This window comes from Nocardia sp. NPDC019219 (assembly GCF_040632645.1).
Taxonomy (GTDB): domain Bacteria; phylum Actinomycetota; class Actinomycetes; order Mycobacteriales; family Mycobacteriaceae; genus Nocardia; species Nocardia sputorum.
Map to the genome: position 1 here is coordinate 568036 of NZ_JBEYCG010000002.1, position 55403 is coordinate 623438.

61 protein-coding genes and 1 pseudogene (1 of these 62 running past the window's edge) are annotated in these 55403 nt (G+C 67.0%); 32 read left to right on the top strand and 30 right to left on the bottom strand.

Annotation, left to right across the window (positions count from 1 at the left end):
* Positions 1-733, top strand: the end of a protein-coding gene (locus tag ABZ552_RS07155) for a primosomal protein N' (protein WP_357436036.1). The gene continues 1676 nt to the left of window position 1, outside the view; the window shows 733 of its 2409 coding nt (coding positions 1677-2409); its start codon lies beyond the left edge, outside the window; it ends in the stop codon at positions 731-733.
* A gap of 144 nt (positions 734-877) precedes the next feature.
* Here the strand turns inward: ABZ552_RS07155 and ABZ552_RS07160 are convergent, their stop codons facing one another.
* Entirely contained in the window at positions 878-1720 is an 843-nt protein-coding gene (locus ABZ552_RS07160; protein ID WP_281879029.1) for an NAD(P)H-binding protein, read from the bottom strand.
* A 73-nt stretch (positions 1721-1793) separates the two neighbouring features.
* Between ABZ552_RS07160 and ABZ552_RS07165 the strand changes: the two genes are divergently transcribed.
* From ABZ552_RS07165 to ABZ552_RS07195, 7 genes are all read left to right on the top strand, one after another.
* Positions 1794-2372, top strand: a complete 579-nt coding sequence (locus ABZ552_RS07165; protein WP_357435963.1) for a TetR/AcrR family transcriptional regulator — start codon at positions 1794-1796, stop codon at positions 2370-2372.
* Between the two features lie 103 nt (positions 2373-2475).
* Entirely contained in the window at positions 2476-3129 is a 654-nt protein-coding gene (locus ABZ552_RS07170; protein ID WP_195083564.1) for a PadR family transcriptional regulator, read from the top strand.
* 117 nt (positions 3130-3246) lie between these two features.
* Complete coding sequence (locus ABZ552_RS07175) at positions 3247-4197, top strand: alpha/beta fold hydrolase (protein ID WP_357436038.1); 951 nt, start codon at positions 3247-3249, stop codon at positions 4195-4197.
* A 423-nt stretch (positions 4198-4620) separates the two neighbouring features.
* A complete protein-coding gene (locus ABZ552_RS07180; RefSeq protein ID WP_281880883.1) occupies positions 4621-5199 on the top strand; it encodes a TetR/AcrR family transcriptional regulator in 579 nt (192 codons plus the stop codon).
* Complete coding sequence (locus ABZ552_RS07185) at positions 5196-6419, top strand: NADH:flavin oxidoreductase (protein WP_281879032.1); 1224 nt, start codon at positions 5196-5198, stop codon at positions 6417-6419. Before ABZ552_RS07180 ends, ABZ552_RS07185 begins: the two co-directional genes overlap by 4 nt.
* 18 nt (positions 6420-6437) lie before the next feature.
* Entirely contained in the window at positions 6438-6998 is a 561-nt protein-coding gene (locus ABZ552_RS07190; protein ID WP_357435965.1) for a hypothetical protein, read from the top strand.
* Entirely contained in the window at positions 6970-7215 is a 246-nt protein-coding gene (locus tag ABZ552_RS07195; protein WP_063017676.1) for a CsbD family protein, read from the top strand. Before ABZ552_RS07190 ends, ABZ552_RS07195 begins: the two co-directional genes overlap by 29 nt.
* An 86-nt stretch (positions 7216-7301) precedes the next feature.
* Here ABZ552_RS07195 and ABZ552_RS07200 read toward each other — a convergent pair whose 3' ends face one another.
* A complete protein-coding gene (locus ABZ552_RS07200; protein WP_357435967.1) occupies positions 7302-7529 on the bottom strand; it encodes a hypothetical protein in 228 nt (75 codons plus the stop codon).
* A 214-nt stretch (positions 7530-7743) separates the two neighbouring features.
* Complete coding sequence (locus tag ABZ552_RS07205; RefSeq protein WP_357435969.1) at positions 7744-8961, bottom strand: acyl-CoA dehydrogenase family protein; 1218 nt, start codon at positions 8959-8961, stop codon at positions 7744-7746.
* 144 nt (positions 8962-9105) lie between these two features.
* Here ABZ552_RS07205 and ABZ552_RS07210 point away from each other — a divergent pair, with 144 nt between their 5' ends.
* The gene (locus tag ABZ552_RS07210) at positions 9106-9966 is read left to right on the top strand and encodes a TetR family transcriptional regulator (protein ID WP_281917899.1); all 861 of its coding nucleotides are present in this window, start codon (positions 9106-9108) and stop codon (positions 9964-9966) included.
* A 177-nt stretch (positions 9967-10143) separates the two neighbouring features.
* Complete coding sequence (locus ABZ552_RS07215) at positions 10144-11085, top strand: alpha/beta hydrolase (protein WP_357435971.1); 942 nt, start codon at positions 10144-10146, stop codon at positions 11083-11085.
* Between the two features lie 12 nt (positions 11086-11097).
* On the opposite strand, the gene ABZ552_RS07220 is transcribed toward ABZ552_RS07215, so the two are convergent.
* Complete coding sequence (locus ABZ552_RS07220) at positions 11098-12630, bottom strand: acyl-CoA synthetase (protein ID WP_357435973.1); 1533 nt, start codon at positions 12628-12630, stop codon at positions 11098-11100.
* Positions 12631-13333: 703 nt separating this feature from the next.
* Between ABZ552_RS07220 and ABZ552_RS07225 the strand changes: the two genes are divergently transcribed.
* The gene (locus tag ABZ552_RS07225; protein WP_357435975.1) at positions 13334-14074 is read left to right on the top strand and encodes a hypothetical protein; all 741 of its coding nucleotides are present in this window, start codon (positions 13334-13336) and stop codon (positions 14072-14074) included.
* A gap of 345 nt (positions 14075-14419) precedes the next feature.
* Positions 14420-15196 (top strand): DUF1206 domain-containing protein, encoded by a 777-nt coding sequence (locus ABZ552_RS07230; RefSeq protein ID WP_357435976.1) that lies wholly within the window; start codon positions 14420-14422, stop codon positions 15194-15196.
* A 125-nt stretch (positions 15197-15321) separates the two neighbouring features.
* Here the strand turns inward: ABZ552_RS07230 and ABZ552_RS07235 are convergent, their stop codons facing one another.
* The gene (locus ABZ552_RS07235; protein WP_281879050.1) at positions 15322-15789 is read right to left on the bottom strand and encodes a MarR family transcriptional regulator; all 468 of its coding nucleotides are present in this window, start codon (positions 15787-15789) and stop codon (positions 15322-15324) included.
* Positions 15790-15807: 18 nt separating this feature from the next.
* On the opposite strand from ABZ552_RS07235, the gene ABZ552_RS07240 reads away from it, so the two are divergent.
* Positions 15808-16470, top strand: a complete 663-nt coding sequence (locus ABZ552_RS07240) for a maleylpyruvate isomerase family mycothiol-dependent enzyme (protein ID WP_281917902.1) — start codon at positions 15808-15810, stop codon at positions 16468-16470.
* A 57-nt stretch (positions 16471-16527) separates the two neighbouring features.
* A complete protein-coding gene (locus tag ABZ552_RS07245; protein ID WP_281879053.1) occupies positions 16528-16761 on the top strand; it encodes a hypothetical protein in 234 nt (77 codons plus the stop codon).
* Positions 16762-16777: 16 nt separating this feature from the next.
* Here ABZ552_RS07245 and ABZ552_RS07250 read toward each other — a convergent pair whose 3' ends face one another.
* The 3 genes from ABZ552_RS07250 to ABZ552_RS07260 form a co-directional block, all read right to left on the bottom strand.
* On the bottom strand, positions 16778-18520 hold the full coding sequence (locus tag ABZ552_RS07250; protein ID WP_281879054.1) for a GMC family oxidoreductase: 1743 nt from the start codon (positions 18518-18520) through the stop codon (positions 16778-16780).
* A gap of 50 nt (positions 18521-18570) precedes the next feature.
* Positions 18571-20028, bottom strand: coding sequence for an NAD(P)/FAD-dependent oxidoreductase (locus tag ABZ552_RS07255; RefSeq protein WP_357435979.1), 1458 nt, complete (start codon positions 20026-20028; stop codon positions 18571-18573).
* A 138-nt stretch (positions 20029-20166) separates the two neighbouring features.
* Positions 20167-20526, bottom strand: a complete 360-nt coding sequence (locus ABZ552_RS07260; protein WP_281879057.1) for a hypothetical protein — start codon at positions 20524-20526, stop codon at positions 20167-20169.
* A gap of 382 nt (positions 20527-20908) precedes the next feature.
* Between ABZ552_RS07260 and ABZ552_RS07265 the strand changes: the two genes are divergently transcribed.
* Positions 20909-21337, top strand: a complete 429-nt coding sequence (locus ABZ552_RS07265) for an RICIN domain-containing protein (RefSeq protein ID WP_357435981.1) — start codon at positions 20909-20911, stop codon at positions 21335-21337.
* Here ABZ552_RS07265 and ABZ552_RS07270 read toward each other — a convergent pair.
* The 5 genes and pseudogenes from ABZ552_RS07270 to ABZ552_RS07290 all read right to left on the bottom strand — a co-directional run bounded on the left by ABZ552_RS07270 (position 21334) and on the right by ABZ552_RS07290 (position 25576).
* Entirely contained in the window at positions 21334-22200 is an 867-nt protein-coding gene (locus tag ABZ552_RS07270; protein ID WP_281879059.1) for a TIGR03619 family F420-dependent LLM class oxidoreductase, read from the bottom strand. The two genes, ABZ552_RS07265 and ABZ552_RS07270, sit on opposite strands and share 4 nt — an antisense overlap.
* A gap of 167 nt (positions 22201-22367) precedes the next feature.
* Positions 22368-22796 (bottom strand): annotated as a pseudogene (locus tag ABZ552_RS07275) (LLM class flavin-dependent oxidoreductase); the annotation flags it as partial.
* 211 nt (positions 22797-23007) lie between these two features.
* The gene (locus tag ABZ552_RS07280) at positions 23008-23175 is read right to left on the bottom strand and encodes a DUF4236 domain-containing protein (RefSeq protein WP_159837753.1); all 168 of its coding nucleotides are present in this window, start codon (positions 23173-23175) and stop codon (positions 23008-23010) included.
* Positions 23176-23389: 214 nt separating this feature from the next.
* Positions 23390-24466, bottom strand: coding sequence for an LLM class flavin-dependent oxidoreductase (locus ABZ552_RS07285; RefSeq protein ID WP_357435984.1), 1077 nt, complete (start codon positions 24464-24466; stop codon positions 23390-23392).
* Between the two features lie 507 nt (positions 24467-24973).
* Positions 24974-25576 carry a TetR/AcrR family transcriptional regulator gene (locus tag ABZ552_RS07290; protein WP_281917907.1) on the bottom strand — a complete coding sequence of 201 codons (603 nt, stop codon included), beginning with the start codon at positions 25574-25576 and terminating at the stop codon, positions 24974-24976.
* Positions 25577-25709: 133 nt separating this feature from the next.
* Between ABZ552_RS07290 and ABZ552_RS07295 the strand changes: the two genes are divergently transcribed.
* Together ABZ552_RS07295 and ABZ552_RS07300 are read left to right on the top strand one after the other, a co-directional pair.
* On the top strand, positions 25710-26474 hold the full coding sequence (locus ABZ552_RS07295; RefSeq protein WP_281879064.1) for a class I SAM-dependent methyltransferase: 765 nt from the start codon (positions 25710-25712) through the stop codon (positions 26472-26474).
* A 257-nt stretch (positions 26475-26731) separates the two neighbouring features.
* On the top strand, positions 26732-27229 hold the full coding sequence (locus ABZ552_RS07300; protein WP_281879065.1) for a DUF1360 domain-containing protein: 498 nt from the start codon (positions 26732-26734) through the stop codon (positions 27227-27229).
* Positions 27230-27312: 83 nt separating this feature from the next.
* Here the strand turns inward: ABZ552_RS07300 and ctaD are convergent, their stop codons facing one another.
* From ctaD to ABZ552_RS07320, 4 genes are all read right to left on the bottom strand, one after another.
* A complete protein-coding gene (gene ctaD, locus ABZ552_RS07305) occupies positions 27313-29079 on the bottom strand; it encodes a cytochrome c oxidase subunit I (RefSeq protein ID WP_281879067.1) in 1767 nt (588 codons plus the stop codon).
* A 114-nt stretch (positions 29080-29193) separates the two neighbouring features.
* On the bottom strand, positions 29194-29622 hold the full coding sequence (locus ABZ552_RS07310) for a hypothetical protein (RefSeq protein ID WP_281917909.1): 429 nt from the start codon (positions 29620-29622) through the stop codon (positions 29194-29196).
* Positions 29623-29757: 135 nt separating this feature from the next.
* The gene (locus tag ABZ552_RS07315; protein WP_357435986.1) at positions 29758-30285 is read right to left on the bottom strand and encodes a DUF4142 domain-containing protein; all 528 of its coding nucleotides are present in this window, start codon (positions 30283-30285) and stop codon (positions 29758-29760) included.
* Between the two features lie 178 nt (positions 30286-30463).
* Positions 30464-30808, bottom strand: a complete 345-nt coding sequence (locus ABZ552_RS07320; protein WP_357435987.1) for a hypothetical protein — start codon at positions 30806-30808, stop codon at positions 30464-30466.
* Between the two features lie 584 nt (positions 30809-31392).
* Between ABZ552_RS07320 and ABZ552_RS07325 the strand changes: the two genes are divergently transcribed.
* Complete coding sequence (locus tag ABZ552_RS07325; protein WP_357435988.1) at positions 31393-31761, top strand: MerR family transcriptional regulator; 369 nt, start codon at positions 31393-31395, stop codon at positions 31759-31761.
* A gap of 3 nt (positions 31762-31764) precedes the next feature.
* On the opposite strand, the gene ABZ552_RS07330 is transcribed toward ABZ552_RS07325, so the two are convergent.
* A complete protein-coding gene (locus ABZ552_RS07330; RefSeq protein ID WP_281917912.1) occupies positions 31765-32184 on the bottom strand; it encodes an ATP-binding protein in 420 nt (139 codons plus the stop codon).
* 1212 nt (positions 32185-33396) lie between these two features.
* Here ABZ552_RS07330 and ABZ552_RS07335 point away from each other — a divergent pair.
* Positions 33397-35106 carry a hypothetical protein gene (locus ABZ552_RS07335; RefSeq protein WP_281879076.1) on the top strand — a complete coding sequence of 570 codons (1710 nt, stop codon included), beginning with the start codon at positions 33397-33399 and terminating at the stop codon, positions 35104-35106.
* Positions 35107-35139: 33 nt separating this feature from the next.
* The gene (locus ABZ552_RS07340; RefSeq protein WP_357435989.1) at positions 35140-38658 is read left to right on the top strand and encodes a hypothetical protein; all 3519 of its coding nucleotides are present in this window, start codon (positions 35140-35142) and stop codon (positions 38656-38658) included.
* On the opposite strand, the gene ABZ552_RS07345 is transcribed toward ABZ552_RS07340, so the two are convergent.
* A complete protein-coding gene (locus ABZ552_RS07345; protein ID WP_281879080.1) occupies positions 38591-39076 on the bottom strand; it encodes an SDR family NAD(P)-dependent oxidoreductase in 486 nt (161 codons plus the stop codon). The two genes, ABZ552_RS07340 and ABZ552_RS07345, sit on opposite strands and share 68 nt — an antisense overlap.
* Positions 39077-39172: 96 nt before the next feature.
* Positions 39173-39436, bottom strand: a complete 264-nt coding sequence (locus ABZ552_RS07350) for a hypothetical protein (RefSeq protein WP_281917915.1) — start codon at positions 39434-39436, stop codon at positions 39173-39175.
* A 35-nt stretch (positions 39437-39471) separates the two neighbouring features.
* Here ABZ552_RS07350 and ABZ552_RS07355 point away from each other — a divergent pair, with 35 nt between their 5' ends.
* A complete protein-coding gene (locus tag ABZ552_RS07355) occupies positions 39472-39900 on the top strand; it encodes a hypothetical protein (protein ID WP_281917916.1) in 429 nt (142 codons plus the stop codon).
* A gap of 64 nt (positions 39901-39964) precedes the next feature.
* On the opposite strand, the gene ABZ552_RS07360 is transcribed toward ABZ552_RS07355, so the two are convergent.
* The 3 genes from ABZ552_RS07360 to ABZ552_RS07370 all read right to left on the bottom strand — a co-directional run bounded on the left by ABZ552_RS07360 (position 39965) and on the right by ABZ552_RS07370 (position 41343).
* The gene (locus tag ABZ552_RS07360) at positions 39965-40126 is read right to left on the bottom strand and encodes a hypothetical protein (protein ID WP_281879083.1); all 162 of its coding nucleotides are present in this window, start codon (positions 40124-40126) and stop codon (positions 39965-39967) included.
* A gap of 282 nt (positions 40127-40408) precedes the next feature.
* Positions 40409-40822, bottom strand: coding sequence for a DUF5994 family protein (locus ABZ552_RS07365; protein WP_281880884.1), 414 nt, complete (start codon positions 40820-40822; stop codon positions 40409-40411).
* 59 nt (positions 40823-40881) lie between these two features.
* Positions 40882-41343, bottom strand: a complete 462-nt coding sequence (locus ABZ552_RS07370; protein WP_281879084.1) for a DUF5994 family protein — start codon at positions 41341-41343, stop codon at positions 40882-40884.
* Between the two features lie 286 nt (positions 41344-41629).
* Here ABZ552_RS07370 and ABZ552_RS07375 point away from each other — a divergent pair, with 286 nt between their 5' ends.
* Positions 41630-42343, top strand: a complete 714-nt coding sequence (locus ABZ552_RS07375) for a TetR/AcrR family transcriptional regulator C-terminal domain-containing protein (RefSeq protein WP_281917917.1) — start codon at positions 41630-41632, stop codon at positions 42341-42343.
* 1 nt (position 42344) lies between these two features.
* Here ABZ552_RS07375 and ABZ552_RS07380 read toward each other — a convergent pair whose 3' ends face one another.
* Positions 42345-42770, bottom strand: coding sequence for a DUF5994 family protein (locus ABZ552_RS07380; protein WP_281879086.1), 426 nt, complete (start codon positions 42768-42770; stop codon positions 42345-42347).
* Entirely contained in the window at positions 42767-43423 is a 657-nt protein-coding gene (locus ABZ552_RS07385) for a TetR/AcrR family transcriptional regulator C-terminal domain-containing protein (protein ID WP_281880885.1), read from the bottom strand. Before ABZ552_RS07385 ends, ABZ552_RS07380 begins: the two co-directional genes overlap by 4 nt.
* A gap of 274 nt (positions 43424-43697) precedes the next feature.
* On the opposite strand from ABZ552_RS07385, the gene ABZ552_RS07390 reads away from it, so the two are divergent.
* The 4 genes from ABZ552_RS07390 (at position 43698) to ABZ552_RS07405 (ending at position 45973) form a co-directional block, all read left to right on the top strand.
* Positions 43698-43871, top strand: a complete 174-nt coding sequence (locus ABZ552_RS07390; RefSeq protein WP_281879087.1) for a hypothetical protein — start codon at positions 43698-43700, stop codon at positions 43869-43871.
* 70 nt (positions 43872-43941) lie between these two features.
* A complete protein-coding gene (locus ABZ552_RS07395) occupies positions 43942-45165 on the top strand; it encodes an acyl-CoA desaturase (RefSeq protein WP_281917918.1) in 1224 nt (407 codons plus the stop codon).
* 311 nt (positions 45166-45476) lie between these two features.
* Complete coding sequence (locus ABZ552_RS07400; RefSeq protein WP_281917919.1) at positions 45477-45758, top strand: hypothetical protein; 282 nt, start codon at positions 45477-45479, stop codon at positions 45756-45758.
* On the top strand, positions 45725-45973 hold the full coding sequence (locus ABZ552_RS07405; RefSeq protein WP_281919546.1) for a hypothetical protein: 249 nt from the start codon (positions 45725-45727) through the stop codon (positions 45971-45973). The genes ABZ552_RS07400 and ABZ552_RS07405 overlap by 34 nt, the downstream gene beginning before the upstream one ends.
* Before the next feature lie 20 nt (positions 45974-45993).
* Here the strand turns inward: ABZ552_RS07405 and ABZ552_RS07410 are convergent, their stop codons facing one another.
* Together ABZ552_RS07410 and ABZ552_RS07415 are read right to left on the bottom strand one after the other, a co-directional pair.
* A complete protein-coding gene (locus ABZ552_RS07410) occupies positions 45994-46602 on the bottom strand; it encodes a hypothetical protein (protein WP_281917920.1) in 609 nt (202 codons plus the stop codon).
* A gap of 352 nt (positions 46603-46954) precedes the next feature.
* Complete coding sequence (locus ABZ552_RS07415; protein WP_357435992.1) at positions 46955-47104, bottom strand: hypothetical protein; 150 nt, start codon at positions 47102-47104, stop codon at positions 46955-46957.
* An 840-nt stretch (positions 47105-47944) separates the two neighbouring features.
* Between ABZ552_RS07415 and def the strand changes: the two genes are divergently transcribed.
* From def to ABZ552_RS07435, 4 genes are all read left to right on the top strand, one after another.
* A complete protein-coding gene (gene def / locus ABZ552_RS07420) occupies positions 47945-48511 on the top strand; it encodes a peptide deformylase (protein ID WP_281879093.1) in 567 nt (188 codons plus the stop codon).
* Positions 48511-49434, top strand: a complete 924-nt coding sequence (gene fmt / locus ABZ552_RS07425) for a methionyl-tRNA formyltransferase (protein WP_281879094.1) — start codon at positions 48511-48513, stop codon at positions 49432-49434. Before def ends, fmt begins: the two co-directional genes overlap by 1 nt.
* A gap of 236 nt (positions 49435-49670) precedes the next feature.
* Positions 49671-51101, top strand: a complete 1431-nt coding sequence (locus ABZ552_RS07430; RefSeq protein ID WP_357436041.1) for a transcription antitermination factor NusB — start codon at positions 49671-49673, stop codon at positions 51099-51101.
* A gap of 92 nt (positions 51102-51193) precedes the next feature.
* The gene (locus ABZ552_RS07435; RefSeq protein WP_281917921.1) at positions 51194-51502 is read left to right on the top strand and encodes a hypothetical protein; all 309 of its coding nucleotides are present in this window, start codon (positions 51194-51196) and stop codon (positions 51500-51502) included.
* A 6-nt stretch (positions 51503-51508) separates the two neighbouring features.
* Here the strand turns inward: ABZ552_RS07435 and ABZ552_RS07440 are convergent, their stop codons facing one another.
* Both ABZ552_RS07440 and ABZ552_RS07445 read right to left on the bottom strand, forming a co-directional pair.
* Positions 51509-52282 (bottom strand): RNA polymerase sigma factor SigF, encoded by a 774-nt coding sequence (locus ABZ552_RS07440; RefSeq protein WP_281919548.1) that lies wholly within the window; start codon positions 52280-52282, stop codon positions 51509-51511.
* Between the two features lie 89 nt (positions 52283-52371).
* Positions 52372-52794 (bottom strand): anti-sigma factor, encoded by a 423-nt coding sequence (locus ABZ552_RS07445; protein WP_159837698.1) that lies wholly within the window; start codon positions 52792-52794, stop codon positions 52372-52374.
* A 96-nt stretch (positions 52795-52890) separates the two neighbouring features.
* Between ABZ552_RS07445 and rpe the strand changes: the two genes are divergently transcribed.
* The gene (gene rpe, locus ABZ552_RS07450) at positions 52891-53547 is read left to right on the top strand and encodes a ribulose-phosphate 3-epimerase (protein WP_281919549.1); all 657 of its coding nucleotides are present in this window, start codon (positions 52891-52893) and stop codon (positions 53545-53547) included.
* A gap of 6 nt (positions 53548-53553) precedes the next feature.
* Here the strand turns inward: rpe and ABZ552_RS07455 are convergent, their stop codons facing one another.
* Positions 53554-54024, bottom strand: coding sequence for a hypothetical protein (locus ABZ552_RS07455; protein WP_357435995.1), 471 nt, complete (start codon positions 54022-54024; stop codon positions 53554-53556).
* 530 nt (positions 54025-54554) lie between these two features.
* Between ABZ552_RS07455 and ABZ552_RS07460 the strand changes: the two genes are divergently transcribed.
* Complete coding sequence (locus tag ABZ552_RS07460) at positions 54555-55178, top strand: riboflavin synthase (protein WP_281879097.1); 624 nt, start codon at positions 54555-54557, stop codon at positions 55176-55178.
* Positions 55179-55403: the final 225 nt, after the last annotated feature.

A 55403-nucleotide genomic window follows, 5' to 3' on the forward strand; every position in this document is an offset into this window, starting at 1 on the left:
GGCCGCCTTCCGATGCTCCACCTGCGGTTCGCGCGCGCTGCGCGCCGTGGTGATCGGGGCCGCGCGCACGGCGGAGGAACTCGGTCGCGCCTTTCCCGGCGTGCCGATCCGTGGTTCCGGCGGCGGCACCGTGCTCGACACCGTGGAGCGGCGTCCGCAGGTGGTCGTGGCCACGGTCGGCGCCGAACCCGTGGTCCCCGGCGGGTACGGCGTCGCGCTGCTGCTCGACGGATGGGCCTTGCTCGGCCGCGCCGACCTGCGAGCCGCCGAGGACGCGCTGCGCCGCTGGATGGCCGCCGCGGCGCTGGTGCGCGCGCACGGCCAGGTCGTCATCGTGGCCGAGCCGTCCATCCCCACCGTGCAGGCACTGGTCCGATGGGATCCGGTCGGCGCGGCGCGCGCGGAGGTCGCGGCGCGGGCCGAGGTGGGCTTCCCGCCCGCGGTCCGGCTCGCCGCGATCGACGGCACCGCCGACACCATCGCCGAACTGCTCGCGGCGGCGGACCTGCCCGATACGGTCGACCGACTCGGACCGGTGCCGCTGCCGGACGGCGCCCGCAAACCGTTCTCCTCCGGCGATGCGCCCGCCGAAGTCGAACGCTTGCTCCTGCGGGTGGAGCGCCGCCGGGGATCGGCGCTCGCGCGTGCCCTGCGCGCCGCCCAGGCGGTCCGCAGCACGCATCGTTCCGACGCCCCGCTCCGTGTGCAGATCGACCCGGTCGACATAGGCTGACGCGAGCGGAGCGAAAAGTCCCCGGTCGACCTTCGCCGACCGCACTGCAGCACACCGACCGCTCCCGTCAGCGGCGGTACGACAGCGCTGGTCAGTCCAACGCCGCACCCGGGCGAGGACCGCTTCGCAGCCCGCTACCGAGCGTCAGGCGAAAGCCGCTCGATTGCGAACGGCCCAGTCGGCGTATTTCGTGGCCGGCCGTCCGAGTACGCGCGGCACGTCGGGGCTGATCCGCTGCTCGGCGGCGGTCGGCTCGCCGAGGATCGTCAGCGTGTGCTCCACCACCGGTTCGGGCATGAACTCGAGCATTGCCGAATGCGCCTGCGCCCGAGTCAGTTCCACGAATCGCAGCGGCTCGCCCAGCGCTTCGCCGAGCGCTTCTGCCTGGGCCCGCGGTGTGGCGAGTTCGGGTCCGGTCAGGGTGTAGACCTGCCCGGCGTGCCGGTCGTCGCGCAACACCGCCGCTGCGACGGCGGCGATATCGGCCGGATCGATCGAGGGAAGACCGACATCGCCGAACGGCGCGGCGACCAGACGCTGCGCACGCACCGCATCCGCCCACGCGTAGGTGTTGGAGAAGAACCCGCCCGGGCGCAGGAAGGTCCATGCCAGCCCGGAGTCCCTGATCGCCTGTTCATAGGCGACGAGCCGGGCGTACCCCGCCGCGTCCGGACGAGTGGCTACGCCTTGTGAGGACACGAAGACCACGCGCCGCACACCGCCCGCCGCGGCGACCTTCAGCACCTGCTCGGGTTCCGGGCCGGCTACCAACTGCTCACCGGCGACCAAGAGGAACAGGGTGTCGGCTCCCGTGACGGCGGGGGAGAGGCTGTCCGGCTCGCCCAGATCCGCCCGAACCGAGCGGACCGCGCCGGGGAGGGAGAGATCCGCGTGCCGCGCGACGGCCGTGACCTCCTCGCCGGCGTCCGCCAGCAGACGCACGAGCGGCGCGCCGATATTGCCGGTCGCTCCGGTGACCACGATCATATGTACTCCTTAGTTAGTTGCCTGACTAAATCGAACCTAGCCGATCGCGGCCACGCTGTCTACAGTTAGTTGTGTGACTGACTCAGTGGCGGAGACCAAGCTCGGCAAGCGGGAGCGGCTGATCGAGGCCGCCGTGCGGGTGTTCTATCAACAAGGCGTGGAGAAGACGACGATCGCCGACATCGCCCGGGCCGCGGAGGTCCCGGTCGGTAACGTCTATTACTACTTCAAGACGAAAGACCAGCTCATCGAGGCTGCGATCGGCTCACACGCGCGCATCCTCGACGCCGTCATCGCCGCGAGCGACCGGTATGAGACGCCAGCGGAGCGGCTGAAAGCCCTGATCGCGGGGTGGGTCGCCGATCGCGAGCAGACGGTGCGTTACGGATGCCCGTTCGGCACCTTGTCCTCGGAACTGGACAAGCGGGGCGGTGGGTTGGACACCGCGGCCGCCGAGGTGATGCGCGTTCTGGTGGATTGGGCCGAACGTCAGTTCGCCGCGATGGGGCGTGCCGACGCCGACGAGCTGGCGATCGCCTACGTCGCGGCATATCAGGGAATCTCATTGCTCACCAACACTTTTCGCGATCCCGAACTCATGGTCACCGAAGGGGCGCGGCTGTCGCGCTGGATCGACTCGCTGGGGAACTGAACTCTCGGCAGGGCTCGGCTCGGGAAACCGGGCCTTGCACTCGATACATTGCCGATATATCGTCGATAGTGTGAATCGAGCACGAGGGCCCTGGGAGGCTGACATGGAAAACCAAGAATTTCGCGAATTCGGCCGGCGCGGCCGCAGGCCGCTGCCCGGTCCGGAAGGCTTCGAACACGGGCGGCGCTTCCGGCGCGGCGGACGTCACGGCTTCGGTCCCGAGTTCGGGCCGGGCTTCGGTCCCGGCTTCGGCCCTGGCTTCGGCCCGCACTTCGGTCGCGGACGCGGCCGCGGGGGCCGGGGCAGGCGCGGTGACGTCCGCGCCGCCGTGCTGTTGCTGCTCGTCGAGCAGCCGATGCACGGGTACGAGCTCATCCAGCAGATCCGCGAGCGCAGCAACGACATCTGGCGGCCGAGCCCCGGATCGATCTACCCCGCGCTGGCGCAACTGGAAGACGAGGGCTTGGTCCTCATCGAGAAGGTCGCCGGGCGCAAGACGGCGAAGCTCACCGAGGCCGGCGCCGAGTATGTCGCCGCGCACCGCGACGAGCTGGGGGATCCCTGGGCGGACGTGCAGCAGGACGTCGGTGCTCAGGCGATGGACCTGCGCGCACTCGTCGGGCAGCTGATGGGGGCGGTGGCGCAGGTCGCCGCGGCCGGTACTCCGCAGCAGGCGGCGCGTGCGGCGGAGTTGCTGACCGAGACCCGCAAGTCCCTCTATCGCATCCTCGCCGAGGACGAGACCCCCGATAAGTAGGGGAGGCGAAACACCCCTATACCGCGCGCATTTCGAGTCGATCGGAGGGATCATTGTGAGATGCGACAGTCGAGTCGAGCGGAAGCTTGGGGTAGTTCACACTTGCGTCGCGCCGTGCTGGCCTTTGTGGTCGCCGGCGCGGCCGCGCTGGGGCCGGGCGTGGCGTCGGCCGGGCCGCTCGGCCTCCGCCCGCCAGACGTGCCGACGGACGCCGCCCCGCCACAATCCGATCACTTGGCCGCCGCCTGGTATCAGAAGAGCCACCCGAACGCGGTCCCGAGCGGTACGAACGACTTCGGCTGCGTGCCCAGCGCCCAGCATCCCCGTCCGGTGGTCCTCGCGCACGGCACCGACTCCTCGGCCTATTCCGACTGGTCGGGAATAGCGCCGCGGCTCACCGCGGCAGGATTCTGCGTCTTCGCGCTGAACTACGGCGGCAAGCCAGGCGCGGACAGTTACGGCACCGAGGACCTGGTACTCAGTGCCTATCAGATCGGCGCGTTCGTCGATCAGGTGCTCGCGGCGACCCGCTCGGCCAAGGTCGACCTGGTCGGATTCTCCCAAGGCGCCAACGTGACTCGGTACTACGTCAACAAGCTGGGCGGTGCGCCCAAGGTCGACCAGTGGGTCGGCCTCGCCTCGCCCAGCTACGGCGGGGTGATGTACGGGCTGGTGCCGGTGGCCCAGGCGATTCCCGGCGCACTGCAGGCGTTCGCCCAGGTGACATCGCTCGCCGCGGTGCAGCAGGCCGAAGGATCGCAGATCATGCTCGAGCTCAACGAGGGCGGCGACACGGTGCCCGGCGTGCGGTACGTGACCGTCGGCAGCCGCGTCGACGAGATGATCCAGCCGTTCGAGAACATCGCGCTGCGCGGCCCGGGCGCGCGGAACATCGCCCTGCAGGACCTGTGTCCCGCCGACCTCACCGGGCACTTCCACATGGTGTACGACCCGTTCGTGCAGGAGTTGCTGCTGACTGTGCTGGAGCCGAGCAGTCCCGCACCGGTGTGCCGGCCGGTTCCGCTCGGGACCGGCATTCCCGAAGTCATCATCGCGGGCAATTCCTGAGGCGCGCTCTGCCGAGCCCCTGCATGTCGCGGGTTCACTCGGTCGTCGCCGAGTGCGCGTGGGCCGGTGGGCGCGTGCCGAGCGCACTCGGCGGGAGCGGTTGCCTGCGGCTGATGCGAACCGGCGGGCCGCCATCTCGCTGCCCGCGAACTGGAGGTTGTCGTCGGAGTCGACGTCGACGACGTGAATCGCTTGTTTCGACCTTCCTTCGCTCCCGTGCGGATGGTTGCTGTTCGAGGTCCTCGACGCGTTCGCCGCAAGGGGACGCGGCGATCGGCGGACGCCGATGACCTGCGGCGAAGTCCCTCCGTCCATCGACGATCGTGGGACTCGACGACGCTTTCGTGACCGGCGCGGGCAAAGTGTATCCACCGAGTTCAATCATTGATTGAATCAACGATGGAAACGTGCTTGACTGTGCGCATGCCGAAATCGGTCTCCGAAGCCGCGACCACCCGCGCTCGCTTGCTGACCGCCGCCGAACGCCTGCTGCTCGAGGGCCGGTACGACGAGGTGTCGGTGCGGAGCATCTGCGCGCAGGCCGGAGCGAATCCGGCGGCGGTGCACTACCACTTCGGGTCGAAGGACGCCCTGGTCGCCGCGTTGCTCGAGGAGCGGCTGGGACCGGTGTGGGCGGACCGTCTGGCCGCCGTCACCGGCGCGCACGGATCCATCGCCGAGGTGGTCGACGCGGTGATCGAACCGTTCGTCGAGTTGTCCGCCGATCCGGTGGGCCGTCTGCACCTGCGATTGCTGGCGCAATTCGTGCTCGGCAGGCAGGTGACCGAATGGCGGCAGCCCTGGTTCCGCATCGATGCGTGGGTAAGTCTGTTGCCGGGGCTGAGCGAGCGCGAGAGCAGGCGCCGGTGGATGTTGGCGTTCGACCTCGTCATCATGCGATTCGGCAGCGCCGAACACCGGGAGTTGTCGCCGGAGGCGGTGGCCACCCTCCGGGAATTCGTGGTGGCCGGATTGACCGCGCCGACAGGAGAGAAACGATGAACGACGTATTCGCACCGGCCCAGCTCGGGCCGATCACCCTGCGCAATCGGGTGATCAAGGCCGCGACCTTCGAAGGCCGTACACCGGACGCGGTGGTGACCGACGAATTGATCGAGTTCCATCGCGAGGTGGCCGCCGGTGGGGTCGGGATGACGACGGTGGCGTATTGCGCTGTCGCTCCCGGTGGCCGGACCGACCGGCACCAGATCTGGATGCGTCCCGACGCGGTGCCGGGGCTGCGCAGGCTCACCGAGGCCGTCCATGGCGAGGGCGCCGCGGTGAGCGCGCAGATCGGCCATGCCGGCCCGGTGGCGAACGCGGCTTCCAACCGGGCTCCGGCGCTGGCGCCGAGCCGGATGCTCAGCCCGCTCTCGATGCGCATGATGCGAAGCCCCGACGAGAACGGGATCCGCGAACTGGTGGCGGCTCACGCCGACGCGGCGAAGCTGGCGGAGGAGGCGGGCTTCGACGCGGTCGAGATCCATTTCGGGCACAACTATCTGGTGAGCTCGTTCCTGAGCCCGAAGCTGAACCGCCGCTCGGACCGGTACGGCGGCAGCTTGGCCAACCGGGCGCGGCTGGCGCGCGAGATCGCCGCCGCGGTGCGGCAGGCCGTGGGCGGCCGCCTCGCGGTGACGGCGAAGCTGAATATGGAGGACGGCGTGCGTGGCGGGCTCACCGTGCCCGAGTCGGTGCAGGTCGCCGCGTGGCTGGAAGCCGACGGCAGCCTGGACGCCCTGGAACTCACTGCGGGCAGCTCGCTGCTCAACCCGATGCTGCTGTTCCACGGCGACGCTCCGCGGCGGTCGTTCGCCGGCGTTCTACCCGTGCCGGCGCGATGGGGCTTCCGGGCGGTCGGCAAGGCATTCTTGAAGGAGTATCCGTATCGGGAGGCGTATCTGCTGGAGCGAGCGCGGCACTTCCGGCGGGAGTTGTCGATGCCGCTGGTTCTGCTCGGTGGCATCACGAACGCGGACACCATGCGGCTGGCGATGGCGGAAGGCTTCGAGTTCGTCGCCATGGGCCGTGCACTGCTCCGGGAGCCGAACCTGTTGCGCCGCATCCAGTCGGATGCGTCGACCCGCTCGGCCTGCGTGCACTGCAACGAGTGCATGCCCACGATCTACACGTGTACGCGCTGTGTGTTCCGTCCCGACCAGCCGCGAGAACCCGTTGAGCTGACGATGTCGGGGCTCGGCGGTACCGAAGCGCGGGCATAGGATCGGCGATCGACTCCGATGCAGCAGCCGGAGGGGATCGCCGGCGCGAGCGAACTCACCCGGCCGATCTTCAACGTCCTGGGGCAGGACCTGCCCCGCGGCTTCTTCTTGATGGTCAAACGAGGTGGTGCGCTGGTACCCCGGATCACACCGCTGGACCCCGCCCTGCTGTCGGACGACCACGCCTACGCCGTCCGCCTCACCGAGCAACGCGTCGAGTTCTTCATCGACGGGGCGCCGGTGGGCGCGTTCGGGAGCCCGCCGCACGGCAAGGGCGTCAACATCCTGCAGAAGCCGGTCCCGCTGCTCGGGCAAGCCTGGCTCGACGGCAGCTACTGGTTCCCGCTGCCGATCCCGGAGTACAACGACCGTGAGCAGCGGCTCACGATGACGCGGGACCGGCAGGGTCCGAGCGAGACCACCCCGCTGCGCGGACCCCGACCGGCGCGATGGGCGCGCCGCGCCGAACTTTCTCGCCGCAGCTGGTTCGAGGCCGGTCTCCCGGGTATGCGCGAGATGTCAGCTTGTTCCGATATTCCAGGAGGTTGTTGTGGCGGAACATGGAAGCGGTGCTCGTGAAGGCGCCGAAGGCGTCGTCGAAGACGTCAAGGGCAAGGTGAAGGAAGCGGCCGGTACCGTCACCGGTCACCAGGACCTGAAGGACGAAGGTCGCGCGCAGCAGGACAAGGCGGAATCGCAGCGCGAGGCGGCCGGCAAGGAAGCCGCGGCCGAGAAGGCTCGTGCCGAGGCCGACGTCGACGAGGCCCGCCAGTCCGCGCATCAGCACGGACGGTAGCCGCACGCCGATTCGTCCCACCGCAGACGCCCCGCCGCCGTCAGCCGAAGCTGGCGGCGGCGGGTGTGTGTCCACACGGGAGCACCTCAGGCGTACGGCTCGACGGCCACTACGTAGTCGAGGCCCCGGACCAGTTCGGCGGTTCCGGGCGCCGAGGAGATGACCAATCGATTCGCGCCGCCGTCCTGAACCACTTCGGCGCCGGTTCTCTTCAGCCAGTCGAAGAACTGCGACCGGATCGCCGCGAGCGCGGCCTCGTCGGCGACCTCACCCGGATTCAGCAGGATGAGGTATCGGCGGTCTTGCACTGACATACAACTCTCCTCTCGGTCATCCCGGGCACATAGTCGGATCAGCGGACTCGCCTTCTCATCGGCGACGGACCCCGTCGTCGGATATGTGGCGAGTCCGCAGGTCACACGAAGACTCGGCCCCTGATGACTCGGGTGGTGAGTCGGCCGGGTGCTGCCCGAAGTCTAGGGGTCCCGGAGGTGGGCGTGCTGCTCGTCGGCGGTGTGGCGAGCCGGTTCAGCGTGCAGGCCCGGACCCGTCCGCCGCCCGGCGGGCGGCGCTGACCGCACGCTTGGCGATAGCCCACCGGTGCACCTCGGAAGGCCCGTCGTAGATGCGGAACGGCCGCACTTCGCGGGAGAGGCGGGCCAGCGGCAGGTCGTCGGAGACGCCGAGGCCGCCGCACAACTGGATGCTCCGGTCGACGATGCGGAAGATCGCCTCGGCGGCGAAGGTCTTCACGATCGAGGTGGCGTTGCCCGCGTGCTCCCCGTTGTCCAGTTCCCAGCAGGCGCGCACCAGCAACGCGCGGGTGGCGGCGATGTCGATCTCGTTGTCGGCGATCATCTGCTGTGCCAGGCCGAGATCGCCGATGCGTGCGCCGAAGCCTTCGCGCTGGGCGACCCGCTCGACGGCGATGTCGTGGCCCCGCCGCGCCGCGCCGAGCCAGCGCATCACGTGGGTCATGCGGGCCGGGCCCAGCCGGACCTGGGCGTATTCGAAACCGCGGTCGACAGCGCCGAGCACCGCTTCGTCGGGGACGAACATGTCCTCGAAGAAGACCTCGCAGTGGCCGCCGATCATGGCCCGGTCCAGCGTGGTGATGTGCCTGCCCACGCGCAGACCGGGAGTGTCCGCGGGCGCGAGGAACATGGTCGCGCCGCCCCGCTGCCCCGGTTCGCCGGAGGTGCGGGCCATCACGATGAAGAAGCCGGCCCCATCCGCGCCGGTGATGAAGTGCTTGTGGCCGTTGATCCGCCAGCCGCCATCGGCCCGCACGGCCCGGGTGGCCAGTGCCGCCGGGTCGGAACCCGCGCCGGGTGCGGGCTCGGTCATCGCGAAGGCCGAACGCACCTCGCCCCGGGCGAGTGGTTCCAGATAGCGCGACTTCTGCTCCGGATCGGCGATGTGGGCGAGCATATGGACGTTGCCCTCGTCCGGCGCGGCGATATTTAGCGCCGTCGGGCCGAACAGCGAGTAACCCGCTTCCTCGAACACCGGCGCGCGATCCGACATCGACAACCCGTGACCGCCGTATTCCACCGGCGCGTGCGGCGCGAAGACCCCGGCCTCGCGCGCCAGCTTGCTGAGGGTGACGCGCAGTCCGTCGCCCCCCGCGGCGGTGATGTCGCCGTTGTGTTCGTCCTCGATCGGCAGCACCGTCTCCCGCACGAACTCACGGGTGCGCTCGGTCAGCGCCCGAACCTCGTCGGAATAGGTCAGATCGATCGGCATCGCGCATTCCTCCTCGATATCCGGAGCTCGTCAGGAACCGAACGATCGCTCCATCTGAACACTGTCTCACTGCCCGTGCACCCTGTCAAAGAGCGGAGTTCGGTAAAACAAGTAAAATCCTGAAGTTCAGTTATCCTGAACATTATGGACAACGAGGCCGCCGCGCCACACGAGGCGATCCGGCGCGCGCGCCGTGCCACGGGGCTGTCACTGCGTGAAGTGGCCCGCCGTCTCGAGGTGAGTCCCGCGACGCTCAGTGCGATGGAGACAGGCAAGACCGGGATCTCGATCGCCCGGCTCACCCGTCTGTCCGAGGTGCTCGGCGTGCCGGTCACCCACTTGCTCGGCGACGCTTCCCCCGCTGCCCCTCCGCGCCACCGCCGGGCCGTCTCCGAGCCGGGCTCGCCGGGCGGCTGGCGCGAGTTCGCCCCGTTGGACGTCGATCCGGTGCTGGCCGCCGCCCTCGCGTCGTTCGTCGAGTTCGGCTATCACGGCACGACCGTGCGCGCCCTCGCCCGGCGGGCGGGCACCAGCGTTCCCGGGCTCTACCACCACTATCGCGACAAGCATGACCTGCTGGTCCGCATCCTCGACCTGACCATGGACGAATTGCACTGGCGAGTGCGCGCCGCCCGCGCCGACGGCCGCGACAGCGTTCACCGGGTGCGCCTGATCGTCGAAGCGCTGGCCCTGTTCCACACCCATCGCCGTGATCTCGGTTTCATCGGCGCCAGCGAGATGCGCAGCCTCTCGGCGGGCGAACGCGCGCGCATCGCCCGCTCCCGCCGTGAGATCCAAGCCATCCTGGACGACGCGATCGCCGAGGCCCATGCGGAGGGCCGCGTCGCGAGTCCCCACATCCGCGCGGCGGGCCGGGCCATAGCCACCATGTGCACCGCCATTCCCCAGTGGTTCCGCGAGTCCGGCCCGGCGACCCCGGAAGAAGTGGCCGCGCAGTACGGCGACTTCGCCCTGGATGTGCTCGGCGTCGATCCGGTGAGCTAGCCGCGCGTTCGCGCCGGTGGCGGAGCGCTCTCCGAGCCGGCCTGCGTGGACGCCGCCCCACCTTGGTGGTGATCGGGTCACCCCTTGGGGATCGGAGCTCAGCACTCGGGGGCCTGCTCGCGGCGGCGTGGACGGCGGACAGTAGGACAAGTCACCGCCAGTGAACCGGAGCATCCCATGTCGATTCTCAACGCAATCGCCGCCACGGCGGAACGGCGTGCCACGGTCTGGACCGAAGACGGCGTGGCGCTCGCGGTCCGCGAATACGGCCCGCGCGACGCGGATCTCACCGTCGTCCTGTTGCACGGACACTGCCTGCGCACCGAATCCTGGACCTACGTCCGCACCGAGTTGCTGCGCCGATACGCCGGCGCCCGGATCGTCTGCTACGACCACCGCGGCCACGGCGAGTCCGCCGTGGCGTCCCGGCGGACCTACAACCTCGACCAGCTCGGCCGGGACTTGCGGGACGTTCTCGATGCCGTGGCCCCCACCGGGCCGGTCGTCCTCGCGGGCCACTCGATGGGTGGCATGACCGCCCTCACCTACGCCGGTCAGAATCCGCACGACATCGGCACCCGCATCGTCGGCGTGGCCCTGCTCGCGACCGCCGCCGACGGGCTCGCCGACGCCGGGTTCGGCCGTCTGCTGCGCAACCCGGTCGTCTCCGCGTTCCAGGCGGCCGTCCGCCGCGCACCGGGGGCGATGCACCACGCGAAGTTGCTGGCCTGCCGGTTGTTCGCGCCGATCATCCGTACCGCGGAATTCGGCGACCGTAAGGTGAGCGCGCGGGTGCTCGCCCTGGCCAATGCGATGCGCAACGAGACGCCGATCGTCACGATGGCCGGCTTCTTGAGCGACTTCATGGTCTACGACCGAACCGACGCGCTCGCGCTGCTGTCCCGGATCCCCACGCTGGTCCTGTGCGGTTCCGCCGACTTGATGACGCCGCCGTCGCATTCCGTGGCGATGGCCGCCGCCGTCGAGTACTCGGATTTCGTGCTCGTCGAGGGCGCCGGTCACTCCGTGATCCTGGAGGAGCCCGGCCAGGTGGCGGCGGCCGTCGCGCGCTTGATGACGCGCGCAGGAGAGACCGCCGACCTCACCTACGCCGCGTAGCCGCCGGAAAATTCACACATATCGCTGCCGGAGTTTGCCCTTGACCAGCTTCCCGGTGGGAGTTCGAGGTAGATCGTCGGCGAAGTCGAAACTCCGGGGCACCTTGTAGTGGGCGATGCGCTCGCGCAGATAATCGCGCAGTTCGGCGGCAAGCTCTGGGCCCGGTTCGGCGCCCGGCGCCGGTTGGACGACGGCCATGACGGATTCGCCCATCTCCTCGTCGGGCACACCGATCACCGCCACGTCGAGCACCTTGGGATGCAGGGCGAGCGCGTCCTCCACTTCCTGCGGGTAGATGTTCACGCCACCGGAGATGATCATGAATGCTTTGCGGTCGGTGAGGAACAGATAGCCGTCCTCGTCGACGTAGCCGATGTCGCCGGTGGTCGTCCAGGTCGGGTGGTCCGGGTGGATCGCCTCGGCCGTCTTGGCGGGGTCGTTGTGATAGGCGAAGGGCACCGCGTCGCGTTCGAAGTAGATGGCGCCGATCTCGCCGGGGCGGAGTTCCGCGCCGTCGTCGCCGCACACCCGGATCGTCCCCAGACCGGCGGTGCCGACCGAGCCCGGCTTGCGCAACCACTGCTCGCTGTCGATGAAGGTGGCGCCGTTGGCCTCCGTCGAGGCGTAGTACTCGTGCAGGATCGGGCCCCACCAGTCGATCATCGCGCGCTTCACGTCGACCGGACACGGTGCGGCCGCGTGCACGGCGACCCGCAGGCTGGACACGTCGTAGCGGGCGCGGACGGCCGCGTCGAGTTTCAGCATCCGCACGAACATGGTCGGCACCCACTGGCTGTGCGTCACCCGGTAGCGCTGGATGGCGGCCAACGCCTGTTCGGCGTCGAACTTCTCCATGATCACGAGCGTTCCGCCGAGCGCGTGGACCACGCCGCCGAAGCGCAGCGGTGCGGCATGATAGAGCGGGGCGGGGGAGAGGTAGACCGTCTCGGTGTCGAAACCGTAGAGCGGGCCGAAGATCGCGGTGTAGGTGTCGCCGGGCGCGTCACCGACCTGCCGGTCCGACAGCGGTTGTTCGATGCCCTTGGGGCGTCCGGTGGTGCCCGAGGAATAGAGCATGTCCGCGCCCCGCGGCTGGTCCGGCAGTGGCTCGGGGGACGCGGCGGCCCGGGCATCCTCATAGGACTTGTAACCCTGCACCGGACCACCGAAGGCGAGACGGATGTCGACCGCCGGGGTCTGCGCCACGATCTGCTCGGCGGCGTCGGCGACACCGGCCGACACGATCAGGGCCCGAGCCCCGCAGTCGTTGACGATGTAGCTGATCTCGCTCGGCGACAGATGCCGGTTGACCGCGGTGATGTAAAGCCCGGTTCGCAGTGCGGCCCAGTACACCTCGTAGATCTTCGGGTCGTTTCCGGAGAGCAGCGCGACGTGGTCGCCCTTGCGCAGGCCCGCGTCGTGCAGGTGCCGGGCCAGCCGGACCGAGTTCTCCTCGAGTTCCCGGTAGGTCAGCACCTCGCCGGTCTCGGCGCGGACAATAGCCGGTTTGCCAGGGAAACGGTCGACGTGTGCGCCGGGGTACATGCGGCTCCTCGGTGGAACAGGGCGGTCGATGGCCGACCGCCCGGCCTGCGCGGGTTCCCCGGACGCCCGGCCACGCGCCGGCGCCCTGGTGTCCCGCAGAGCGGTTGCTCTGCCACCGACGATAGCTGAAAGTAAACGGTGATTCTGGTCCATTCACCAGAATTGGCGACGGGCTCCGGCTGCCTGCCCGCGGAGAGAGAGGGCCAACACCCGCCTCGGGTGCGGGGTGCCTGCCGACTGCGGCGCTCGGGGCGCCTTCCCGATGTACAGAACGTCGGTGCAGCGGAGAACTCGGTCGTGACGGTGCGTTTGGGCAGGACCAGCGCATGGCCCTTCGGGTGGCGGGTAGCCGAAGGGTCATGAACTCTCCCGGGAACACACCGCTGGAACCTGGGATCGACGAGAGGCCGGCGTCGAGATCCGTCGCACCGGTCCTGGCGGGCATTCGGGGCGGAATTCCCCAAATCCCTGTCCACACAATGCGAAAGAGCGACAGCAGAGTTATCAGAGATCGAGCTGGTCGATGCCGAAACGCAACATGGACGCATAAAAACGACGAAAACCGTTGTACAACAATATAAGCCACATGTGGGCAAATGATCGTTACATGACCTGAGCTGGACCGCGCGGAGCTATTGCACCCTCCAGGGCTTTCCCGCAATGCGGGACCATCCATTCTTGGGAATATCCATAGCATAAATCCATGGAAAACTCGACTCCTTGGGATAAAGCTGAGAACCAGCACAGCCCGGCCGAAAATTCTGCTCACGAACCGGCCGAGAAGGAAGGCGGGCTGCGTATGGCCATCAACGGGAACTGGGGTTACGTTTGGGCGGCAGTCGGGAGCCTGATCACCTTCGGCTTGCTGTTCCGGCCGTGGCTCACCGTATCCGGACCCAACGGCAAAGCCGAAACCAACGCCTTCGGCCGCATCAACGCCTCTACCCGATACCTGACCGTCTGGTCGTCGTCGAAACCAATGGCTTTAGCTCACATCACCGGTTTCTGGGCGCTCCTGACCACCGTCGCCGTCATCGTCTGTGTACTCACCGTGGCAGTCAATCTGCGGACCCGCAACAGAATACTCGAGCGCGCGACAGCGATATCCTCGGTGGCAGTGGCGATCTGCACGATCTGCACCCTGCTCTACATCAACAGCAAAGCGCCGGAACTCAAGGAAATGACCTCGCGCCGATGGGATTTGGGCGGGCAGCTCGGATCAGTGATGTCATGGATGTTCGGCAACGACAAACTGCCGTTCCCCGGCATCAGCGAGACCCGCTACTCCACCTCCAGCCTCACCCGCACGGCGATACTTGCCTGCTTCACCTCTATCGGCTCGGCCCTTGCCGCCGGCATCCAGCAAATTCTCACGGGCGCCACCATGCCTTTCCGCCTACCCTGGCGCCCTCCATCATCAGACCCCCACACCGACGGAACGTAGAGCACGCAGCCCGGATCAGTCGCTGCGGAAGCTGACCTCGACCTGGCTCCGGCGAAGTGAGCGGAACCCCCTGAGCGGCACGGCGACTCGCAGCAGAGCTGTGCTGTAAGGGCCCTTCGGCGATCTTCGCCGGTTATTCCACCCGAAGTGGGCAATACCGTCCATGGAGAGGTGAGAACCATGAGCTTGATCCGAAATGCTGACAGATATCGATGGCGTCGCAACGGCGGAGTGCGGCGAAGCCGGTGGCGGACCGGGTACCGAAGTGGATGGCGCAACCGGTACGGGGGCCGGTGGCGGCGGCATGACAGCAGGCGGCAGCGCGGGTACGCGCGTTCGGGCGGGTTGGCAGGCGCCGCGCGATTCGGCTTCATCGCACGTGGTGTCGCGTACATTGTCATCGGCATTCTCGCGTTCATGCTGGCTGTCGGCGTCGCGCAGCACGAGCCGACCGCGGGCGGTGCGCTCGCCGCACTCGCCGACAAGCCGCTGGGCTATCTACTGCTGTGGATCCTCGCCCTCGGATTCGCCGCTCTGGCCGCGTGGCGGCTGGCGCAGGCCGCGGGCGCGCCGGCGGCGGGTTCGAACGGACCTCGGTTGCGCGCCTTGACTTTAGGGCTCATGTACGCCGTTGCGGCCTTCGTCGTTCTCCGGTTCGTCGTGGACGGCCGCACGCCGCCGCCCGGCGACGCCGTCGCACGGGATGTGACCGCCCGGATTCTGGGCTGGGACGGCGGGCAGGTGGTCGTCCTGTTGATCGGTCTGGCCATTCTCGCCGCGGGTGTGCTGACCACTCTGCGCGGGCTTCGTCTCGCCTTCGTAGACGACCTGCGCATGGGCTGGATGACCCAGGGCTCCAGGGAGAGCGTGATCTGGCTGGGCCGCATCGGCTATCTGGCGCGCGGGTTGATCATCGTCGCCATCGGACTCGCCGCAGTGGTCGCGGCCGCCGAGTACGAACCGGCGAACGCCAAAGGCGTCGACGCCGTACTGCACGATTTCGCCGAGAGTGCCTTGGGTCCTTGGCTGCTCATCGCGGTTGCCCTGGGCCTGATGGCGTTCGGTGTCCTGTCGTTCCTCCAAGCGAAATACCGGCGCACCTACGGAGGCGTCCCGGTGTGACCGAAACGGCATGAGTTTCCTGGCCACGCATCCGGTCGGAGTTCGATCACCCGCCCGGATGCGTGGCATATCGGCCAACGCTCCGCTCGGCGTCGAGATCGGCCGGATGCTCGGACCGATGCGAGTTACTCCCTGCCGGATCGCGTGTCGGCGGCAGCCGGGTCATACGGATCGGTGATCTCACGCAGCCTATGCAACGCCCGCCGTAGCTGTCCCATCGCCTCGGCGCCGAGATGCGCCGACCATTCCCGTTCGACGCGCTGGGCGACGGAGTTCGCGAATCCGGCAGCCCGCTCGCCACGGTCGGTCAAGCGCACGAGGCGAGCGCGGCGGTCGCTCGGATCGGGAACCCGCGTGACGTAACCGGCCCGTTCGACTTGGTCGATGAGGAAGCCCGCGGTCTGTTTCGTGATCTGCGCCCGTTCGGCGAGTTCGGTCAAGCGGGTGCCCGCCGCGTCGATCTGGGCGACGATCCTCGCTTGCGCGACGGTGAGGTCGCCGAAACCCGACTCGGCCAGGGCGCTCAGCACCCGCTGCTCCATCGCCCGGAAGGCTATCTGCATCAACAGGCCGACGTTGAGCTCCTCCGCCATCCCACTCCTTGACATGCCATGGCGGCCCGACCGACCCCCCTCGACCGTGAGAACAGCTGGCAGGTCATCGAGCAGCAGCGCCGCGCGATCGCCGATCTGCTGGCCGATCTGTCTCCGCGGGAGTGGGAGCATCCTTCGCTCTGCGCCGGGTGGCGCGTGCGCGATGTGGCCGCCCATCTGGCGATGACGCCGTCGCCGCCACCGGGCGGGATCATGATCACCACGGGACTGCGCGCCCGGGGTGACTACAACCGCTTCGTCGATCTGCTCGCCAGGCGATATTCCGAACAGCCGGTGGACCAGCTTGTGTCGTCCCTGCGCGATCACGCGGCCACACGCCGCATCCCGAGGCTGACCAATTACCGCAACGTGCTGATGGACACCATGGTCCACGGCCAAGACATCGCCATCCCGCTCGGCCGCACTCTCGCTGTGCCGCCGGAGGCCGCCGCCGCCGCGACCGCGCACGCGGCAACCCTCGGTCGCCCGGTTTTCGACCGTCACCGGCTGCGCGGTATCCGCCTGCGCGCCACCGACATCGACTGGTGTCACGGCGCCGGCCTCGAGGTCCGCGGGCCGATCGCGGCATTGCTGTTGCTGGTCACTGGGCGTACCGCACGGCTGCACGACTTGGCGGGGGAGGGCCTCGCGCCGTTGACCGAACGCCTCGTCATCACCTGACTCCGGTGCCGGAACCGGAACTCGACCGAACCCGCAACCTGGAAAGGAAACACAACGATGACCAATCCCGGATTCTCCTCGTGGCAAGCTCAGCAGAACGCGAGCAGGAACGCGGCCCGGCACACCGATTGGGCCCGGCAGTCCACCGCGGACGCCCACCGGTTGTCCCGGCGCGCCGCCAGGTCGTCCGGATGGCGTGTCGGGAACATCCTCGCGGCGCTGCTGGTGCTCGCGATCCTCGTCGTCGCCGCACCGTTCGTGCTCGCTGTGCTCGCGCATGTCGGCATCTGACGACTGAAAGCGGTGATCAGCCGCGTGTGTCGGCGGTCGGTTCGGATCGGGTGGGCGGCCCTTTGATCTCGACGATCGGCAACCGCAGCGCGGCAGGCGCGTCGGCCGGGACCACCGGGGCGCGGGGCGGCACGGGGGCGATGCGCCGGTAGGGCGCGCCCGGCTCGGGACGCGGATCCGGCTCGCCCTTGTTCGGCCAGAGGGCAACGGCGCGCTCGGCCTGCGCGGTGATCGTGAGCGACGGGTTCACCCCGAGATTGGCCGAAATGGTCGAGCCATCGATGACGTGCAGTCCCCGGTATCCGTGCATCCGGTGGTAGGGGTCGACGACTCCGGCGTCGGGGGACTCCCCGATGACGCAGCCGCCGATGAAGTGCCCCGTCATCGGGATGTCGAACAACGCGCTCCAGCCGGCGCCCGGGATGCCGTCGATCTTGTCGGCCACCCGGTGCGCCACCTCGTGCCCGGCCGGTAGCCAGGTCGGATTGGGTTCGCCCACACCCTGCTTGGTGGTCATCTTGCGGCCGAACAGGCCGCGCTTGGTGTAGGTGGTGATGGAGTTGTCGACCGACTGCATCACCAGCAGCCCGATCATCTGTTCCGACCAGCCGCGCGGGTTCTGCAAGTGGAGGGCGTCGCGGCCGAGCTTGCGCATCGTGCGCGCCCACAGGCGCAGCTTCGGCGTGCGCCCGTCCGGGTCGATCATGGCGGTGCCGATGAGACCGATCGCGTTGCTGCCCTTGCCGTAGCGCACCGGCTCGATATGGGTGTCGGCGTCCGGGTGGATCGAGGAGGTGATCGCCACCCCCTTGGTGAAGTCGGAACCCTTGCGGCGGCTGCGGACCGAGAGCAACTCCTCGGAGTTGGTGCGCGAGAGCTCACCCAGCCGCGGCGAGATATCCGGCAGCGAACCGCGGTCGCGAAGCCGATGCAGCAGCTTCTGGGTGCCCAGCGCGGCGGCGGCGAAGACGACCTGTTCGGCCGTGAACTTCCGGCGTGCCTTGCGCACCCAGCGTCCGGTGCGGACGGTGGCGACTTCGTATCCACCGCCGGGCAGCGGGCGCACGTCGGTCACCGTGGTGAGCGGGTGCACCGTGGCGCCGGCCTGCTCGGCGAGATACAGGTAGTTCTTGACCAGGGTGTTCTTCGCGTTGTGCCGGCAGCCGGTCATGCACTCGCCGCAGTGCGTGCAGGTACTGCGGGCCGGGCCGACGCCGCCGAAGAAGGGGTCGGGCACCTCCTGGCCGGGGCGCGTCCCCTTGCCGCCGAACAGGACGCCCACGGGGGTGCTGCGGTAGGTCGAGCCGACGCCCATCTCCTCGGCGATCTCGGCCAGCACGCGGTCCGACGGCGTGGTCGCCGGATTCGTCGTCACGCCGAGCATCCGCTTGGCCTGGTCGTAGTGCGGAGCGAGTTCGTCTTTCCAGTCGGTGATGTGGGCCCACTGGCGGTCCTGGTAGAACCGGTCCGGCGGCTCGTAGAGGGTGTTCGCGTAGACCAGCGAGCCGCCGCCGACGCCCGCTCCCGCCATGATGAAGGTGTCCTTCAGCAGCGTCAGCCGCTGGATGCCGAAGCAGCCGAGGGCCGGGGCCCAGAGGTACTTGCGCGCGTCCCATGAGGTTTCGGCGAACTCGTCGTCGGCGAAGCGTCTTCCCGCTTCGAGCACGCCTACCCGGTAACCCTTCTCTGTCAGGCGCAACGCGGTCACGCTGCCGCCGAAGCCGGAACCGACGACCACCACGTCGTAGTCGAACGTCATCTGATCTCCACCACTTGTCGAAGTTGCTGTCACGGACGAGGCAGGCCGGGTCAAGAGACGAGCTTCGAATCGAAGTCCGCCGGGTCGAATTTGCGCGTGTGCCACCGGTAGCTGGTGACGGTCCCCGGCCAGTTGTTGGTGATCCGCCCGGCCGCGTTGCGGTACCAGCTCGAGCAGAAGTTCCACGGCGTGCGGTCGAGGCGCTGTTGCAGCCGCCCGTCGAACCGGGCCTCGATCTCGGGGCGCACCTCGAGTACCCGGCCCGGACGCTCCGCGAGCCGCTGGACGGCCTGGCGGATGTAGCGGGCCTGCGATTCGATCATGTAGACGATCGAACCGACGCCCAGGTTGGTGTTCGGGCCGTAGATGAGGAACAAGTTCGGGTAGCCGGGCACCGTGATGCCTTGGTACGCCCGGGCGCCCTGCGCCCACTCGTCGGCCAGCTTGCGCCCGCCTCGTCCGGAAACCCGCATGGGCCAGAGGAATTCGGTGCCCTTGAAGCCTGTGCCGTAGACGATCGCGTCCACCTCGTGCAGCACGCCGTCGGCGGTGCGCACGCCCTCGGGGGTGATCTCGGTGATCGCGGTGGTCTCCACTGTCACGTTGGGCCGGGTGAGCGCGGGCAGGTAGTCGTTGGAGAAGAGTGCTCGCTTGCAGCCGGCCGGATAGTCCGGGGTCAGCTTGGCGCGCAGCTCCGGGTCGGCCACCTGACGCCGCAGCTGCCGCAGGCCGATCCGCGTCACCAGCTTGCGGATGATCGGCACGTCGACGATGCCGAGCGCGAGGAACTCGCAGAACAGCCAGAACGCGAAGCGCTCGGTGAGGCGAGTGACCGGTAGCAGCCGGAACGCGCGATGATGCCAGGCTTTGTACTCGACATCCGGCTTCGGCATGATCCACGCCGCCGAGCGCTGGAACAGCGTCAGGTGCGCCACCGAGGGCGCGATCGCGGGCACGAACTGCACCGCGCTCGCGCCGGTGCCGATGACTGCCACCCGCTTGCCGGTCAGATCGGCCTGGTGATCCCACTCGGCGGAGTGGAACGCCGTGCCCCGGAAGGTCTCCACCCCGGGGATGTCCGGCAGCGCGGGCCGCGAGAGCTGCCCGACGGCGGAGATCAGCACGTCACAGGTCAGCTGGGCGCCGTCGGCGGTGCGCACGGTCCAGCGTCCGGCGGCGTCGTCGAATTCCGCCTCGGTGACCTCGGTGCGGAACCGGATCTTGCGCAGGAGGTCGTGGTCGCGGGCGATGCCGCGCAGGTAGGCGAGGATGTCCGGCTGCTGGGAGAACCGCTTCGGCCAATCGGTGCGCGGTGCGTACGAGTAGGAGTACAGCGGCGAGGGGATGTCGCAGCCCGCGCCGGGGTAGGTGTTCTCCCGCCAGACGCCGCCTACGTCCTCGGCCCGCTCCAGGATCGTGACGTCGTCCAAGCCCGCACGCTGGAGTTCCATCGCCATGCCGAGCCCGCCGAAACCGGTGCCGATGATGACGATCGAAGGTGTGCTCATGATGACAACGCTATGACCTGGACAAAGCTCCACGTCAAACACCTGAGGTCAGAAAATCCACACTTTCGGCCAACTCCCCGTACCCGGTCGGCGGCCTTCTCGTCGGACGTGACCGCCTCCGGTTATCGACCCGTACCGCTATCCGAAGGAGCTCACGTTGTTCACCTGGTTCGACTGCGTGTACCCGCTCTGCACGTACTCGTAGCTGAACCCACCGGAACTGTCCCAGGTGATCGGCGTCGTTTCGGTGCCGACATTCGACATCCACAAGATGAAGATCTCGTGCCCGGCCTCGTATTCCGAGCTGGTCTGACCGGGAGCCAGGATGAACAGAGATTTGGGCTTGTCCCATTCTTGCCGGTAGACCGAAACGTAGGCGTTCGTGTCGTTGTACAGCTTGTACCAGCCGGGCGAACTCCGTTCGGCGGGCTGCTGCTGCTCGGTCAGCGAAGACAAAGGCACGGTCTTGCGCTTGGTCCCCATGCCGGTATCGGTCATCGATCGTCTCCTTTCAGGGGTGCGCTCGGCGCACGAGGATCAATGGTGCGCATCTCGCCGCATCGCAGCGGAGATCGCACCGCTTCGTGGTGCGGATCGGTCACCGGACCAGAACATGTTGTGGCTCCCGGAAGCTGCGCACCCGGTGGCAGCATATGAATACGCCACGGCCACTTCCCTCACCTCTTTCGGATGAATTACCGCGCAGTGGGGCCGTTTGATCGCGATCGGGATCCAGTCCACGGAATTCGCTTCGGCGTCCCGCCGATTCTGCTGTACTTGCTCGCGGCGATTCGCCTTGGACGACGACTACGGGATCAGCGCAGCGTCACCGGCGGTGTCGAGCTCGGTAGCGGTGCGCTCACACAGTGAGGACGAGACCATGGCTACCACGTACCAGATCATCAATTACGAGACCGGCCAGGCCCTGGCGGTCGACGGCGACGCGGACAGTGTGACCATGCAGCAGCGGGCCGCCGGCGACGACGCCCAGCTGTGGACGTGCCCGGCCAATCCAGAAGAGGGCGACTTCGACATCGTCAACAAGAAGACCGGCGGCCATCTCTCGGCCATCCGTGCGAATGGCCGACTGCTGTGCGGCGACGATCATTACGGCTGGGATCTACCCGATTTCCCCGAGATATCCCCATCGCCACCAGCGATGACGAATTCGTCATCGGCATCTACTCGAACGATCGGCCACAGTTGGTGCCCAACCGGGAAAGCGACCGTGAGAGGTGGATATTCCGGAAGGTGTGAACCGGTCGCGTGCCATCGGCATCGAACGTTCGCGCGGAGTCCAGGTGACTAATCGGTCGCGAGATCGAATCGTTCCGCGAATTGCGACATCTTGTCGTGCTGCTCGGCGGCGGTCGCCGCGGTCAGGTTGACGACGATCCGCGTCACCCCGTGCTCCTCGAGTTGCCCGGCTCGCTCGACCGTCAGATCGGCCGAGCCCCAACGGGTGTACTCCAGGGCGGCCGGGTCCCGGCCCGCTTCCGCGGCTGCCTTGCGGGCCAGCTCGATCTGCACCGCACGCTCGGCTTCGTCGAGCATTCCGCCCGCGAAGTAGCCGTTGCCGCGGAGACCGGCCCGTCGGGCGGCGGCTCGGCTGGATCCGCCCACGTGAATCGGCAGCTCGGTCACCTCGAACGGTTTCGGGTAACTGCAAAGATTGTCGAAGTCGTAGAACTCGCCGTGGTAGCCGACGCCCTCGGGACCACCCGACCACAGCAGTCGCAGCACGTCGATCGCCTCGTCGGCGCGGCGACCGCGAGTGCGGAAGTCCACGCCCACGGCCTGCGCCTCGCCCGGCAGGGCGCCGAGCCCGACGGTGAGCAGCCGCATGCGCCCTCCGGACAGGACATCGATGGTGGCCAGACGTTTGGCGAGAACCACGGGATGGCGGTAGGGCAGCAACAGGACGCCGGTGCCGAGCAGCAGCCGTTGCGTGGCCGCGGCGACGAAACTCAGGCAGTCCAGTGGATCGAAGTAGGGCAGGGTCGGCGGCAGTTCTCCGGCACCGTAGGACGCGCCGGGGTACAGCACGATGTGATCCTGCAGGTACAGGCCCTCGAAACCGCACCGTTCGGCGTGCCGGGCGAACGTGACGAGCCGGTCGGGATCGGTGCCGTTGAATGGCGTGCTGTAGCAGATCGCGAATTTCACAGACATTCCTTCGAGCGTGTGTCGGCGCGGAACCATCGGCGGAGAGGTTCGGACGGGTAGCGGAGCTGTTGTGCGAGTGGGCATTCGAGCAATCGGCGTGCGCCCTCATCACCCCAGGGCCGCAACGGTAGACCTTGTCGCCGACGTCAAGGCAAGATCTGGCGCGCAAAACTTCAGCCCAGGTGGTGACCCGCCAGCTTCGCGATGTCATCGAGGGCACGCAATGTTTCCGATTCCGGGAGGGTCGGGAGGCTGAAGAGCAATCGCTGCGCCCCGGACTCGGCATAGCCGTCGATCAAGGCCCGATCGGTCGCGACGAAGGCGACGGTGACCGGCAGGTCGTTGCCGTGGAGCGCGGACAGCTGAGCGGGGATCGCGGCCGGGTCGGACACCGCGACGGGGAGCCAGCCGACCCCGTGTCGGATCGCGCGCTCGGCCGCCGCCTGCCCACCGCCGAGGAAGATCGGCGGATGCGGCCGTTGCACGGGTGTCGGCCACGCGTACATGGGGTCGAAATCGAGGAAGCGGCCGTAAATTTCGGCGAGATCCTCGGTCCAGATCTTCCGGATGGCTTCGAGTTGCTCGTCGAGCAGCGCGCCGCGAGTGCGCGGATCGGTGAGCCTTCACACGTATGTGATGGTCAACGCGAATCCCTGTGAGGTGGAACATGCCGGCCCCGCAGTTCCCGCGACTGATCCAAATCGCCTACGCCGCCTTGGACAGCGACCCGGAGGTGCCGCACTGCGCATCTCCTCACCGGCTTGCGGCACGATCACGGGTGAGCGCGCCGTCAGCGCTCGCGGTGATACCTCGTCAACGCTGGCGCCAGCTCAGTGGACCCGGCAGGTCGACACTGTTCTTCTTGCTGCGGGAGTTCCAGGACCACGGGCCGATCTTGATACTCCACGAGGACAGGCCCGATTGTGTGAAGTTGAGTTTCAGCGGCCCGAAGGATTTGCGCTGACGGTATTTGATGGGCATGAGCAGCCTCCCTGACTCGCTCCCAGGCTAACCGATCCGGTTACCCCACCTAGCTTTTGCTCGACAGGATTGACCGAATTCGCAACCGCAAACTCTCACCCACCGTGCCGGTGTCGCGACGGAGCCGTCGGCGATGTCGATCGTTTCGGCGTGGTAGGAGGTCTACTCGTGAACGCCGACGCGCCGAAAGTTGTTGCCGCGCCGCGCTCCAGCGCTAGTCCGGGCGCGTCTCCCGCGCCTCGGGCCGCGGCTTCGGACGCGATACATCAGGAACGTGCTGGTGAAGTCGATCCGTCAGTCGTAGGCGCTGAACCGCGTTGTTCATCAACAGTTCGTAGGATCGCAAGCGATCACTCGGGTCATACAAATCGGTCTTGACCAAGAGCTCCTCGGCGCTGGTCGCATTGATCAGTGCCTGTAACTGCGGCAGTACGGTCGCGGCTCCTCCGACGAATACGCTGGTCAGCGCATCGTCTGTGTTCCAACTCCGCGCGTACCCATGTGCTTCAGCGATTCTGGGGCTGGGGAGCCGTATCGGTCGGCCCTGCCGTCGCCGGGCAATCTTCATTCTCAGCGATCCGGCCAGCCACCGAGCTTGTTCGTCGCTGTCGGCGACGATGACCGCCACACTGATCGAGATTCGCGGAGTAGGGCAGATCGACGACGGCTGGAACGCCTGCAGATAGGTCCGGGCGGCCTCCTCGGTGTTCCGCGGTTTCAGATGGTGGGCGGCGGCGAACGGGAGCCCGAGACTGCCCGCGATCCGGGCGGTGTGGTCACCGCTGCCGAGCATCCAGATTTCGGGTCTGTTGCCTGCCGCAGGCACAGCCGCCACGGGGCCGTCGGTGCCGAACAGGGCGATCAGTTCGCGGACCTGATCTTCGAACGACGTGGCCGTGCGGTCGTGCTCGCTGCGCAGGCGGTTGGTGATTGCGCGGGGTCCGCCGAGCGCACGGCCGAGTCCGAGGTCGATTCGTCCCGGGTGGAAGGCCTCCAAAGTGCCGAACTGTTCCGCGATGACGATCGGAGCGTGGTTGGGCAACATCACCCCGCCTGCTCCGACCCGGACCCGCCGTGTCACCGACGCCACGTGTGCGGCGACGACTGCCGGTGCCGCGCCGGCCACGCCGGACATGCCGTGGTGCTCGGGCACCCAGTACCGGTGGTAGCCGAGGTCATCGGCGAACCGCGCCAGTTCCACGCTGTTACGCAGCGCTGTGCTCGCGTTCGATTGTTGCGTGATGGGTACTGTGTCCAGCACCGAAACGCGAACCTCATGCGAAGGGTTCATCGTGGACAACGCATTTCGCGGTGGGATCCCACGGCTTCCCGGATTCCCGGCCAAGGGTCGCTGACCGATGCTGCTGAAATCACAGAGATCTGGGACTCCGTCGTTACGTCGCGGCCGCGCGGTATGACGCTATCAGCGCGCGGACGGCCGAGTCGATCTCCGCCGGCAATGGTGTCGACTTCACGATGTCTTCAACAACGGGCATTGTCGCCTCGGATGGTGCCTGGCATCGCCACGAAGATGACGTTCTCATTGCGGTCGGGTTCCGTCACGCCGTTCACGATCGCTTCGGTCCGTCCTCCGTCAGGGCAGGGCATGCAGTCTCGGGTGCCAGGCATGCAGGCGCAAGGCCTCGGACCACAGAGTAGCGGGGTGTCGTAGTCCACCGACGAGTTTCACCACCAGCCGATGCCCGGGCTGCCGAGGCCACTCGTCCTGGGCTGCGGCCGGCGCGCGTATGTTCTGCGGTGGTGTCGGCACCGGCATTCGCGGGCACAGCAATTCGGCTCAGGCCGGTCGTCGTTGCACCGCGTCGGAAATCACCGCTGCCACGAACTTTTCGACCGCTGCTGTGGTGGGTGGGCCGGCGTCACGGTCTGTGAACAACAGATGCCCGCCACCGACCAGGGACAGGGTGAGCGATTCGATGTCGGCGTCGGCCGCGATGCGGCCGCGTTCACGCTCGTCGGTCAGATAAGTGGAGATCGCGGTTGTCGCCTCGGCGAGGATCGCCATGCCGCCGCCGGGCCTGGCTTGCCGCAGTCGTGCGCGCAGCTCGTCACGGAAGGTGATGAGCGGAAGGATCGCGACCGGAACCGGTCCGAACAGCGTGGTCAGCGCGCTCGACAGATTGGCGGCCACCGTGCCCGAGCCCGCGGACGCGCGCAGTGCACTCGCCTGCGCTTCGAGTTGCGCGGCCCGGTCGAGCACAAGTGCGGTGAGGAAGGCGTCGAAGTCGGTGAAGTGCCGGTGCAGAACCCCTTTGGCGCAGCCCGCCTCGTCGGTGACAGCCCGGCTGGTCAGCCCGTTCGGCCCGGCGCGCAGCAGCACGCGGTCGGCGGCGTCGAACAGTTGCTGCCGCGCGTCGTGAAGGTGCACTCCAGTCGGCACTCACAGTTCCTTTCGTGCGTCGATCAGCCACATTATTGCTTAGTGGGCATGCGCCCACTAAGGTGGGCGCATGCCCATTATGCCGCGAGAGCAAACAGAACCGTCCCCAGCGCAGCCGGAGGAGTCCCAGCGGATGGCCGTGTCGTTCGGCGTGGACGCACAGCGCTACGACCAGGCCCGCCCCGGCTACCCCGAGGCCTTGGTGGCGCGGATCCTCGCCGGGACGCCCGGGGTGGACGTGCTCGACGTGGGCTGCGGTACCGGCATCGCGGCCCGCCAGTTCCAGGCGGCGGGGTGCAGGGTGCTCGGCGTCGAACCCGATGCGCGGATGGCTGATTTCGCACGAGCCCGCGGTCTGCGGGTCGAGGTCGCGACCTTCGAGGCATGGCAGCCGGGCGGCCGGATGTTCGATGCGGTCGTCGCCGCTCAGTCGTGGCATTGGGTGGATCCGGTTGCCGGCGTCGCGAAGGCGGCCGGCGTGCTGCGTCCAGGGGGACGGCTGGCGATCTTCGGTCACGTGTACGAGCCACCCGCCGAGGTGGCAGAACCGTTCGCCGCCGCCTACCGGCGGGTGGCGCCGGACTCACCGCTCAGCGGCCGACCTGCTCGACGTCCGCTCGAGCTCTACCGGACGGGATACGCGAAAATCGCCGACCACATCCGCGACACCGGGCGATTCGGTGATCCCGAACAGTGGCGATTCGACTGGCAGCAGTCCTACACGCGCGACCAATGGCTGGAGTTGCTCCCCACCACGGGCGGCCTCACTCGACTCCGTCCCGATCAGCTGGCCGAGATTCTGAACGCGGTCGGCGACGCCATCGACGCTCTGGGCGGATCCTTCACGATGGACTACACCACCCTGGCCGCGACCGCCGCACGTGCAGGCAGTTCCTGACTCGACCGCGGCCTGATTCGCGTGGTCTCGGCCCGCGGGCGGCGCCGGCATCCGCCGCCGCCTCCATCCCGCTACACCCGCAGCCCGCGGGTCGCCCTTGTCCGCGCGGGTGCCCGGGCATGGGGCCGTCGGCGGCGTCGCCAGTTTGCTCTGCTGCGGTGAGGGTAGGCCGGAGGGGAATTTGCTCGGTGCCGGAGGAGGCCAACGATGCGACGAACGCGTTCGATCATTCACGACGTGCCCGCAGTGTGTCGGTCATGACCGACAACCCCCGTTCCCTGCGCGGCTATGTCGCCACGATCGTGGCCTATGTGACGGTGATAGCGGCGGTCGCGCTGCTGGGCGGTGTGACGGGGCGAAAGCTTCCGGGTGCGATGAGTGTCGGCGACCTGGTCGTAACTGCGTTCGCCGCGCACAAGCTGTCCCGCTTGGGGACGAAGGCCTCGGTCACCGCGCCCGTGCGGGCCCCGTTCACGCGTCCTGGCTCGCACGACGGCGGCCCGGGGGAGGTGGCCGAGGAGCCCAAGGCCCGCGAGGGTGTCGCGCACAGCATCGGCGAACTGCTCAGCTGCCCGTTCTGCTTCGACGTGTGGGTTGTCACCGGCTTGACCATCGGGCATGTCTTCGCTCCGCGGGCGACGCGTGTGGTGACGGACGCGGCTGCCGCCTTGGCCGGCGCCGATTTCCTGCATCTCGCGTACGCCACCGCGCAGCAGATAGCCGAGGGCGAGCTCCCCGCACCGGCGCCCCGCTGAGGAGGCGATGCCCGGAGTGGCACTCACGGTCGGCCTCGGATCCCGGCTGGGTGAAATGCCGGCGTGGATGGGGAAGCCCAGAATTATTCGCCGGAGGGTGGTGTCTGGTCGGTGTCGGCTTGCTGGTCTGCTTTCGCGATGGCGACGGGTGTGACGTGGGTTGTGCGCCCCGCGTGGGCTTCGGCCCGCATGCGTTCGGACATATGCGGGTAGTGCAGCTCGAACGCGGGCCGCTCGGAGCGAATGCGTGGCAGCTCGAAGAAATTGTGCCGCGGGGGCGGGGAAGTGGTCGCCCATTCCAGGGAGTTGCCCTGCCCCCAGGGATCGTCGACGGTCACCACCTCGCCGTAGCGATAGCTTTTGAAGACGTTCCACACGAACGTGATCATGGAGACACCGAGCAGGAAGGATCCGAGGGTGGAGATCGTGTTCAGCAGCGTGAAATCGTCGGTCGCCAGATAATCCGCGTATCGGCGCGGCATGCCTTCGTTGCCGAGCCAGTGCTGGATCAAGAACGTGGTGTGGAAGCCGATCAGAGTCGTCCAGAAGTGGATTCTGCCCAATCTTTCGTCCAGGAAGCGTCCGACGATCTTCGGGAACCAGAAGTAGATGCCGGCGAAGGTGGCGAACACGATGGTTCCGAACAGCACGTAATGGAAGTGCGCGACGACGAAGTAGGTGTCGGTGACATGGAAGTCCAGTGGCGGACTGGCGAGGATGACACCGGACAGGCCGCCGAGCAGGAACGTCACGATGAACCCGACCGAGAACAGCATCGGCGTCTCGAAGGTCAGCTGGCCGCGCCACATGGTGCCGATCCAGTTGAAGAATTTGACGCCGGTGGGCACCGCGATCAGGAACGTCATCAGCGAGAAATACGGCAGCAGCACCGCACCGGTGGCGTACATGTGGTGGGCCCACACCGCCACCGACAACGCGGCGATCGCGAGCGTGGCGTAGACCAGGGCGGTGTATCCGAAGATGGGTTTGCGGCTGAATACCGGGATCACCTCGGTGACGATTCCGAAGAACGGCAGCGCGATGATGTAGACCTCGGGATGGCCGAAGAACCAGAACAGGTGCTGCCACAGGATCGAGCCGCCGGTCGCGGGATCGTAGATGTGCCCGCCGAGGTGCCGGTCGTAGGCCAGAGCCATCAGCGCGGCCGTCAGAATCGGGAACGCGAGCAGCACGAGGATGCTGGTGACGAGGATGTTCCAGGTGAAGATGGGCATCCGGAACATCGTCATCCCCGGCGCGCGCAGGCAGATCACCGTGGTGGTCATGTTCACCGCGCCGAGAATGGTGCCGAGACCGGAGACGGCCAAACCCATGATCCACAAGTCCGCGCCCACGCCGGGCGAGTGCTCGGCCAGACTCAGCGGTGTGTAGCCCGTCCAGCCGAAGTCGGCGGCGCCGCCCGGGGTGAGGAAACCAGCGGTGGCCATCGTCGCCCCGAACAAATACAGCCAGTAACTGAAGGCGTTGAGCCGGGGAAACGCGACATCCGGGGCGCCGATCTGCAACGGCAGAATGGCATTGGCGAACCCGAATACCACGGGCGTGGCATAGAACAGCAGCATTATCGTGCCATGCATGGTGAACAGCTGGTTGTATTGCTCCGTCGAAAGAAATTGCAGTCCCGGCCTGGCGAGTTCACCGCGCATCAGCAGGGCCATCAAGCCGCCGACCAGGAAGAAACCGGTCGCCGAGGTCAAATAGAGGATACCCAGCACCTTCGGGTCCGTGGTGGTGACCATTTTCCACACGAACGAGCCTTTCGGGCCCCTTCGCGCGGGGTACGGCCGCGTCGCTTCGACAGGTGAGATTTCACGGGCCATCGCTGCCATCGTGCACCTTCTTCGTCATCCGGGCGCCCACGACGTACCCGAGTAGCGAGAGTCGAAACCGAACGAATGGCGGAGTGTCCGACGGTGCCGGACAACCCAGGAACCAGGCAGGAATCAACTCTGCAGACGAGCCCGCAGGCCCGGACCCGACCACGCCGCCAACCAGCCTACTTCCATTGCGGCGTCGAGCAGGTAGGTCTTCGGAATGTCGCCCTTGGGGACATACTTCAGATCTATCGCCAGCAGCCATGTCGCGGTGATGACCCCGATGCGGCGCGCGTCGGCCACTCCCACAGGTGAAAAGCTGGCCAGGATTTGCGCGACGCCGTTGCCTGCGAGCAGCCCCGCGACGGTGTATTGCAGCCAATGATCGTTCTTCGGGCCGAAGACGGCCTCGAAACTGCGGCGATGCAGCAACGGCCACAACCCGCCGACGACATTGAACACACCGTGGGCGCGAGCCACGCCGACACCGGATGTGAGCCGTGGGCGGCTGCGGTCGGTAACCGTCACGGCCTCGGGTGGTTCGATGCGGTGTGTCATGGCGATCGACTCCTTCTGGACGGGCGAACTTCGGTGTCGGAACGCCGTCGATGCGGCGCTACCCTCGTCGGGCGACGGCCACCCGATCAGCCGCTTCTCCGCCGCCGCTTTGCTCGCGGTGCCCTGCCTCGGCGCTCAGCACCGGGTGCGGGCGTCGCGGATCAACATCAAATGGTGCTCGATAATCGGCTCGGCGTCGCGGGCGAGGGCCGTCACCTGCTCGGAGTCGCCGGTCGATAGTTCTACAGCACCGGCCTGCAGCGCCTGGATGTGGAAGTTCTCCTGCATGGTCAGCCAGGCCAGGTCGAAATCCCGGCCCATCTTCATCCCGGTGCTCAAAAGCTGCTGGGTTTGGTCGGGGTTCGGCGTCAGCGGCAGCACCACTCCGTTCGGGAGGGCGATGGCCGCGCCCATCGCGTCCAGCCGCGTGTGATCGGACACCAGCATCGCGCCGATCTCCCGCACTTGCGGACACGCGCCGATCGGTGCGGCGCGCGCACCGGAAACAATTTCCGCCATATGCGACTGATGCGAGACAGTCAGATACGTGCTGTCTTGTCCGCCCAGGGCGACCGGCGCCGCATAGCCGCTCCCGGGAGCACAGCACAATCCCAACCCGGCCACCAAGGCCGCGGGCGCCAGCAGACGTCGTAGTGATCGCATTTCGTCTCCTACGGTCGGTGGTCACTCACCGCCCGTGTGCCCAAAAGCACGCACGGTAAGCCGCCCAGGGCAATCGTCCGAGGACGCGCACACGCGACCACGGCGGCAGCCGCCTTCACGCGTGGCTGTGGCGAGCAGCTGGTGCTGCCCGCCACCGCCGGAACCTGAGATCGGCGGGTCAGCCCGGCATGTGCTGTTCATGGGTGAACGGTTTGGTGCCCTGAACCGCGGGTTCGCCCTCCGGATTCGCCTCGCCGCCGTGGTTGGTTCGCTCGTCGGAGCCGAGCCACTCGGCGACCGGATTGTCCGCGTAGCGCCACTGCGTGTCGTCCGGCTCCCCTTCGTCCGGGACTGGCTGATCGCCCGCAGCCCCGCCCAGGCCACGGCGGCGCCGCGCGAGCCCACCGACCTCGCGCCGCGCCGCCACCGCCTGCACTTCACCGTCGATCTGGACGCCGACCGCGAAACCGTGTTCGACGTGCTCACCGGGCAGTGGGCGGCACTGTGGCCGGTGCGTCGGCAACGGGTGCGCGACACACCTGGCACCACTACAGCCTGCCCAGACTGCGATCACTGTGCACACATCCCACCCGCCAAGCCCGAACCCACCACGCCACCACGCTCAACGGCTACCACGACCAGCATTGACCTGGCGGCGTCGGTGGTGAAGCCGACCTGCTGGGGGCGGTCGTGCGGGGACGAACCACGTGTGTTCAACAAAGACACCTGCTCGGACGGAGAAAATCTGTAGCGCGGGGTGTAGACATTGGGGGAGAGGAGGTATACATTCTTTGTCGTTGGAGATGAGAAGTCTGGTTGGCCGGGCAGGTGAACTGCACCGGAAGCAAGATTGACCTCCCCTCCGGCGGAGAAGAGAATCCGGTGCAGTCGGCCGGGCCGCCGGAGGGGATGGCGAACTACCGTAAGCCTGACCGGCAGTCCAGGAGGTGGTCACTGAACAGCTCTTCCCAGATGCCGTGTCCCGGGCTGCCGGGCGCGGTGCCCGACGTCGGCAGTACCGGCCGACCGACGGAAACGTGAAACCCCTCGATATCCCGGCCCCGGCGCACAACGCGCCGGGGCCTGTCGACGTGATCCAGAGGTATTGTGCCGCAACCGAACACAGACCCCGCAGACCCCCTCGATACCTCCAGTGCTGCTGAGCGGCTCGATGATGAGGATTATCCCGCCTACAGCATGGGCAGGGCCGCGGAAATCCTCGGCGTCACCCCCGCCTTCCTGCGTGGCCTGGACGCCGCCGATCTGCTGACACCGCAGCGCTCCGCAGGCGGGCACCGACGCTACTCCCGCTACCAGTTGCGGATCGCCGCCCGCGTCCGCGCGCTGGTCGATGAGGGCACGCAACTGGAGGCGGCGTGCCGGATCATCGCCCTGGAAAACCAGCTTGCCGAAGCCCGCGAACTCAACGCCGAACTCTCCCGGCGGAACCCACCCGAACCCCACCCGGGCAGCTGAACCTCACCAGCCGCCGCGCCGGGTGCCGAGTTCGGCCCACACCGTTTTGCCGCCGCCGTGGTAGTCGACACCCCAGCAAGAAGCGAGTTGCTCGACCAGGATCAACCCGCGCCCGCCGGTGTGGTCGGGCCGACGGATCCGCGCTCGAGCGGGTGAGGCGTCCTCGACCTCCACCCGGAATCGGTCGTGGCAGGCCATGATCAACCGGCAGCCGCGCGGCGCGCGGGCGTGCACGACAGCGTTACTGGCCAATTCATCACATACCTGCACCGCGTCCTCGACCGCTATACCGGAGGCGTGCTCGAGCAGGCGCCGCACCGCGGCCCGCACCTGCCCCAACGACACGGCCTCGAGATTCAACTCGATGACAGTGCCGTCCACGCGTTGCTCGGCGCGTGCCGGCTTCAATGTCGAAGCGCCCACTCGGCACCCTCTTCTCGATCGCCCGGTTACCCCGCCCACCGCGAGGCAGAACCACTTCGGCGACGACATACCCTCACTACGCCCCCGCGAAAACGCCGCCTGCACCACTCGCCGCGGTAGCAGCCATCGGTGCGGCGATCTCGGATACCGGGTCGTGACGGCCGCAGCGGCCCGACCACGGGAACTGGAACCCGAAAAGTAGCCTGCTGACCAGGGCTTTTCCGGGCGGCCTTTTCGGTACCCTTGCCAGGGTGCACGCGCGGCCTTGCGGCAACCGCAGGACGCGACCGCCGAACACACCCACCTGTCGGATGCGTGGCCGACCGCAGCTGAGCGGTATCAACTGCTGGCCGCGCGAACGATGCCGCCGGTCGCCGTCGCCGACGACCGTTCCATCGGCCGCCTGTCAGCCGGACCCTCGTTCTTCCTGTGCGCACAAATGGCGATGCAGGGACCCGCGACCGTCCTGCACGCGGCGTTGGTGACGATGAAGATCCATCGCCCGCCATGCCGGAGCGAGCGTGGTCTACGGCCAATTCAACACCGACACAGTGGGATTGACCGAGTTCTATCGCCATAGCGGCATGGACGTGTCCAACCCGGATGCGCCCCTGCACATGAACGCACTGATAGATCTCCCCGCCGTCATCGCGCCCTTGCCGGCCGGCCGATCGCACGCTCGGGCGCTCCCACCAGCCACCGATTGCCGCGTCCTGCGGCATGTGCAAGATCAGCCGGTCGACCTGACAGGGCGTGCGCTGGGAGGCCCATGAAAGCTGAGTGGCGCACGACCAGCGGCAAGCCAGCCGCCACGGTGGCTGGGAACGCCGCAAGGCCTTCGAGGCTCCATCCCGCAACTGGATTGGTTCCGACGCTCCGACTCGCCAGCGATGTTGCATCTGCGCTTGCAGCAGAGCGCCTGGGGGCGAAAGCCGCGCGCTGCATATGTCAGCGGCCAATTGAGATGAGAAACCTTGATTTCGTGCGCCGAACGAAACCAACTGTGTAGCGGTCGCCGGACATAACAGACCTCCGGCACAGTATCGCCTTTTCATGCCCATCGCATATCGTTCGCTGAAATGTGACTCCTGATCGCCGCAAGCATCGACATGGCAAACATCGACAACCGCGGCTCGGCGGAGTATTAAACTCCCGATGCACGGGAGAAGATCTTTTCCGCTCGCCATTTGGACACGTGGACAAGGGGACGTCATGAGCTCGAATGATTCTGATCTGTCGGATCCGCACTACGGGTACGATTTTGTGGTAGCGACCACGCAGGGGAGCATCAACGCGACACTCAAGGAATTCCTTGCTGCGATCGCCGAACCTGTGACGACCGCTTGCTATGTGGCCGATGACAAAGGGCATCCCGTCTCGATCGACTACGCCAAACTGAAGCAGCAATCCGGCGTGGATCCGTTCGCGATTCCCGCGAATGTCGACGCAGCCAACGACACCGATATCAAGAAGCTGATTTCGGCGAGGTTCATGTTCGGCTTTCAGGCCCAACTGGGGCTGCCGCCGATGTCGTCGCCGCAGAAGATCCCGGACATCGTCGACCTCGGAGGCGACACGGCGACCGTGGGATTCAATCTGCTGTGCGCCGAATTCGCCATCGTCAATCTCACTCCCCCGGGTGGATACAACACGGACGCGACATGGGATCGCTTCGACCAGCAAAAGGATGCGCCGTGGATATTCAGCACGAAGGTCGACCTGCGGTTGTCCACAGTGGACCAGAGCGCCTACTCCAAGCTCCCGCCGGATGTGCAGCAGCAGATCAAGAATCTCGGTGACAATGCCTTCAGTGTGCAGCAACTTCTCTACGACCTGGACAACGCGGCACTGGAAACGGTGCCCACGATCGAGGGAGTAAAGCCGGGAACCCTCCTCTACACGATGCTCGAGCAGGACTTCGTCGGAGCGTACTTCACCCAGATGCAGAAGGAGCACAAGCCTCTGATGGGCGTCATGATCGCCCAGCAGGACGCGCCGCCGGCGACACTGACGCTGACCGACTTCAATTTTCAGGTGTCGCCTTTTCTGGGATCTGACGGGCAGGAGATTGCAAACCCGACGAAGGAGCAGCGGGATCTAGCCACGTTGAATTACCTGTGCGCGGCCGATAAAGACGCGCTACCGCCACCGGTGAAGTTCGGGTGGAACTGGGTGGACACGCTGTCGGAGTCGGACGGAGTCATCGCGATCAACCGGAACACGTTCGGAAACTACTTTTACCATCAGTTGAAGGATTACGTGCCGGGCAACTGCATGCTGCCCTCGGTGTCTGTGTGGGAGTCCGGCTTTCTGGGGGACACAACCAATTATAAATGGAGCCTGACCCCGGGGCAGTCCCCGACGGTGACCCAGGGCAAGGACACCAGCGGCGCCACCGTCCTCACCTTCCATTACGCCCCTCCCTCCCAACACGACGAGGCCCACTGGTTGGGCGAGGCCGTGGGTGGGATGACGTTGTCAACGTCTTTCGACTTGTCGGTCACGTTCCAGGGAAACACGATTACGATCAGCCAGCACCTGGTTGTCTACGCGGAGGTCTGGCATACACCGAGCAGTGGAGACAAGGGAAACGTGGTCGACAAGACGATCAACGAGACCTACACCCTGGACGTAGATCAGAATGGCAGATTGGTCACCTCTGACCCTGCGATCCAGAACATCGACAATTCCTATAAGCTGCATACTTCGGGTTTCCTGGCCTGGATCGCGAACATCCAGGACCTCGAGAACGATATTCAGAACTGGCTGAAATGTATCGCGCCGTGCAACCTGAAGGCCCTCCCGGTCTCGATTGTCGACAACTTCGTCTTTCCCGGCGGGAAAACTTTCACCTACAAGAACGTGAACTTCTCCGATCACCAGGACCTGGTTTCCCACATCACCTACACCCAACCCGGCTGACCAGTGTCCCGACAGCAGAGGCGGGAGAAGATCATGGGCAACTACTCGGTCACCTACTCGACCGAACTCATGCGCAACTACCTGCAAAGCGAGGTCCTGGCGCCGGAGGCGAAGTTCGAAGCGCTCCAGACACAGGCGGGTGCCTCGTTGTTGTTCTCCATCTCCACCCAGGGCGTCCTGTATGTGACCAAGGAAGTGCCGGGCGACCGCAGCGGGTGGCAGAGATCGGACCTGAGCAGCGCGCTGATCGCGCACGACTTCGGCGGAAACGGCGTTGCCTGCAAGGACTTCGCCGTAGCGCAGTCGGCGTTCCCGCCCGCCACCTCCATCCACCTCGCGATGGTGGTCAGCGACGGGACCTCCGACCACCTCTACCTGAGCCTGGCCAACTCCGATTCCGACACGTCGTGGACCTCGCATCCGTCGTGGACGGCCTTCCCGTTCGACAATCCGGACCACCAGCCCAGCCCGGTGGTCATCGTCGGGGTGCTGATCAGCGAGGCGGCCGACGCCGAGTACATCGTGGTGGATGTGGTGCGCGACCCGTCGAGCAACGTACAGACGGTGTCGCGCTACTACATCGACACCGCCAAAACCGACGGCTATGCCTGGCATTACCACGACATGGCGATCGATGTGGAAGTCGACCGTTATTCCAGCCGCTTGGGCCGTTCGCAGTCACAGTACGTCGACGGCATCTACACCGCGGGGCACGCGGACGGTTCGCCCCAGTTCGTCTACCAACCGCTGTACAACGCGTTCAACCCCCACGTCCCGGCGCCGCCTGCCCGGTTGCAGCTACCCGGCAACCTCGTGCCTGACGCGATCGCCTCGTGTCGCAAGGCCGACCACACCAGCGACCTCTACGCCACCGCGAACGGCACGCTGTTCTACTTCGACAGCCACAACCAACACGATGAGGCCACCGGCGTCGAACTCCTCGAGAGCCCACTGCTCAACGGCGTTCGCGCCCTGTACGCCACGCTCACCGGCACCGAGGTGATGATCTGGGGACTCAACGGCGATGATCAGGTGTTCTACACCACCTGTCCTCTCGCCGAACTCACCACACCGGGCTCGTGGAAGGTCCCGCTGCCCATTGTCAGCGGTGTGGAACAGGTTTCGCCCTACCTCGACCGCGCCAACAGCGCGAACACCTTTTTCGCCCACGTCGGCGAGAACCGGTTGATCAAGGCCGTCAAATCTCCCGACACGACAGTGTGGACCACACAATCCATTACCCTTCCGCCGCTGTCGAACAGCCCGGCACAGCAGTTCGACTCCTACACCACCCGGATCCAGGTGACCGGACCGGACGGGCAGCCCGCCAAAGGGATGCCGGTTACACTCATCGCGAGCAACGTCAAGGCCGTCTACATCAACCACCTCTACTACGTGGTCGGGGCGGAACCGGTGCACGTCGCGACCGACGCCATGGGATCGGTGACGGTCGTCGAGCCAGTCGACACGCTCACCGGAACGCGACTGAGCGTCGAAGTCGACGGTGTAACCACCGAGATCGACCCGATGGACAAACCGTTTCGTAAGGCAGCCGGCCTGGACACTACGGCCGAGCTGACCGACGCGGTGATCACCTACCACGACGGCAGCACCAAGCCGCTGATCCCAGCCGGTACCGACCAGAACGACCTCAGGACGGTAGCCGAGGCGAACGCGAAACTATCCCAGGCGTACGCTTCCCTCCCTCCGAGCGCGACCGCGGTAGCAACCCGCGCCGGCACCGTGGACGACCTCAGCGGACTCCTGGTCGACGCCGGTGACCTGCTGAACTGGCTAGGCCACGAAATCGACCGAGGAGTCGATGTCGTCATCCAATTCGTCAAGGACGAGGCGACCGATTTCTGGCGGCTTGTCGTAACGATCGAAGGAGACGTCTACAACGCCCTGCTGGAAACCGTGGAGACGATCATCTCCGCGATCCAGTGGGTCTATCACCAGATCAAAATCGCGATCAAGGACCTCATCGACTTCCTGAAGTTCGTCTTCGAATGGAAGGACATCACGCGCACCCAGCGCGTCGTGCGAAACTTCGTCAAGGTCTACCTCGCCTACCAGCTGGCACAGGTGCAGGACTACAAGTCCGAGTGCGACCAGATGTTCACGCAACTCGAGAACACCATCGACAACTGGGCCGGCACGGGCGGCTGGAGCGGCCTGGGCAACGACGGGAAGTCGACGGTAGACAGCATGTCGACCCCGGCCGTCGGGCAGAGCGCACCAGGCTGCTTGCTCAGCCACCACTACCAGGGCAACGCCGACGCCATTACGCCGAGCCCGCCACCCCCGTCGGAATTGGATTCCAGTGCGATCGCCGCGCTGATGCAGGCTCTGAACAACGAGGGGCACATCATCGGCGACACGCTCGAAGGGATCGGCGGCCTCGCGGCCGGTATCGGCTCCATGCCGCTGACCGATCTGCTCGAGAAAATGGCCACCTTCGTCGGTGCGGCCGCGCTCGACAGCGCAAAGAATGTCATCGACACTCTCTTCGACATCGTCTACGAACTGGCCAAAAAAGCCCTCGACGCATTCCAGGCGCCGATCCACATCCCGGTGGTCACCGACATTCTCAACGATTTCGGCGTCCCGTCCTTCTCGCTGATGGACGTCGTCTGCTGGATGGTGGCGATCCCGGCGACCCTGATCTACAAGGCAGCAAAGGGCGTGGCCCCATTCCCGGACAACGCCGACACGCAGGCGTTGATCGATGCCCCGGACCTTCCTTCGCTGATCACCCTTTTCGCCCGGCAGAGCGCCGACGCCGCGGTCACCGCGACAAGCGCAGGAAGACTTCCCGCAACACACCCCTCAGGAACCACGGACTTCACGATCACTGCCCCGGAGATGGCCACCTTGTCCGGCGCAGTGTCCGAAGAGGTGTTCATCGTCGGTCACGGATTCGCTGGCTTCTGCGCACTCGCCTCGGCGATCGTGTCCGGTTTCGAGGCGGCAGACGAACAACCGGACAACCCGTGGGGCCTGCCCTCGGCCGCCCTCGGCATCGTGGGCGGTGTCACCGGCGGCCTGGCCAACACGCTGGTCCCCTGCGATCCCATCGCCAACACCGCAGTGTCCGACATCTCCACAACCGTCACCGGCATCCGCGTGCTCTGCAAAATCATATTCTGCGGGCCGGCCCAAAAACTGTTCAAAGGCAACGCGGTCTTACAAAGCATCACCGTCAACGACGGCCGCGGAGTAGGGGCGGTCGTGGACGCCGTCCTGACACTACCTGCCCTCACCTGCACGATCTGGCACCTCAGCGAACTGGCCGGAAAACCCGCAGGAGGCAACCGAAGCATCGCCATCATCGACGAGACCAGCCAACTCACCTCCTACATCTCCCGGATCAGCTACGCCTTCGCAGTGAACGACGATGACCCCGACAGCCGTGCCGCCTTCGTCACCTCCCTGGCCGTGGCGAACGTGTGCACCGGCGGACTGCAGATGGCGGAGATGTTCATCAGCCGAACCGGCTACGAGCTCGTTGGCCGATGTGACCTGTCCACCCGTCATAGCCCGATATGTTGATGAGTCGGCCCCCGCCGCGCTCGCGCATGGCAGGCAAGACATAGTGAGTGACATAAAACGCCGAATTCAGATTGTGGTTGATCGTCTCCTGCCACTCGGTAATCGAGATCTCATCCAGCGGACGTCGCAGGCGCCTGCCGACATTGTTGACGGCGATGTCGATGGGGCCGAACGCCGCAGATCCCTTGTGCACGAGCATGGCGACCTGGTCGGGGTCCGACACGTCGGCCATGACTCCGACTGCCTGTCCGCCGGACGCCTCGATCTCACCGACGACACTGTCGACGGCGTTTTTGTCACTGTGACCGTTGACGATTACGCGGGCGCCTTCCGCTGCGAAGAGCAGAGCGATCGCGCGGCCGATATTGCGCCCCGATCCGGTCACGAGTGCCACTCGTCCGGCGAGCCGTTCGGGCATGGGTTCTTCTCCTTTGATGTTCGGGCACAAACCGATCTCGTGGTCGAACAGCTTCGTTCGCGCCTCGAAGGTTCCGTTGTCGGAGGTGTCAAGCCGTCAGATGCCGATCAGGTCGGCCTTGTCGAGCAGATTCTGAACGCGGCCTGCCACAGCGACATCACCGCTGACACGGGCGAACCGGTCTGGCCACGATGCCGACTGAGCTGCTCCAACATCGCCTACACCGACCGCGACATCACCCAGCTGCGCCGCCACGCCAACGTCCTCGCCAGCGACCTCAACCGCCCCGGGCTCCCGATGCCGCTGCATCACCGCATCGCCGAGCGGCTCGCTGAGCATGAAAAGGCCATCACTGCTCACGAATCAGCAAACCCTAGACAGGAGCCCCTCGCCTCATGTCTCGCACCGCCAGCCGCTCTGCCCAACTGGCAGACGAGCGTCGACGTATCCGCGACGCCGCACAGCGCCTACTGACCGGCGCACCGCACCGCAGCAGCGGCACCCTCACCATCTCCACCCTCGCCACCGAGGCTGCGCTGTCTCGGCAACGGCTCTACGAACACCACCCCGATCTTGTCGCCGAGTTCAAAGCCGAAACCGGCTCAGCACCTGCGTCAGCAAATGCCATTGCGGTGCAACAGCAACTGGCCGACGCGCACGATCGCATCAGGGAACTCGAGGGCCGCGAACGCGAACGCCTCGACCAGATCAAACCCTCTGCGCGGTCATCACCGAACTCACCCACGAAACCCGCGGCCAGCAACCTGGTGCTGCTGACACCGCGACGGGCGGACTCATCCGGGTCAACCCACATCCTCCGATGAGCGGTCGGCACGGATTCGCCGGAGACTCAGGTGCCGCAGGATGCCCGCTTCGGTCAGTTCACGATTATTCGACGTCGGCGATGAGTACCGGATCCCGCCACCGCGCCCAGCGCTCGACCGCTGTCGGCACCGACGCACCGAGCGGGTGGCTGGTCTCGCGGATGATCCGATCCAGGGCCTCCGGCAGCCCGCGTAGCCGTATCCCGTTCTGACCCAGCCGGTGCACCGCAAGCTGGCGTGGCTGTCGTGGCCGGCTGCGACCAGCGCGCCGAACCATTGCGCGTTCGCGCTCGATCCCTGCACTCGGCGCTCGAGTCCGCCGCGAAGAGGAGGCATGAGAACCTCGAAGCCCTCACAGCCCTCGCGCGGCTCTCGGCATTGCCGGGCCTCTGGTCGAAGCTGGACAAGCCGGGTGCGCTGCCGGTCAAGCGCACATCGTTGCGGCCACGAGTATCGAACCGGTCCTTAAGCCGGAGGTCCGGCAGCTCGCATGGCCGGGGTCGCCGATTCAGGATTTCCCTGACGCGCGCCGCATCTGGTCGTCTGCTTGGTCGGGTGGGGTGCCTGCGGGGATGACGAGCAGAGTCAGCTGGGCGTCGTTCGTGCCGATCAGGTGCATGGTGCCGGGTGGTTGGCCGGTATCGGGTCCGTGTACTTCGACGCCGTCCGGGTTGTCGATGCGGCGTTGGCTGAGACTGACCGCGTTCCAGTCGAAGCTGACGCGAGCGGTGGGGCCGAGGCGTGGGGTGAGGGCGCTGATCAGGTCGTGCAGTTCGGCGGTGAGGTTGTTCGTCCATGGCCACCAAGCGCCGTCGACGCGCTCGGAGCCGGCGCCGGGTTCACGCAGCAGGAGGCGTGGGGTGCGGGTCGGTGTTCGGAAGGGTTGCCGGTCGGGTTCGGGCGGGCCGGTACTACGGCTCATGTCGTGGTGGTTGGTGATCGGGCGTTGTCGAACGATTCGGGGCATGTCTGTTCCTGTGCTCATCGGGGTGTGCGGGTTGCTGATGCGGGGGTGACGGCGGCCATCAGGGCCGCGTGCGCGGTGTCGTCGGCGGTGGACGATGGGATTACGCGGAGCACGATCAGGTCGCGGTCGCGGCCGAAGACGTACATCGTGTTCCACAGTTCGAAGGGGTAGGGGTCGAGCCGGACGGTGTGACCGTTGACGGTCGTCTGCCGGGGCGTGTCCGACCAGCACGCGGGGTCGTAGACGACTCGCCAGATGGGGCCGAGTCGGACGGTCAGGACGGCGAGGAGGTCTGGCAGTTCGGTGGTGAGTTCGCGGGATCGCGGCCACCACGCGCCGTCGAGGTATCCACCGCGGTCGGCTTTCGGCTTCAACCTCAAGCGGGGTGTGTAGTCGGGCGGAACGCGATGGCGGGCGTACTGCGGGCGGATCTGTTCGGGCGCCATGGTGGTGCCGTTGTTTCTGTGGAATCGCATTTCGAGTCCTCTCGAGGCGTTGTTCGCGCATCGTCGCGCCATGGCGCGGGTGGTCGCGGGGGCCACGCGTATGACCATGCGGTGGCCGGGGGTGGCGTCGCCCGCGGATCAAGTGGCCGTTGGTGCCCGCGAGCATGAGCGGATCCCTGCTTCGGTCCGGATCGGCGACGCGCAGACCGGATAGTCGCGGTGTATCCAGTACACGCCGTTTCCCTCGTGATGTCAACGTTGTAGGTCTACACTCGTAACTTCATCGGAGATTGCGAGGACGATGGAGGCATCCGGGATGGCCGAAGTTCCGAACCGGCGGCCGGTTCGCGCGAGAACCGGCGGGGGCAGCGGTCCGGTCACCAGGGCGGCCGTGCTGGCCGCGGCGCTCGAGATCATCGATCGCGATGGGGTCGACGGGTTGTCGATGCGGCGGCTGGCCGAGGCGGTGGAGCGGGACCCGATGGTGATCTACCGGCATGTGCCGAACAAGGCGGCGGTGCTCGATGGTGTGGCCGAGATCGTGTTCGCACAGCTGGCAGTCGATGCCGCCGACCCGGACTGGGCTGCGCAGTTGCGGGCGGTCGCCCGCGATTTCCGCCGGCTGGCTCTGGCCCATCCGCGGGTGGTGCCGCTGCTGGTAACCCGGCCGCTGGCCACACCATTGGGGTTGCGTCCCTATGCGGTGGTCCGTCCCCTGGAAGACATCCTCCAGTTGCTGACTCGCGCGGGGTTTTCCGGTGCCGACGCGCTGCACATCTACCGTGCGGTGTTCGGATTCCTCTATGGCCATGTTCTGAACGAGTTGCAGGAGATCGTGGAGCGGCCGGAGGAGACCGACGATGTGCTGCGGCTCGGGCTGCACCGCCTGCCGATCGGCCAGTTCCCGTTGTTGCGCGAACTGGCACCGGTTTTGGCCGCCTACGACGGCGCGGCCGAACTCGAACGCGGTCTGGACATCCTGCTCACCGGTCTCAGCGCCACGCTGCCGGTCCCGGGCGATGACGTGTGACTCAGCCTGCCTCGAGGGAACCGCCTTCGAGGGACCCGCCTTCGGAATCCCAGCATTGCTGTGCGGCAATCGTTTCGGCATCGCCGGTGGACCCAAGGTCGACTCGCACGGTGAGTCTGCCGCCGCTGACCCCGAGGACATCGATGGTGTGCGCGGGCTTGTGCCGGTAGCCGTCGAGCCGGACCTGGCGCCCAGCGTTGGCGAGTTTGCGGGGTGTGATGGTCCATTCGTCGAGGTGATAGATCACTCGATGGATCGGGCCGAGCCGGACCCCGAGCACCGCGAGCAGATCGGGAAGCGCGGCCACGAGGTCGTTGCCGTACGGCCGCCACACCCCGCCGGTGCCCGCTGTGTCGAATTGGAACCGCAGTCGATGGACGGACGGTGTCTGCCGCCTCGGGGTGGTTTTGCTCAGTTGTAGCGTCATGGCTGACGCTCCCATCTCGGCCGCGCCGCGGCCGGGTTCAAGGTCTCGGTGAGACCGGTGATCAGGATGTCCAGGCCGCGTTCGAGTTCGGCTGCGCCGTCGTAAGCGGCCAGATCCGAGGCGAGACCGCGAAGCAAGGGAAATTCGCCGATCGGTAGGCGGTGTAGGCCCAGACGCAGCAGGTCGGTGGTCTCTTCAGGGCGTTCGACGATTTTTTGGAGCTCGTTGAGGAGGTGGCCATAGAGGAATCCGAACAGCGCCCGGTAGATGTGCAGGGCGTCGGTCCTGCTGAAGTCAGCTCGGACGAGCAGCTCCAGAGTCCGTTCCAGCGGCCGCAGGGTGCCGAGTGGCCGCAGTCCGAGCGGAGTGGACAGCGGGTGGGTGACCAACAGGGGAACCACGTTCGGGTGCGCTACGGCCAGCCGCCGGAAGTTGCGGGCGATGATGCGCAGTTGACGGCGCCAGTCGGGGTCGGCGGGCTCGACAGTCAGTTGTTCGAGCACGATCTCGGCGACACCGTCGAGGAGTGCGGCTTTGTTGGCCGCGTGCCGGTACAGCACCATCGGGTCGCGGCCGAGCGCCTGGCCGAGGCGCCGCATCGACAGGTGCTCGACACTCTCGCGATCGATGATCCCGAGCGCGGCCACCAGCATCGCAGACCGGGTCAGTGGGGTGTTCGTGGTGTCCCCGCGGTCGGCGCGACCTGCTGAAATGTCTGTGGAACCGATTGGTTCGGCCTTGATTCGGCTCATCGAATCAGCGTCTCCTCTCGGTCGGACGCTGTTATTGTTACCGTTGTAAGTCTACGCTGTAGACAGACGGTGTAGCCAGCCTTTAAGCTGGATGCAACCGGTTCGCCCAACCGCTGGTAGGCAGATGCGAGGAGTTCGTGGCCGAACTGCGCGACCGGGAGATAGGAACATTCCGATGACGATCAAGCACAAGATCACGAGCCGGGCCCGGGCAGGATGGGTGAGGTTGCAGACGCTGCTCGCCGGACCCGACGAAGACAGCCGCCGCCGAACGGATATCGGCGGCAGGCGTCCCGGCGGCCCCATCGAACGAGCCGGGCGCAAGCTGAGACACGCCTTCGAACACTGACCCCGGTCTCGACCGCCTGCGGGTAGGACTTGTCCGCGGCAAGCGCTCAGGAGATTCGAGGACATAACGAATGGCAATCACACAGGTAGCCGTCTACGCACACTTGAGCGATACGGATGTCGAAGCATTGGGGCGGGAACTCGACGCGATTCGCCGTGACATCCTGGATCGGCGCGGCGCCCGGGATGCCGCCTATATCCGTCGGACGATCGCGTTCCAACGAATACTGGATGTCACGGCCCGGCTGGTGATCGCCTGCACCCGAACGAAACGCGGCTGGTTGCTGGGGACGACGGCGCTGGCGGCGGCAAAGAGCATCGAGAACATGGAAATCGGCCACAATGTGTGCCACGGCCAATGGGATTGGATGAACGACCCGGAAATCCATTCCAGCACTTGGGAATGGGACATGACGGGTCTGTCGTCCCAGTGGCGCTATTCGCACAACTATCGCCATCATGTGTACACCAATGTCCTCGGCATGGACGAAGACATCGGGTTCGGCGTGATGCGGATGACCCGCGACCAGCGGTGGGGACCATGGCTGCTGTTGCAGCCACTGCAGAACCTGTTTCTGGCGGCGACTTTCGAGTGGGGGATCGCTCTGCACGATCTGTACTCCGAGCGCGACCGCGCGGCCACCCCGGCGGAGAAGACCGCCCAGACCAGAGCACTGATCGGGAAGATCGCGCGGCAGATCGGCAAGGACTACGTGCTCTTTCCGGCGCTGAGCGGGCGGCACTGGCGTCGCACACTCGCCGCGAACTTCGCCGCCAATACGCTGCGCAATCTCTGGGCGTATGTGGTGATATTCTGCGGTCATTTCCCTGACGGCGCAGAGAAATTCACCCCCGCCGCCGTGCAGCACGAGAGCAAGGCCGAGTGGTATCTGCGGCAGATGCTCGGGACCGCGAATTTCCAGGCCGGGCCGGTGCTGGCATTCCTGAGCGGAAACCTGTGCCATCAGATCGAACACCATCTGTTTCCCGACCTGCCCAGCAACCGGTACGCCGAGATCGCCCGGCGCGTACGCGCGTTGTGTGACAAATACGACCTGCCCTACACCACCGGACCGCTGATCCGGCAGTACCTATTGACCCTGCGCACCATTCACAAGTTGGCCCTACCGGACAGCTTCCTGACCGCGACCTCCGACGACGCACCAGAAACCGCCTCCGAACGCAAATTCGGCGCACACCCTGCGATCGGTGTCGGCGCATTCCCTCGGCGCGGCCTGCGCACCGCGCTGAACCTCGCACGCCGGTTTCCATCCTCCCGAGGATCGAACCTCTAGTGCACTGGAACTGATCAGCCGAGTTTTGCGCGGCCGAGGCGCTGAGCCCCATCGCGCATCCGGCAATGCGGCGACGTGGTCCAGCCGTTCGGCGAGTACCTGCCGCGCGTCGGCGCCGTCGCAGGGAGCGAGTGCGGCAAGGTAGGGGTCCTTCTATGCGCTGAGGAATGAGACCGAATGCCCTACATCGCGCATTCACACAGAGCCCGTGTTACCCGAGCAACACCGGATGTCGCACGTCATCTACACTCGCACAGCGAGTTCCGACACCAGTGTCGGGCAGTGAATGGCCCGACATCCCGATCGAGACGATGCTCGATACCGCCGCCTGCCACCGGCTGGAAGGTGTGGTCAGCAAGCGTGTGGACTCGGTGTACCGGCCGGAGACGCGCTCGCGGCTGTGGTTGAAGACGGCGATCCGGCAGACGACAGAGGTGATCATCGCAGGCTGGGTTCCCCGCAGCAGCAGCGGCGGCGGCGAGCGGGGCGCGCTGATCCTCGGTGTCTACGATGAGTCGAACCGTTGGTCTACATCGGGCACGTCGGCACCGGCTTCACAATGGCCGCGCGGCGGGCACTGCTCGAGCAGTTGAAGGCATTGACCACAACCGACAGCCCGTTCGACCAGTCGGCACCCTCCTGGCGGATGACGGCGGCGCGGTGGGTGAAACCACAGCTGGTGGGCACCGTCGAGTACCGAGAGTTCATCGGCGCGTTGCGGCATCCGAGCTGGCGCGGGTTGCGCGTTGAGATCGTTCCCTCCGGGGTGCGGCTACCGACTCGAGACGTGCACATCCCCCGGGCTTGAAGCTGTCATGGCTGGTGAGATCAGGCGTTGGCGTAGCCACCGGCATTCCACACCAACCAGCGGAACTGCTGCGGGGCGAATGCCTGGCGAGCCGGAACACCCGAGGCCGGAGAATGCGGCCAGAACGCTACACCGCACCGATGGCAATAGAAACCGGCCTGCCACACCGCATGCGCGGTGGAACGTCCTCGAACGATCCGTCCGTTGCGGCGAATACGGCACACCGCGACAGTGAGCATGACAGCGCCAGGCGCTGCTAACCCCCCGAGGAACATGACCATGGCCAGGGCCGCAACCCAGTGCGATACCCCGGGCACGGGATGTGCGATCCCAGCGATCGCCGGAACGATCCCTGACATCGCTGGAACTAGCAGTACCAGTGCGAAGAAGGTCAGCCACCCAGCGGGGGTGCGGGCGGGCTCGCGGGCGAGGCTTTGGGCGAGTGCTGTGGTGTGGGTGCGGTCGACGGTGGCAGTGCCGAACACCGGCACCAGGCCAGTCGAGGCGACTCCCACACCGGAATAAACGCCTGTCCCGAAGCTGGTCGACACGCCATCGGCATGCAGAGCGGGCACACTCTGCACCCAGTCGAGTTGATGGCAGTGCGGACACGTCAGATAGACATTCATACGGGCAACACCCTCCCGGGCCGTTGCGCTGTAGCGGCGTGTCTGTGGTGCAGGTACCTGCAACGAGAACTCCCAGGTATGCAACACCCTCCAGCATCGGCTGTCGAGAGACATATGTGAGCTTCCGCATCGATAAGTCCCTCTAGTCATTGGCTCATAAGTCGATTCGCCTGTGTCGGCGAGCAGCCCGCTGCGTTCGTAATAGCGCAGTGTCTGGGCCTTCACCCCCCGTGGCGGCGGCAACTGGCTGGTGCGCAACCCGGTCAACGCCGATCCCCGCCGATCGCAGCATCCACCCGCGCCGCCAGTGCGTCAAGAACTTCGACCTCGCTATCGGGGACCTCGATGCGCATCAAGTGCCCGGTGATGGTGGCTCGAAGGTGAAGGCGGACAACGAGCAGTACCCGGACTCACGGGCGGCCAGCTCTCCGGCGGTCGCCTCGGCGCCGGCGTCCAGCAGCGGCTCCAGTCGCGTGCGCGCCGGGCAATCGGTGCGCTGCACGGACTCGGCGAAGAACGGTCGAACTCCGCGACCCGAACCGGTTGCTCGGTGGTGGGCAGGGTGTACGAGTCCGGCACCCAGTCTTCGGAGGGGGCGTCAGCATCGCATGACGCCCACGGTAAGCCTGTACTTGGGTGCAGGATGCAACCCCATCCAGTGAATTCGGCGACACAAGACCCTTGCGCCGAGTCGTCATCCAGCGCGGTCCGCGGCCCATGCGTAGCTAGGGCATCCGCGCTGTCGAGAGTGGCGGGTTGCAGTTGCGCCACGGCGAGCCTGCTAGCGCGCTGTGGGCGAGGCAGCCGGACATCGGCCACCGCCAGCTGCGGGCTGAGGCGCGGAATCTCCGCGCGAACTGCTACGTACGGCAGGGTGCGAACTGCTACGTACGGCAAGGAAGGAAGGTTCCGACTCTGCATCGATGATCGTCTGCGGGCGGCGGATTTCGGCGCACCGACTCGGCTGGTTCAGTGCGGACCGGTGGCTGCGATGCGCTGAGCACCTGGTTGATGGGTGGTGACGCCGTCACCACTTCGCTGGTGACGCCGTCATCACCGCGGCAGTCGAAACTGCTCTGACCTGCGGTGTTGACGCCGTCACCAGAATCCCGTTCCGTTCGGTACGGGAATGCACCGATGCGTTGTGAACCCGCAGGTGAGAAGCAGGTCAGGTGTCATCGACGGGTCGCTGACCAGGGATTTTCCGGGCGGCCGGGCGGAGGGATCGACACCCCGCCCGGACCGCATAGGATTTCTACCAGCTTCTGGCTGGTGAATCGGGGATTTCCGGTCGTCTCACTAGAATGGGGCGACCGTATTCGTCCGCTTCCGGGAGCCAGCCGTGACCATCCAGCCCGTTCGCCTGTTCGGCGATCCCATCCTGCGTGCCCGCGCCGCGGAGGTCACCGCGTTCGACCGTGAGCTGCGGCAGCTGGTGACCGACCTGACCGAGACCATGCACGACGACGGCGGTGTCGGGATGGCCGCGCCGCAGATCGGGGTCGGGCTGCGCGTGTTCGTCTACGACACCGGCGACGCCGCGGGGCATCTGGTCAACCCGCAGTGGGAAGTCCTCGGCGACGAGGAGCAGGTCGGGCCGGAAGGCTGTCTGTCGATTCCCGGGGTGCGCTACGACACCCGGCGGGCCTTGCGCGTGCGGGCCTCCGGGGTGGACGTCGACGGCGCGCCGGTCGTGTTCGAAGCCGAAGCGCTGCTCGCGCGGTGCGTGCAGCACGAGACCGATCATCTCGACGGGGTGCTGTTCATCGATCGCCTGGACCCGGCCCAGCGCAAGGAGGCGATGCGGGTGATCCGCGAATCCGATTGGTTCGCAGCGGGATTGACGGTGCGCCCGGCACGCTCGATGAGCGGTGCGGGCCGGCCCAACCCGTTCGGAGCGGGCCGCTGATGCGCGTCGTCTTCGCGGGGACTCCCGAACCGGCGGTTCCGTCGTTGCGGCGTCTGCTGGAGTCGTCGCGGCACGAGGTCGTCGCCGTGGTGACGCGGCCGGACGCGGTGGCCGGGCGCGGCCGGAAGGTGACCAGGTCGCCGGTCGGCCTGCTGGCCGACGAGCACGGCATCCCGGTGCTGACCCCGGGGCGGCCCTCGGAGCCGGAATTCGTCGCGCGGCTCACCGAACTCGCGCCCGACTGCTGCCCGGTCGTCGCCTACGGTGCGTTGCTGCCCCAGCCGGTGCTCGACATCCCCCGGTTCGGCTGGATCAACCTGCATTTCTCGCTGTTGCCCGCGTGGCGTGGCGCGGCGCCGGTACAGGCCGCGATCGATGCGGGCGACGAGATCACCGGCGCCTCCACCTTCCAGATCGAGGCCGGGCTGGACACCGGTCCGGTCTTCGGCATGGTGACCGAGAAGATCGCCGTGACCGACACCGCGGGCATCCTCCTGGAGCGGTTGGCCGACAGCGGCGCCCGTCTGCTGGAAGCGACGCTGGACGGGGTGGAAGACGGGACCTTGCAGGCGGTACCGCAGTCCACGGACGGCGTCTCGTACGCGCCCAAGGTCGGTGTCGAGGCCGGGCACGTGCGCTGGGATCAACCGGCGCTGGCCATCAGCAGGCGGATTCGCGCGGTCACCCCCGCTCCGGGGGCCTGGACCGAGGTCGGCGGCACCCGGCTGAAGCTGGGGCCGGTCGAGCTGGTCGAGGAGGAGCTGCCGGAACGCGTGATCGAGGTACGCAAGTCCGGCGTGTACGTCGGCACCGCCACCACCGCGGTGCGGCTCGACCAGGTACAGCCGCAAGGCAAGCGCATGATGGCCGCGCTCGACTGGGCGCGCGGCGCCCGTCTGCAGCCGGGCGCGGTGGTCGAATGACGCCGCGCGGCAATCGTCCCGGCGACGACAACGCACGCAACCGGCGGCGCGAAGAACGAGAGTCGGCGCCGAACCGCGCCGGGGAGGGCCGGGCCCACGCGCAGGGCGGCGCGCGGCAGCAGAACCGCGACGGTGGAGGCCGGTCCCAGACGGGCGGTCAGCGCTCCGGCAGCGGGCGAGCCGAGCCGGGCGGCCGGGATCGCGACGAACGGCGCGGTTCCACGGGACGACGTGCGGTGGCGGGTCGATCCGACCGATCCACCGCCGGGCGTCCGGCTGCCGCGAGATCCGCGGGTCAGGGTGCCAAGGCCGCCGGGCGGTCGCAGCGCAGAGAACCCGCCGATCAGCCGCGGTCCGCCGCCAGGGATGTGCTGCGTGCGGTCCGTGAGCGCGACGCGTACGCCAACCTCGTGCTGCCCGCGTTGCTGCGGGAACGGGGATTGTCCGGGCGCGATGCCGCATTGGCCACCGAACTCGCCTACGGCGCGTGCCGGTCGCTGGGGCTGCTGGACGCGGTGATCGCCGAAGGCGCGGGCCGGTCGATCGAGGAGATCGACGGACCGTTGCTCGACGTGCTGCGGCTGGGCGTCTACCAGCTGTTGCGTACCCGGATCGGCGCGCACGCCGCCGTGGACACCTCCGTGGCGCTGGCCCGCTCCGAATTCGGCGCGGGCAAGGCCGGTTTCGTCAACGCCGTGCTGCGGCGCGCGGGGGAGAAGACCCCCGAGCAGTGGGTCGAGGCGCTCGCGCCCGCCGACCCCGTCGGCCGGTTGGCGTTCGAGTACGCGCATCCCCCGTGGATCGCGCAGGCGTTCGCCGACGCGCTGGGGGCGCGCGCGGCGGAACTGCGCGAGGTGCTCGCCGCCGACGACGCCCGCCCGCTGGTGCACTTGGTGGCCCGCCCGGGCGACATCACCGCGGAGGAACTCGCGCTGGTGACCGGCGGCGAGGAAGGCCGCTGGTCGCCGTACGCGGTCTACCTGGAGGGTGGTGATCCGGGCAAACTCGAGCCGGTGCGCGAGGGCATGGCGGCGGTGCAGGACGAAGGCAGCCAGCTGGTCGCGCTGGCGTTGACGAGGGCCGAACTCGACGGCCCTGACAACGGGCGCTGGCTGGATCTGTGCGCCGGACCGGGCGGCAAGGCCGCGCTGCTCGGCGCGCTTGCCGCGATCGACGGTTTCCGGGTCGACGCGGTCGAGCCCGCCGCCCACCGCGCCGAGCTGGTGCGCAAGGCCGTGCACGACCTGCCGGTGGACGTCCATGTCGCCGACGGCCGAGCCAGCGGGCTGACCCCCGGTTACGACCGCATCCTGGTGGACGCGCCGTGCACCGGCCTCGGGGCGCTGCGCCGCAGGCCGGAGGCGCGCTGGCGGCGTACCCCGGCCGACGTCCGGGAACTCGTCGTCTTGCAGCGCGAATTGATCACCGCAGCATGGGATCTGCTGCGTCCCGGCGGGGTCGTGGTGTATTCGACCTGCTCGCCGCACCTACCGGAGACGGTGTCGATCGTCGCCGACGCGGTGCGCCGCCTCGGCGCCGAACAGCTCGACACCCGGGAGTTGCTCCCCGGCGTCACCGATGTCGGGGACGGACCGGGAGCGCAGCTGTGGCCGCACCGGCACGGCACCGACGCCATGTTCCTGGCCGCTTTGCGCAAACCGCGCTGAGCGGCATTCCATTCGTCCAAGAGCCGGGCGCGTCGTTCTGCCGCACCTCAGGAGGATGACGGTGACCTGGCACGACGTGGTCCGGATGGCGGGTGCCGGAGGTCGCTGAATCCATCTGGTGGCGCAGCCCGGCCCTGAAGGTCGGCGGCAAGGGCTTCGCGCGCCTGCGCGCCGAGGCCGCAGACGTTCTCGTGTCGGCCTGCGACCTCGCCGAGAAGGAGGCGCCGCTCGTGTCCGGCGATCCGGCCTGCTACACCACGCCGCACTACGACGGTGACGCCGACATCCTGATCGGCCTGGATCGGGTGCGTCCGCCCAGCTGCGGGAACTGCTCGATGCCGCGTTGGTGGCTCACCGCTCCCGCGAAAGTGCGCGAGCTGCGGGCGCGCGACCCCCGCTGAGCCCGCTCACTCCCGGCTGGACTGTTCCCGCAGCCGGGCAAGGGTTTTCGCGAGGATGCGCGAGACGTGCATCTGCGAGATGCCCATCTGGTGCGCGATCTGGGTCTGGGTCATCGACTCGAAGAACCGCATGGTGAGGATGCGCCGTTCCCGCTCGGGCAGCCCGGCCAGCAGCGGGCGGATCGCGACGTATTCCTCGACCCGATCGAACTGGGATTCCTCCTCACCGAGGGTGTCCAGCAGCGAAGCGTCGGTGTCGCGGCCGAGCGTTGCGGCGTCGATCGAACTCGGCTGGTAGGCGTTGCCCGCGATGACCGCCTGGGTCACCTCGTCCGGATCGACGTCCAGCTCCGCGGCGATCTCCTTCGCCGTCGGCGAGCGGCCGAGGGTCTGGGAAAGACTGTCGATCGCCGCGCCGATGCGTAGGTGCGTCTCCTTGACCCGGCGCGGCACTCGCATCGCCCAGGTGTTGTCGCGGAAGTACCGGCGAACCTCGCCCATGATGGTCGGCACCGCGAAAGACAGGAAATTCGAGCCGCGGTCCACGTCGAAACGGTCCACCGCGTGCACCAAGCCGACGCGCGCGACCTGGGTCAGGTCGTCGAACGGCTCGCCGCGCCCGCTGAACTTGCGGGCGATGTGATCGGCGAGCGGAATGCAGCGGCTGATCAGCTCCGCGCGCAGGGCGTTGTGCCGCGCAGTGCCGCGTTCACTGGCCGCCAGCTGCTCGAAGAGCAGCCCGACGTCGTCGTAACCGGGAACCGTGCCCGCCGCCTCCAGGGTTTCCTCGGCATCGACGGTGTCCTCGGTGGTCAGCGTGTCGGCGTCGTCATCGCGCTGGGAGTCGTACACGGTGTCTTCGTCCGCCACTACGCCTTCCCCCGGACCCGACGGAACTCGACCGTCGTCGGGTATCCGGAAATCGTCGTGTCGAACGAATCCTGTGTCGCCTCCACCGCGTCGGTGAGAGTGCGCAGCACATGCCACCCGAAGCTGCGCTGGTCGGGCAGGCCCGGCTTCTCCGCGATGCCCTCGACCCGGACGAGCAACTCGGTGTCACCGACGGTGAACCGGCAGTTCAGGCTCGTTTCCGGGGCGGCGACCGCGATCAGCGTCGAGCAGACCTCGTCGACGGCCAGCCGGATGTCGGCCACCTCGTCCAGCGTGAAATCGCTGAGTAGGACAAGTGTTTCGGCGAGCCCACGCACGATGGGCAGTTGTGTCACCGACGCCGCCACCCGAATCTCCACCGGGGTGCTGTAGAGCCCCTGTTCCGCCGAAATATTGATCACCCTATGCAGGCTACCCACTCCCGCGCTGGGCAACCCTGGGTACCGTTAGACTCCGGCGTTGTGTCCAACCCGACTTACCCGCGTCCGGCCGCTCCGATGATCGCCCCCTCCATTCTGTCCGCCGACTTCGCGCACCTCGCGGACGAAGCCCAGGCCGTCGCAGGCGCCGACTGGCTGCACGTCGATGTGATGGACGCGCACTTCGTGCCGAATCTCACGCTCGGTCTCCCCGTGGTGGAGAGCCTGCTGAAGGCGACCGAGATTCCGCTGGACTGCCATCTGATGATCGAGGATCCGGGCCGCTGGGCGCCGCCGTACGCGGAGGCGGGCGCGCACAATGTGACCTTCCACGCGGAGGCGACCGACGATCCGATCGCGGTGGCCCGTGACATCCGCGCCGCGGGCGCCAAGGCGGGGCTCTCGGTGAAGCCCGGCACGCCGATCGAGCCGTACCTGGAGATTCTGCGCGAATTCGACACGCTGCTGGTGATGAGCGTGGAACCGGGCTTCGGCGGGCAGTCGTTCATCCCGGAGGTGCTGCAGAAGGCGCGCATCGTGCGGAACCTGGTCGATGCCGGGGAGCTGCGGCTGCTGGTCGAGATCGACGGCGGCATCAACGCCGACACCATCGAGGCGGCCGCGGAGGCCGGTGTGGACTGCTTCGTCGCCGGTTCCGCGGTCTACAGCACGGCCGACCCCGGGGCCACCGTGCAGAAGTTGCGCAGTCAGGCGGCCTCGGCGTGGGCCCACTGAACGGCGCTATCCGGCTCGGCTGCCGCGCGCCGCGATCGTACGAATCGTCTCGATCACCGCGCTGATCGGCGGGCGGCGAGCCCCGGCCTCGGGTGACCGGATCCATACGCGGTATCCCGTGCGCTCGTCGTCCGGTGACGGCAGCACCACTTGGCTGCCCGTGCAGGCCACCGCCGCGTACAGGCGGAACAATTCGGCCGAGACCGCCGGGGTGATCGCGTCGGGTCCGGCGGGCCCGGTGAGAAAGGTCCAGTGCCTGGCCCGCGGATGGTCGACGACCGGGCCCGCGATTCCATCCTGAACGAGTTGGCGCAGCACTTGCTCGCCGAGTTCGGCGGGCATGGTGACGGCGCCGTAGTCGACGCCGATCTGCAGCAGAATGCGATGCGAACCCGGATCCATCGATGCGGGGAGCTGGAATTCGCGCCGATACCGTGAGCAGCGAATTTCCGGCGTCGAATCGAGAAATGTGGTCACACCGCGCCCCCAGCTGTGTCCGACTCGATTTGTTCCACTGTTTCTCCGGCTTTCTCGAGGGGTGAACCCGTGCGGCAGGCTTCCCGGTCGACCGCCACATGACCTGGTGGAGCGGCTCATCGGACTGCTCTGGCGGAAAGTTGAACGCGAGAAGTCGGCCGCGTAACGATATCGCCTCCCGTCTCATCGGAGTGCGGAATCTGCGTTATAACCGCGTTTCGTTCGGGTATCGAGTAGAAATCGGCAAACGCCCCACGGGATAAATAGATTCATGCGGTACGGCGAAGCTCTCGAATGATCATCCGATCCCTCGTTCCGGTGTGAGCGCGGCGCGTGCGGACAACTTTCATTCCATTTTGGATGGGACCGGCCGGTTCCGGATGGCTCGGCCCGCCCGGCGGTCCGCTTCCGAGCGGCCCGCGCCGCTGTCGACCGCGACTCCGCGTCACTAGGCTGAGGGCACGGGAATAGCGGCCGGTCTCCGCGCTGTTGCGCAACCGGAAGACAACGACGACAGGAAGTCAGGGCACATGTTCACAGGCATCGTCGAGGAGCTCGGCGAGATCGTCGCCAGCGAACAGCTGGCCGACGCCGCGCGGCTGACGATCAAGGGCAAGCTGGTGACCTCCGATGCCGGGCACGGCGATTCGATCGCCGTGAACGGGGTGTGCCTGACCGTCGTGGAAGTGGTCGGCGGCGACTCCTTCACCGTCGATGTCATGGCGGAGACGCTCAACCGCTCGAGCATCGGCAAGCTCGATGTCGGCGCGAAGGTGAATCTCGAGCGCGCCGCGGCGCTGAACAGCAGGCTCGGTGGCCACCTGGTGCAAGGGCATGTGGACGGCACCGGCACCGTGCTCTCGCGCACCCCGTCGGAGAACTGGGACGTGGTGCGGATCTCGCTTCCCGAGAACATCGCCCGCTACGTGGTGGAGAAGGGTTCGATCACCGTGGACGGCATCTCGCTCACCGTCTCCGGCCTCGGCGTCTCCGACGGACCCGCCGAAGCGGGCAGCCGGGACTGGTTCGAGGTCTCGCTCATCCCCACCACCCTCTCGCTGACCAACCTGGGCTTCGCCACCGTCGGCACCACCGTCAACCTGGAAGTCGACGTGATCGCCAAGTACGTCGAGCGCCTCCAGCAGCGCGGCTGACCGTGACCGCTCCGCTCGTCCGCGCCGACCCGGACGAGGGTGCGCGGCGCCACCGGCGCGCGCGAGGCAGCTGTGCCGCAGTGCTGTCCGCCCAGCCGCCCCGAGGAGTCGCGGTGATCGGTCGAGCGGCAGGCCCGGCGTCGTCCGAGCGAAGCGAGACCGAGCATGTGCCGTTCGCGGCCCGGCTCGCGTCCGAGCGGCCGCCGCGTCCGCGACGAAGTCGCC

Bases quoted from the DNA above. Each gene is read 5' to 3' on its own strand.
- ABZ552_RS07270 (WP_281879059.1), bottom strand. From the start codon at position 22,200: ATGTCTGTGAAATTCGCGATCTGCTACAGCACGCCATTCAACGGCACC.
- ABZ552_RS07190 (WP_357435965.1), top strand. From the start codon at position 6,438: ATGCAGCAGCCGGAGGGGATCGCCGGCGCGAGCGAACTCACCCGGCCG.
- ABZ552_RS07220 (WP_357435973.1), bottom strand. From the start codon at position 12,630: ATGTACCCCGGCGCACACGTCGACCGTTTCCCTGGCAAACCGGCTATT.
- ABZ552_RS07255 (WP_357435979.1), bottom strand. From the start codon at position 20,028: ATGAGCACACCTTCGATCGTCATCATCGGCACCGGTTTCGGCGGGCTC.
- ABZ552_RS07460 (WP_281879097.1), top strand. From the start codon at position 54,555: ATGTTCACAGGCATCGTCGAGGAGCTCGGCGAGATCGTCGCCAGCGAA.
- ABZ552_RS07225 (WP_357435975.1), top strand. From the start codon at position 13,334: ATGGAAAACTCGACTCCTTGGGATAAAGCTGAGAACCAGCACAGCCCG.
- ABZ552_RS07405 (WP_281919546.1), top strand. From the start codon at position 45,725: ATGGCCGCGCGGCGGGCACTGCTCGAGCAGTTGAAGGCATTGACCACA.
- ABZ552_RS07210 (WP_281917899.1), top strand. From the start codon at position 9,106: ATGGACAACGAGGCCGCCGCGCCACACGAGGCGATCCGGCGCGCGCGC.
- ABZ552_RS07295 (WP_281879064.1), top strand. From the start codon at position 25,710: ATGGCCGTGTCGTTCGGCGTGGACGCACAGCGCTACGACCAGGCCCGC.
- ABZ552_RS07400 (WP_281917919.1), top strand. From the start codon at position 45,477: ATGCTCGATACCGCCGCCTGCCACCGGCTGGAAGGTGTGGTCAGCAAG.
- ABZ552_RS07205 (WP_357435969.1), bottom strand. From the start codon at position 8,961: ATGCCGATCGATCTGACCTATTCCGACGAGGTTCGGGCGCTGACCGAG.
- ABZ552_RS07300 (WP_281879065.1), top strand. From the start codon at position 26,732: ATGACCGACAACCCCCGTTCCCTGCGCGGCTATGTCGCCACGATCGTG.
- ABZ552_RS07265 (WP_357435981.1), top strand. From the start codon at position 20,909: ATGGCTACCACGTACCAGATCATCAATTACGAGACCGGCCAGGCCCTG.
- ABZ552_RS07370 (WP_281879084.1), bottom strand. From the start codon at position 41,343: ATGCGATTCCACAGAAACAACGGCACCACCATGGCGCCCGAACAGATC.
- ABZ552_RS07185 (WP_281879032.1), top strand. From the start codon at position 5,196: ATGAACGACGTATTCGCACCGGCCCAGCTCGGGCCGATCACCCTGCGC.
- rpe (WP_281919549.1), top strand. From the start codon at position 52,891: ATGATCGCCCCCTCCATTCTGTCCGCCGACTTCGCGCACCTCGCGGAC.
- ABZ552_RS07240 (WP_281917902.1), top strand. From the start codon at position 15,808: ATGGCGGCCCGACCGACCCCCCTCGACCGTGAGAACAGCTGGCAGGTC.
- ABZ552_RS07345 (WP_281879080.1), bottom strand. From the start codon at position 39,076: ATGCCCGAACGGCTCGCCGGACGAGTGGCACTCGTGACCGGATCGGGG.
- ABZ552_RS07170 (WP_195083564.1), top strand. From the start codon at position 2,476: ATGGAAAACCAAGAATTTCGCGAATTCGGCCGGCGCGGCCGCAGGCCG.
- ABZ552_RS07340 (WP_357435989.1), top strand. From the start codon at position 35,140: ATGGGCAACTACTCGGTCACCTACTCGACCGAACTCATGCGCAACTAC.
- ABZ552_RS07235 (WP_281879050.1), bottom strand. From the start codon at position 15,789: ATGGCGGAGGAGCTCAACGTCGGCCTGTTGATGCAGATAGCCTTCCGG.
- ABZ552_RS07365 (WP_281880884.1), bottom strand. From the start codon at position 40,822: ATGAGCCGTAGTACCGGCCCGCCCGAACCCGACCGGCAACCCTTCCGA.
- ABZ552_RS07410 (WP_281917920.1), bottom strand. From the start codon at position 46,602: ATGAATGTCTATCTGACGTGTCCGCACTGCCATCAACTCGACTGGGTG.
- ABZ552_RS07315 (WP_357435986.1), bottom strand. From the start codon at position 30,285: ATGCGATCACTACGACGTCTGCTGGCGCCCGCGGCCTTGGTGGCCGGG.
- ABZ552_RS07280 (WP_159837753.1), bottom strand. From the start codon at position 23,175: ATGCCCATCAAATACCGTCAGCGCAAATCCTTCGGGCCGCTGAAACTC.
- ABZ552_RS07245 (WP_281879053.1), top strand. From the start codon at position 16,528: ATGACCAATCCCGGATTCTCCTCGTGGCAAGCTCAGCAGAACGCGAGC.
- ctaD (WP_281879067.1), bottom strand. From the start codon at position 29,079: ATGGCAGCGATGGCCCGTGAAATCTCACCTGTCGAAGCGACGCGGCCG.
- ABZ552_RS07375 (WP_281917917.1), top strand. From the start codon at position 41,630: ATGGCCGAAGTTCCGAACCGGCGGCCGGTTCGCGCGAGAACCGGCGGG.
- ABZ552_RS07355 (WP_281917916.1), top strand. From the start codon at position 39,472: ATGTCTCGCACCGCCAGCCGCTCTGCCCAACTGGCAGACGAGCGTCGA.
- ABZ552_RS07160 (WP_281879029.1), bottom strand. From the start codon at position 1,720: ATGATCGTGGTCACCGGAGCGACCGGCAATATCGGCGCGCCGCTCGTG.
- ABZ552_RS07390 (WP_281879087.1), top strand. From the start codon at position 43,698: ATGACGATCAAGCACAAGATCACGAGCCGGGCCCGGGCAGGATGGGTG.
- ABZ552_RS07380 (WP_281879086.1), bottom strand. From the start codon at position 42,770: ATGACGCTACAACTGAGCAAAACCACCCCGAGGCGGCAGACACCGTCC.
- ABZ552_RS07215 (WP_357435971.1), top strand. From the start codon at position 10,144: ATGTCGATTCTCAACGCAATCGCCGCCACGGCGGAACGGCGTGCCACG.
- ABZ552_RS07335 (WP_281879076.1), top strand. From the start codon at position 33,397: ATGAGCTCGAATGATTCTGATCTGTCGGATCCGCACTACGGGTACGAT.
- fmt (WP_281879094.1), top strand. From the start codon at position 48,511: ATGCGCGTCGTCTTCGCGGGGACTCCCGAACCGGCGGTTCCGTCGTTG.
- ABZ552_RS07395 (WP_281917918.1), top strand. From the start codon at position 43,942: ATGGCAATCACACAGGTAGCCGTCTACGCACACTTGAGCGATACGGAT.
- ABZ552_RS07250 (WP_281879054.1), bottom strand. From the start codon at position 18,520: ATGACGTTCGACTACGACGTGGTGGTCGTCGGTTCCGGCTTCGGCGGC.
- ABZ552_RS07385 (WP_281880885.1), bottom strand. From the start codon at position 43,423: ATGCTGGTGGCCGCGCTCGGGATCATCGATCGCGAGAGTGTCGAGCAC.
- ABZ552_RS07260 (WP_281879057.1), bottom strand. From the start codon at position 20,526: ATGACCGATACCGGCATGGGGACCAAGCGCAAGACCGTGCCTTTGTCT.
- ABZ552_RS07180 (WP_281880883.1), top strand. From the start codon at position 4,621: ATGCCGAAATCGGTCTCCGAAGCCGCGACCACCCGCGCTCGCTTGCTG.
- ABZ552_RS07310 (WP_281917909.1), bottom strand. From the start codon at position 29,622: ATGACACACCGCATCGAACCACCCGAGGCCGTGACGGTTACCGACCGC.
- ABZ552_RS07285 (WP_357435984.1), bottom strand. From the start codon at position 24,466: ATGAACCCTTCGCATGAGGTTCGCGTTTCGGTGCTGGACACAGTACCC.
- ABZ552_RS07200 (WP_357435967.1), bottom strand. From the start codon at position 7,529: ATGTCAGTGCAAGACCGCCGATACCTCATCCTGCTGAATCCGGGTGAG.